Source organism: Streptomyces sp. NPDC052079, from assembly GCF_040680275.1.
In the GTDB taxonomy this organism is placed as follows: Bacteria; Actinomycetota; Actinomycetes; order Streptomycetales; family Streptomycetaceae; genus Streptomyces.
The window spans coordinates 1-55,749 of record NZ_JBFAWL010000028.1; the positions used below are offsets into that span (position 1 = coordinate 1).

Here is a 55,749-nt window from a genome sequence, read left to right on the forward strand (position 1 = left end):
GGGAGTCCTCCCGGACGGGGCGGTCGTCGGTGAAGCAGGAACCCCAGCGGGCGACCGCTGGAATCCCTCGCCTTTAGGCGGGGGAGGAAGTCAAGTCCGAGACGTTCCTGGCCGCCGCCGCCTGGCGCAACCGCGCCAAGGTGCAGGAGGACGGCGGCACCCTGCTGCCGTGGCTGCTCGGCATCGCCACCCACAAGGCGGACAACGCCCGGCGCAGCCTCCGGCGACGGCAGCTGTTCCTGGCACGTCAGCCGCAGCCCGCCCCCATGGAGGACTTCGCCCCGCAGGCGGCCGGGCCCCTCGACGACGTACGCCGCCTGCGGGCCGTCCAAGCGTCCCTGGACCGGCTGCGCCGCCACGAACGGGAGGTGCTCGCCCTGTGCGTGTGGTCCGGCCTGGACTCCGGCAGACGGCCCAGGCGCTCGGCGTCTCCGTCGGCACCGTACGGTCCCGGCTCTCCCGCGCCCGCAAGAAGCTCACCCGGCTCGCCGAGGAGAACATGGAACCGCCCACCGCCCGCGGAGAGATGACAAGTGCGGCCGCGATCGCGGCCGTGCCCGCGCGGAAGGAACTCACATGAACGGCAGGACGAACTCCGCTTGCCCCGAGCCGTCCGACGAGCGTGACGAGATCGCCCGTCTGCTTCCGGCTCCGGCCGATTGGGACCTTCCGAGCGAGCAGTACCTCCATCACAAGGACCTCTTGATGCGACAGATCGACCGCGACCAGGCCGCCACCCCCGCCCGGCCGCCCCGCAGACTGCTCCGGCCCGTGCTCCTCGCACCGGTGACCGCGCTGGCCCTGGCCGGCCTGCTCACCGCGGGAATCGCCCTGAACGACGGCGACCGCGAGCCGTCCGCCGTACCGCCGTCCGGTGCGGCCACGGACATGCGGCCCGTCGCCGCCCTGCTCCGGCAGATCTCCGACGCCGCGGGCAGGCGTGAGGCCCCCATCGTGCGCGACGACCAGTTCTCCTACTCGGCGACCAAGGTCCGCGCCGCGGACCTGAGCAGTGGAAAGGCCGTCGTCGGTCCGCTGGAGGACCATGAGGTGTGGCTCTCCCAGGAACCCGGCCCTGTCAAGAAGCTCGGCCTCATCCGGAGCGGCGGCGAGACATTCCCCCTCAACGCGGAACTCGGCGACACGGACGGCACGCCGGCCGGGTTCAGCCGGCCCACCTACCAGTGGCTCAGCTCCCTGCCGACGGACCCCGACCAGCTGCTGGAGCACCTGTACGCCAAGACCCCGCGGATCGAGGGCAGGGAACGCGACCAGGCCGTCTTCGAGCAGATCGGTGACCTTCTCGGCCGGGTGATGCCTCCGCGTACGGCCGCCGCCCTCTACCGGGCGGCGGCGAAGATCCCCGGTGTCACCGAGGCCCCGGGGGCCGAGGACGCCCTCGGCCGCCGGGGCCTGGGGATCTCCCGGAGCGACGAGCAGAACGGTGTGTACACCGAGTGGGTCTTCGACCGGCAGGACTTCTCCTACCTGGGCCACCGCAGCCGACTGACAAAGGACACCTCGTACGCCAAGGCCGGAACCCTCCTGGACAGTTCGGCCCTGCTACGCAGCGCCATCGTCGACAAGGCCGGCCGACGCCCTGACGGCACAAAGAACTAACACGACCGCTCGTCGCGGGGGTGGTCACAATGCCGGTTGAGGGGTCGGGCTGTGTTCGGGCTTGCTGAGTCGGTGCAGACCGGAAGGCGCTTGATCAGGATGGGGAGTTGTCCCGCTCCGTGAGTGCATCGACCACCTCGGACATGTGTCGGTTGAGGCGGATGCTGATCGAGCCAGCAGTCAGGACGGCCGTACCCGCGATGGTGGTCGGCATTGAGGCGCCCAGGACCGCAAGCAGCTCAGGCCAGTCCCGTTCGGCCACACACGGACTACCCTCGGCGGCAAGCACGTTGGCATCGCGGCGGTCGGTGAAGAACGGTGACTCGCAGGGCGCCGAGTTACCCCTGGCTTGATCGGCGGTGTAGGGCGTGAACAGCAGGACGGCGAACCAGATCCACAGGCCTCCGCTGACACCGAGCAGGACCATCCCCCACGTCCGCAGACGTTTGGAACTCTCGGCGAAATACTCGAAGGTGAAGCCCACACGTCGCATCCGCAACAGCCTACCGTTGCGGGTGATCGCGTCGTCGCGAAGTGCCATCGGTGACGACCGTCATGCGGTCGTCGGGCCGATGCCGCCTTGGCGACGGGCGGCGGCGATGTGGCGCACGCGGCGCAGGCTGCGGCTGACGTTGTTCGGTGGTGTCGGGAACATCTCTCGCCCGACGATCCCGAACTGGCTCAGGCGCTGGTGCGGCAGGCAGTTGCCGCATCCGCCAGCGGAGAGATGGCGGAGTTCAGCGGCCGGGTCGCGTACCGCTTCGTGTTCCTCTTCGAGGAGGCATTGGCGATCCAGCGCACCGCTTTCGGCCCGCGTAGTGAAGTCGTCGCCATCACGCTGGGGTTGTACGCGGATTGCCTGCGGCCCAGTGATCCGCTTGCTGCGATCGCACCATTGCAGGAGCGGCTTACCGTCCTGTGGAATCTACGCAGGCCGTTGGACGCGGATGTCGGCGAAGCCGCCTGCATCCTGGCCCAAGTCCAGGCCCAGGCAAGCATGTTGCTGAGCAAGGAGGCGGCACGGCAGTACCAGGCCCACGTCTTCGTGGCCCGGCGGTCCCCGTTCCTCCCCGCACGGTGATTGCCTAAATGGTTTAGGAAAGCGCATAATGACCCGAGGTGACTTGGAGAGCGACGCGGAGGAAACGGGTGTGGCACGTGCGGGGTTGACCACGGAACGCCTGGTCAAGGCGGGGGCGGAGATGGCCGACGAGATCGGATTCGAGCAGACCACCCCCTCGGAGCTGGCCCGGCGCTTCGGCGTGAGGACCGCGAGCCTGTACTCGCATGTGAAGAACGCCCACGACCTGAAGACCAGGATCGCGCTGCTCGCCCTGGAGGAACTGGCCGACCAGGTGTCCGCCGCGGTGGCCGGCCGGGCCGGCAAGGACGCGCTGACCGCGTTCGCGAACGCCTACCGCGACTACGCCCGCCAGCACCCGGGCCGCTTCGCCGCCACCCAGTTCCCGCTCAGTCCGGAAGCGGCCGCCTCCAGCGCCGGTGTGCGGCACGCCCAGATGTCACGGGCCATCCTGCGCGGATACCACCTGGCCGAACCGCATCAGACCCACGCCGTGCGCCTGCTGGGCAGCGTGTTCAGCGGTTTCGTCGGCCTGGAGGGTGCCGGAGCGTTCAGCCACAGCTCTCCCGACCCGCAGGAGAGCTGGACCGAGATCATCGACGCGCTGGACACCCTCCTGCGCACCTGGCCGACCACTTCCTGACCGGCCGCCCCGCCGAAGCGTGGCGTCGCGGTGGCCGGGTACGGCCAGCATACGGGCGCCTTCCCCGCCCCACCCTTCCCACGGGTGGGCATATCCCGTATCACCGTGTCCACCAACGCCTTGACGAGGGGACCACCAATGTCTGCGCAACACCCCGCGCACCCGCATCCGCCCCTACGCATCGGTGTCGTCACCGAATCCACCCCCGGCGAGACGCGTGTCGCCGCCACCCCCGCGACCGTACGCCTGCTGCACGGCCTCGGATACGAGACCGTCGTCGAGTCGGGAGCCGGTGCCGCCGCCGGCTACGGCGACGAAGCCTACGCACAGGCGGGGGCAAGCATCGGCGAGGCCTGGAACGCGGATGTCGTGCTGAAGGTCAACGCCCCCTCCACCGAGGAGATCGCCGGACTGCGCGACGGCGCGACACTGGTGTCCCTGATCTCCCCGGCCCAGCGGCCGGACCTGCTGGAGCAACTCGCCGCGCGCGGGCTGACGGTTCTCGCCCTCGACGCGGTGCCCCGGATCTCGCGGGCGCAGTCGGTGGACGTACTCAGCTCGATGGCGAACATCGCGGGCTACCGCGCGGTGATCGAGGCCGCCCACGTCTTCGGACGCTTCTTCACCGGACAGGTCACCGCCGCGGGCAAGGTCCCACCGGCGAAGGTCCTCGTCGCCGGAGCCGGCGTCGCCGGACTCGCCGCCATCGGGGCCGCGTCCAGCCTCGGTGCCGTCGTCCGCGCCACCGACCCGCGGCCCGAGGTCGCCGACCAGGTGAAGTCCCTGGGCGGCGACTACCTCGCGGTGAGCACGGTCCACGAGGCGAGCACCGACGGTTACGCCAGGGAAACCTCCGCCGACTACGACCGGGCCGCGTCCGAGCTCTACCACGAGCAGGCCCGAGACGTGGACATCATCATCACCACCGCCCTGATCCCCGGCCGCCCCGCGCCGCGCCTGCTGACCGCCGCGGACGTGGCGGCGATGAAGCCCGGCAGCGTCATCGTCGACATGGCGGCCGGCCAGGGCGGCAACGTCGAGGGCACCATCGCCGGCCGCACCGTGGTGACCGGCAACGGGGTGACCATCATCGGCTACACCGACCTGGCCTCCCGGCTGCCCGACCAGGCCTCGCAGATGTTCGGCACCAACGTGGTCAACCTGCTCGCGCTGATCACACCCGGCAAGGACGGCCGCCCCGTCCTCGACTTCGACGACGTGGTCCAGCGGGCGGTCACCGTGGTCCGTTGCGGCCGGGTCACCTGGCCGCCCCCGCCCGTCGCCGTCTCGGCCGCCCCGCCGGACACCGGGCCGGAGGAACCCACCGCCGCTCCGGCGGACACCGAGCGGCCCCGGCTCACCTCCGCGGGGCGCTACGTCCTGATCGGCCTCGGCATGCTGGCGACGTTCCTGCTGGTCGCCTTCGCTCCGGCCCAACTGGCCGAGAACTTCACCGTGTTCGCGCTGGCCGTGGTCATCGGCTACTACGTCATCGGCAAGGTTCACCATGCCCTGCACACCCCGCTGATGTCGGTGACCAACGCCATCTCCGGGATCGTGGTGATCGGCGCCCTGGTGCAGATCGGACACGGCAACCGGCTCGTCACCGTGCTCTCCTTCGTGGCGATCCTGCTGACGAGCGTGAACATCTTCGGAGGCTTCGCCGTCACCCGCCGCATGCTGTCCATGTTCTCGAAGGGCTGACCGATGACCTCCATGACCGTTTCCCGGGCGGCCGACCTGGTCGCGGCCCTGCTGTTCATCCTCAGCCTCGCCGGCCTGTCCCAGCACCGGACCTCACGCGCAGGTGTCGTCTACGGCATCGCGGGGATGGCGCTCGCCCTGTCCGCCACGGTCGTGGCCGCGGCGGACAGCATCTCCGGCGGTGCCATCGCGGCGATCCTCCTCGCGACGGCGGCCGGCGCCGTGGCGGGACTGTGGCGGGCGAGGCGCGTGGAGATGACGCAGATGCCCGAACTCATCGCCGTACTGCACAGTTTCGTCGGGCTCGCGGCCGTCCTGGTCGGCTGGAACAGCTACCTGGAGGTCGAGGCGAACGACGACCAGACCGCCGTAGCCGCTGAACTGCTGCGCATCCACCACGCCGAGGTGTTCATCGGCATCTTCATCGGAGCGGTCACCTTCACCGGCTCCCTCGTCGCCTACCTGAAGCTGTCCGGGCGGATCAAGTCCCGGCCGCTGGTCCTGCCCGGCAAGAACGTCCTCAACCTCGGCGCGCTGGCGGCCTTCGTGGCGCTGACGATCTGGTTCACCGTCAGCCCCAACCTGCCGCTGATGATCGCGGTCACGGCCCTGGCACTCGCCCTGGGCTGGCACCTGGTCGTCTCCATCGGCGGCGGCGACATGCCCGTCGTCGTCTCCATGCTCAACAGCTACTCCGGCTGGGCCGCGGCCGCGGCCGGATTCCTGCTCGACAACAACCTGCTGATCGTCACCGGCGCACTGGTCGGATCCTCCGGCGCCTATCTGAGCTACATCATGTGCAAGGCGATGAACCGCTCCTTCCTCTCGGTCATCGCGGGCGGCTTCGGCCTCGAGGCCGCGCCGGCCGACGGCGGGGAGCAGGGCGGGCACCGCGAGACGCGGGCCGAGGAGGCGGCCGCACTGCTCGCCGGGGCCCGGTCGGTGGTGATCACCCCCGGCTACGGCATGGCCGTGGCGCAGGCGCAGCATCCCGTCGCTGAGCTGACTCGGCGGCTGCGCGAGCGCGGCGTCGAGGTCCGCTTCGGCGTCCATCCCGTCGCCGGGCGCCTGCCCGGACACATGAACGTGCTCCTGGCCGAGGCCAAGGTGCCGTACGACATCGTCCTGGAGATGGACGAGATCAACGACGACTTCGCGGACACGTCGGTGGTCCTGGTCATCGGCGCGAACGACACGGTCAACCCGGCGGCGATGGACGACCCCTCCAGTCCGATCGCGGGCATGCCCGTGCTCCGTGTGTGGGAGGCGGAACAGGTCATCGTCTTCAAGCGCTCGATGGCCTCCGGCTACGCCGGCGTGCAGAACCCGCTGTTCTTCCGCGAGAACACCAGCATGCTCTTCGGCGACGCCAGACAGAGCGTCGAGCAGATCCTGCACGCCCTCGACTCCCACGCCGACGGCCCCACGACAGCCGCCCGGCAGACGACGGGGGCGCACTGACGACGTACCGCCCCCAGGGGCAGGCTGCCCGGCAGGTGACCGCGAACCTGCCGGGAAGGCCCGCGTCCCCATCCCTTCGACGTGCCGCATGCGGCGGCGACAATCATCATGAAGGGGTAAGGGCCGCCGGTATCGGCACACAGTCGATCGCTCCGCCGATCGCTCCACGCAGGAAGGAAGGCTCATGGAGCTCTTCCCACCGATTCCGCTCGCTGAATGGCGGGACTGCAAGGAGACGCTGCACCGGTTCGAGCAGATCGTCGGCAAGATTCGGCTCGCCGCCGGCGTACGGCGCAACCATTGGTGGAATGTGCCCTTCCACATCACCGGGTGTGGCATCACTACGCGCCCGACGGGGAGGGCCGACGGCAACCCGTTCACCATCGACTTCGACTTCGTCCGCCACCAGCTGGTGGCCGCTTCTCTGGACGGCACCGAGGTGTCCTTCCCGCTCTACGGCCGGTCCGTGGCGTCGTTCCGCCGCGCGACCCTGGACGCTTTGACCGCCCTGGGTGTCCAGGTGAACGTCCCCGTGCCCCATCCGTTCGACCTGCCGGACGCATCCCGGCCCTTCGCCGAGGACACCGAACATGCGGCCTACGATCCCGTGCAGGCCAACCGCTACTGGCAAGTCCTCAGCCAAGTGGCGCTGCTGCTGGAGGAGTTCGCGGCAGACTTCTCGGGGAAGGCCAGCCCCGTGCACCACTTCTGGCACACCTTCGACATTGCCTACACCAGGTTCTCCGGACGGCACACCGAGCAGCCGGCGGAGGCCGACCCGGTCACCCGCGAGGCGTACTCCCGCGAGGTGATCAGCTTCGGGTTCTGGTTCGGGGACGACACGTTTCCCGAGCCCGCGTTCTACTCCTACACGGCCCCGGAACCCCCAGGGCTGACGGAGGAGCCCCTCGTACCGGAAGCTGCCCGGTGGGTGGAGCGCAACGGCAGCCATCTGGCCGTGCTCCGCTACGACGACGCCCGGGCCACACCGGACCCGCGCGCCACCGTGCTCGCCTTCTACGACAGCGCCTACCGGGCAGGAGCCGGGCGTGCCGACTGGGACGTGGCCGGCCTGGCCTGCCCCGGAGGAATAACGGACCAACACCTGGCGGCTCGTCCCGCCTGATGAGAGGTTGGCTACGCGACTGGCCGGCACTGCGCGGCTTGCGCGGACCGCTTCGGCGGATCCCTAGCCCCGGCGTTGGTCGTCCAAGGCAAGACGCCCCGCTTCCCGCCGGGAAGTGCAGGTGCATGGCCTGCCCGACGCTCCACGAGAAAACCCCGTCACGCCCGTGACAGGGCCGAGTGCACGCACCGCACGGGCCCAGGCCTACAGTCCGTTGCACCTGTCGCAGCAGCCGTACCACCGGTCCGCCGGGCACCGCGGAAGGGCCCTCACGGAGCCTCGGACCGGGCGCCGGGGTGACGACTTCCTCCGTCCGGCCCAAGAAGACGGCATCCGGCACGGCATCGCCCGTGGCGTGAAGTAACAGTCTCCGTATGACAAACACACGAACCGCTCGTACGGTCACCGGACGCGGCGCGCAGGCGGGCCGGATCCGAACCGCTCTGATGGTCCTGGTCGCGGCGGCCGCGCTCGCCACGAGCACGGCCACCGACGCCGTGGCCTCGCCCTCGACCGTCACGGCAACCGACTGGGATGCCATAGCCGAGTGCGAATCCGGGGGCGACTGGCAGGCGAACACCGGAAACGGCCACTACGGCGGGCTGCAGTTCACGCAGTCCAGCTGGGAGGCGGCAGGCGGCCTGAAGTACGCTCCCCGCGCGGACCTGGCCACCCGGGAGGAACAGATAACCGTGGCCGAACGCCTGGCCCGCCTCCAGGGAATGTCGGCCTGGTCCTGCGCCTGAGAAGGGGAGGAGCGGCGCCACGATATTCGCTTGCGCGCCCGCGTCGCCCGGGTCACCGTCGTCGGACACCCGACGAAGACGAGAGCGACGGATGACCCTGCAAACCCACCCTGTCGACCGGGAACTCATCGACGCCGCCACCGTTGTTGCTCGCACCCGCTGCCGGGGCGACAACCACACGATGGCGGCCGCCGCCCGCGCCGCGGACGGGCGGATCATCACGGCGGTGAACGCCTATCACTTCACCGGCGGCCCCTGCGCCGAGCTCGTCCTCATCGGGGCGGCAGCGGCACAAGGCGCCTACGAACTGGACACGATCGTCGCCGTGGGCGACCGCGACCGGGGAGTCGTACCCCCGTGCGGCCGGTGCCGCCAGGTCCTCCTCGACTACTTCCCCGCGCTCAAGGTCATCGTGGGCCCCACCGACACCGTCCCCGTCACCGACCTCCTGCCGGCAACCTACGTCTGGGCCGACCACCAACTCGACGCCGAGTAGCCTCTGTGGATCGAGCCCGCCCGATCTGCGAAGGCTGATGATCCGGCCTAGTCTGAACGTATCGGGGGAGTGCGCAAGGCGCGCGAGGGTGTCACCTTCATCCCACTCGGGCCGGGCGGCGCCCTGACCCTCACCGACTTCGCAAACGCGGTGGTCGGGCCCGGTGTTGAACCGGTGGTCGCGGTACTCGTTGTTGCCGGAACTGCGACTGCGCGTGTCTTCAACACGCACACCGGCGACGAGATCCAGGTGATGATCGACGAGGCCCGCGCTGCGGACCGGGACTACCTGGAACCCGACTTCAACAACTTCCTGTCCCAGTTGGCCGACCGTGCTGACCGCCCGCTCAACAGTTGCGCAGGGGCCCCGGCGCCTTCATCGGTGATGCCAGCTCTACACAAGTTGACCGCCAATCCAGACCAGCGGAGAGAATCCTCATGCCCGCGGACGATGTACCGATCGAGATGGCTGCCGCTCTCAACGCGAACGCCTTTGGCCTACTGCAGCTCGAGGGTGTGAACGGCATTGACGTCGGGGTCGATGACACCGACGCATACACCCTGCGAATTCTGGTGAATGATCCGGGCGACCCACCCGCGGCGCTGCCGGAGTCCATCGGGGGATTCCCGTACATCCTGGTTGCTGGCAGACCGCAACTGGAGCAAGCCGGTATTCCGGACCAGAAGACCTACGGCATGCCGGGCACCGACCCCATTATGGGTGGTATCCAGCTCGCGCCTGCAGCGATCGTGGATGGAAACGTGCACGCGGGCACGCTCGGTTGTGTGTTCCACGACTCGGCCGGGTCGCCCGTCGCGGTCAGCAACGCCCACGTTATCTGCGGCGCGGTCGGTAATACGATCCAGCAACCGGCGCCGCAAACCGACCCAGCACCGCCGATCGAACGGCTCGGCTCGCTGCGCCAGTGTCTGGCACCCGACACTCCGTCGCTGTTCCCCGGTGGCCTGGTCTCTGGCTTCTTCGACGCCGCATTGTGTGCGGTCGACGGCGCACGCACGGCAAAGGTTGGGACGATCGCCGACCTCGGCGCCGCAACCGCCATCTCGTCGCCGCAGGTTGGTTCGGTCGTCCGCAAACGTGGGTACAGCACCGGAGTGTCGCATGGGGTGGTTGAGGGCACGCTCGGCGCCTACGTGGCACTCGACCACGACGGTAGCCCGCTCTGGATGATGCTCGGACAGGTGTCGATCGTGATGATCCCCGACCTCGGGCTGAATCCAGAGGGGGTGTGGTCGCGTTCTGGGGACTCCGGGTCGGTGGTGGTAAACGAGAGCAACGAGATCGTCGCCCTGCACTGGGGTGGCGACGGCTTGCGCGGCTACGCATCGGATTTCGCCCCGATCGCGTTCGGGTTCGGGATCGGACTCTAAGACGTCATCTCATTTGGTGAGTCGGCGGTAGCAGATGAGGGTGCAGGCGAGCTGGTGAAGGCTAGGAAGTGCTCGGCTTTGCCCGGGGCCACCACCGGGCGGGTCGGTCAGCTCTGCCCGGCGTGCATCGGGTTGTTCGCGACCTCCTCCGGGCACCTACGGTGCTGTCCGCGCGTACGCCGGTCGCGACGCCAGTCGAATGCCGCCAGGGCGAGTGACGCCAGCATCATGACGAGGGCGGCGCAGAGCGCGACGACCAGGGCCGCCTGATAGTCGGCGCCGCCGGCGAGCACCAGGTAGTAGAGACCCGGCAGGGCCGCGGTACCCACCGCGGCGCCGAGCCGCTGCCCGGTCTGCAGGGCGCCGCCTGCCGCGCCTGCCATCCGCACGGGTACGTCGCGCAGGGTCATGGTGATGTTGGGGGAGACCACGAAGCCTCCGCCGATGCCGCCGAGGAACAGGGCAGGGGCGGCGACCCAGGGAGCGATGTCCAGCGGCGCGAAGCGCAGCAGCAGAGCGGTGGCGCCCAGACCGACGATCGCGCCGGCGAGCCCGCATACGGTGAGCATCCGGCCGAGCCGGTCCACCAGCCGGCCCGCGACCACGGCCGCACCCGCCGAACCGAGAGCGAACGGAGTGACGGCGAGGCCGGACCGGAGCGGCGACAAGCCGAGACCGTGCTGGTAGAAGAGGGCGAACACGAGCCACACGCCGCTGAAACCGATGAAATACAGGGTGCCGACCCCGGCGCCGACGGCGTAGCCGCGCACCGTGGTGAACAGTCTGGGGTCCAGCAGTGGTCTGGTGCCCCGGGCGACCAGGCGGTACTGCCGACGGACGAACACGGTGAGGAGAAGGGCGCCGACGAGGAACATCCACCACAGGCGGGTCAGCCCTCCGGCCTCCGCCTGGACCAGCGGATACATGAGCGCGAGAACGCCCAGTCCGAGGAGCAGGATCCCGGGCAGGTCCACGTGCCCCCGGCCGGACCTGCGGGTGCGTGACAGCAGACGGCGTCCGAGCAGGACGGCGAGAAGACCGATGGGAACGTTGACGTAGAAGATCCAGCGCCAGCCGCCTGGATGGTCGGCCAGGGCCAGGATCATGCCGCCGACGAGGGGGCCGGACGCGGAGGAGATGCCGACGGTCGCGCCGAAGTAGCCGAAGGCCCGGCCGCGTTCGGCGCCGCGGAACAACTGCTGGATCAGCGCGGAATTCTGCGGCGCCATGAAACCCGCCGCGAGCCCCTGGGCGAGCCGGGCCACCACCAGCAGGGTGATGTCGGGCGCGGCTCCGCAAGCGGCGCTGAAGATCACGAAGCCGCAGAGGGCGAGCAGGAAGATACGGCGCCGGTCAAGGGCGTCGCCGAGCCGGCCGGCGGTGACGAGAGCGAGGGCGAAGGTGAGCGTGTATCCGGACACCACCCACTGCACTTGGGCGGGGGAGGCGTGCAGATCCTCCTGCATGGTGGGCAGCGCGACCGCCACGATCGTGACGTCCAGCAGGCTCATGAAAGCGGCCACCAGGGTGACCCACAGGGCCCGCCACCGGCGCGGATCCGGCTGGTATTCGTCCTCCCGGGCCGCACCGGGTTCCCGGTCGCCCGCCCCGCCCGCCGCTGACGCCGACGTTGTCACATGGAATCCTCTCGCAGGCCCTCCAGCCCGGGCGAACACGTCCCCCGGCCGGGACGTGATCACACCCGCCGGTCAGCGGACCGTCCCTGCCGGCATAGGATCACCCGCCCCTGAGCGACGGGCCGCGCCGCCGCGCACGGGCGGACTCACCCATGCAGGGTAGGCCGGTAGGTGAGCTCCTGGACGCGGCCGTCGAGCGTCCGGTGATCGATCAGCTCGAGATCGAAGTCCTCCGCCCCCTCGAAAATCCGGTCGAGTCCCGTCCGGCCGGTGATCACGGGGAAGAGGGTCACCTGGAGGCGGTCTACCAGGCCGGCGGCCAGCAGCGCCCGGTTCATCGACAGGCTGCCGTGCGAACGCAACGGCACCTCGGACTCCTCCTTGAGCCGGGCGACGACATCGACGGCGTCGCCGCTCACGACGCTCGCAGTCGGCCACACGGGGGACGTCTCCAGCGTGGTCGACACCACCGTCGCCGGCAGGTTCCGCATCCGGGTGACCCATGGATCGCGTACGTCGGAATCGTCGGTACTCTCGGCCAGCATCCGCGTGAAGACGCGATACGTGTTGGCCCCGAAGACCATCCGCTGCTCCTCGCTGTACAGGGAGAGGCGGTGGTCGAGCAACTCGGGCCCCTGCTTGCCCCAGTAGCCGGTCCAGTCGCCTCCGGCGGCGCCGTAGCCGTCGAGGCTGGAGAAGACATCGAAGGTGTAGGTCGCGGTCACAACGCTCTCCTCGCCGGTGGTCGATGGAACACGTGAATTACGTCAATTCAGACTGCAGACCATGACGGAAGTCATCGCCACCGGACGGTGTGGCCCGATCACGGCATGACCGGGTGCGGCGTCACCGGCCGCTCTGCGGGCCGTAGGGCTGGAGAAGCTGGTCGACGGGCGCGTAGTCGTCGGTGAGCACCGGGGCGTCACCGGTCCAGGACCTGAGGTCGCCCCCGGCGGCGACGGTCCAGCCTGTCCGCCGGGCGTCCAGCGCGTTCTGGAGCGCGGACCGGTCCACTGACCGGTCGGAGGCGATCACCACCAGATTGCCGCCCCCGGGAGCGGCGGCCGGGTCCAGGCGGAGGTCGGCGGGCTCGCCGAGGACGGCGACATGCTCGAAAACCTCGCCGAGCGTGGCCGCCTCGGCCCGTGCGAAGGCCAGATCACCGTGATCGATGAGGTTGGCGACGTACAGGCCGTCCTCGTCGAGCACCCGCCGTACGCCGGACATCGCTTCCACCGTGGTGAGGTGCCACGGGACACTGACACCCCCGAACGCGTCGCCGACGACGAGGTCACGGCTGTCGGCGTCCAGCCGCCGCAGCCCCAGCCGGCCATCCTCGGTACGTACGTCGATACCGGACTCCGACCCCAGCCCGAGCCGGTCGCGGTCGATGCGCACGACACCGCTGTCGATCTCCGACACGACACTGCGCGTTCCGGGCCGGGTGGCCGCGAGGTAACGGGGAAAGGTGAGCCCGCCGCCGCCCAGGTGGTGTGCGGCAAGCGGTTCGCTTCCGGGGAAGGCGGCATCGACCACCGCAGCGATGGCACGTACGTAGGTGAATTCAAGGTGGGTGGGGTCGTCGATGTCGACATAGGAATGCCGCACGCCGTCCAGGACGAGGGTGCGGCCGCCGGCCCGGTCGGGGTCGGCGACGACCCGTGCGCAGTGGTACTTCGTTTCCACGTCGCAGCCACCGGGAGCGACCGCGGTGGCGAGCCCGCCGGCGAGGACCACGAGGGCCAGGGCGGGAGCGCCGCTCCAGCCGCGCGCCCGCCACTCCACCAGCGCCGAGCCGACCACCAGCAGGGTGCCCAGACCGATCAGGATCCCGCTGACCGACAGCCGCGACACGAGGACGAAACCGGTGAACACGGTGCCGAAGATCGCCCCGGCGGTGCCGACACCGGACAGCCGGCCGACGACGGTGCCGGTCTCGGCGAGGCTCGTGAGACGCAGCTTCGTCACGATCGGCGTCACCGCGGACAGCAGCGCGCCCGGCACCAGGATGGTCATCGACGCGATCAGCAGCAGCGCGGCCGGCGCCCACTCCGCGGTGCTGCGGAGCACGGCCGGCGTCAATGCGACGACCGCTCCCGACACCCCGAGCGAGGGGCCCAGCAACCGGCGTGGATCGACGTGGTCCGCGAGGCGCCCACCCAGCCAGGAACCCACGGCGATCGCGGTCAGCGCGATGCTGATCACCAGGGTGCTGGTCTCGAGGGTGAGGCCGAGGTACGGCGCCAGCAGCCGCAGGGCGACGATCTCGACCACCAGGACTGCGGCCGAGGACCCGAACACGAGCACGGCGGCAACACGGGAACCCGGGCCGTGTGCGCGAGGAGTGGCCTCGGTGAGAGGCAGGAATGACGATTCGGTCACGGGCGACATCCTTGCATGCTCCTCGCCAACCGGGCGATACCGCGCACCTGTCCGAGCCGGGCACGAACAACCACCCCTGTACGGCGACCACTTCACGACCCCCGGGCACCGGATGCGGTCGCTGATCTTTCACCTCCGGTTTCCGGGGTACCCGCCGCCCTGCACGGACACCGAGGGCGGCGCGTCGCACGCGTCCGGCCCCGAGAAGAACAGACCAGGAGGGATCAATGAGCACGGTCAAGGAAACGGTCGACGTGGAGGTCCCGCTGCGCAGGGCGTACGACCAGTGGACGCAGTTCGAGGACTTCCCGCGGTTCATGGAAGGGGTCGAGGAGGTCAAGCAGCTCGACGACCGGCACAACCACTGGACCACCAGCATCGGTGGCGTACGGCGCGAGTTCGACACGGAGATCGTCGACCAACTCGTGGACGACCGCGTCACCTGGCGGACCATCGGCGGGGAGGTCCAGCAGCGGGGCTCGGTGAGGTTCGAGCCGCTGGACGACACACGTACCCGAGTGGAGTTGACGATGGATGTCGAACCCACGGGCGTCGCGGAGAAGGGCGCGGACGCCCTGGGGCTGATCGACCGACGGGTCAAGGGGGACCTGCGCCGGTTCAAGGAGTATGTGGAGAGCGGCGGCAGCACCGGCGGCTGGCATGGACGGATCCGGCCGGAGAACCCAGGCACCGGCCACTGACGTAGGCGAGGGGAGAAGCCCGGCAGGGCGACCGGGCTTCTCCCCGGCGCGTCACGTGGGGCCGGCGGAGTCGTCCCGGTCGACCCGGTAACCGGGCACCGAGGGCCAGCGGACCGTCAGGACCACCGACTCCTCCTCCGCGAACCAGGAGTGGTCGACGCCTCGGCCCCACACGACATAGTCGCCCTGTTCGGCCAGGACCACACTGCGCCCGCGTAGTTCCACCCGGAAGCGACCGCTGATGAGGACCTGAAGAGTGGTGCGCGTCTCACCGGTCACCCACTGCGCCCTCGCATCGCCCTTCGGGTGGACGCCCCACTTGATCTCCACGTCCTCGCTGTGCCGAGGATCGGCGACATCCTTGAAGTGCCCCAGCAACCACCCCCGGTCCAAAGCCGCATCCTTGCCCGCGTTTCCCACATACACACCGTCCGTCATGGCCCCGAAAGCTAGCAGGACCGGGCAGCGTGACCATGACGGTCACGCCGCCCGCTGCTTCTTGCCGTACGCCCCGATACGGATGTCCGCCAACGGGGACTGCCGGCTGGAGATCTTGGCGGGTGCGCCGGCCCACAAGTACATGTACAGCGCTGTTCGGTGCCGGGAGTGATGCCGGGCGCGAGTCCGGCTGAGGAGGCGCGGGCCGCGGTTCACTCGTGGGCGTGAGGGTTGAAGCCCTCGGGCGCCTTGTCCAGGAAGGTGGTGACGGTGTCGATGCGGCCGTCCGGACCGAAGGCGAGGACGTCGGTTCCGGTAGCGAACTCCTCGCCGCGGGCGTCGAGCCGCCACTGCAGCCGGGCGTGGCCGTGGTGGATCTCCGGCTCCCGGCGCGCCCGGAACGCGACGGTCTCCATGTGCCGCAGGAACCGCTCGCGGAAGTCGATCAGGGCCTGCCGTCCGGTGAGGACGCCGATCGGCGCGCAGTAGCGGATCTCCTCCGTGAAGACGACGGACGCCGGGGCGTTCTCCTCGTCGGACGACGAGGTGTTCCAGAACCGCAGGTACCGGTCGAGACTCTCCTGGTACCGGGCGGTGGTCGGTTCGATGGTCCGGGACATGGCCGGCTCCTTCTGTTCGGTCGTCGGGCATCGCGTAGGGGCCGTGCCGTGGAAGGCGCGGTCCGTGCCCCGACTGTGCGGTGCGCCCCGGCACGGTGTCGATGACCTCTCAGGTCATTGCCGGGCGCACACTCGGTGGGACACTCTCGGAGCATGGTCACCTCGGAACCGGTCGGACTGCTCGTACGGCGCTGGCGGCAGCGCCGCAACCGGTCGCAGATGGACGTGGCACTGGCGGCGAACCTGTCGACCCGGCACCTGAGCTGCATCGAGACCGGGCGTGCCACCCCCAGCCGGAACATGATCGAACGGCTCTGCGACGAACTCGACGTACCGCTGCGGGAGCGCAACGCCCTGCATCTGGCGGCGGGCTTCGCGCCCCTCCACCTCGAGCGGCCGCTCGCGGACCTGGGCGCGGCCCGGACCGCCGTGGAGGCCGTACTCGCCGGTCATGAGCCCAGTCCGGCGCTCGCGGTCAATGTGCGCTGGGAACTGCTGGCCGCGAACCGGGCCGCGACGGCGTTCTTCGCCGATCTGCCCGCCCCGCTCCTCACCCCGCCGGTGAACGTCCTGCGCGCCACACTGCATCCGGACGGGCTGGCCCCGCGGATCCGCAACCTCACCCAGTGGCGGGCGCACGTGCTGCGCCGTCTACGTCGTCAACTCGCCCGTACAGCGGCCGAAGGCCTCACGGACCTGCTGGCCGACCTGGAGTCCTACGGCGCACCCGCCGCCCTCCCCGAGGAGGAGAACCGCGACGACTTCGCCGTCCCGCTGCTCCTGTCCTCGGACCACGGTGACCTCGCGTTCCTCTATACGACCACGGTCTTCGGCTCGCCCAGGGACGTGACTCTGGACGAGATCGCCGTGGAGACGTTCTTCCCCGCCGATGACGCGACAGCTCAACTGCTCACAAGCGTGCGGCGGTGACTACTTCCGTCGTGGTTCCTCACGTGCCTGCTGAAAGGCCTCGGAGACGGCTTGCGCGGCACCGGACAGCAGTCCCTTGGCCGCTCCTTGTGAGCCCGACTCACGCATCTTGTCCGGGAGTTCGGTCAGCCCGGTGGGCTTGCGCGGTCCCGCCTCCAGATCCAGACGGTTGCACGCCTCGGCGAAGCGCAAGTAGGTGTCGACGCTGGCCACCACGATACGAACGTCGATCTTGAGTATCTCGATGCCGACCAGAGAAACCCGTATGAACGCGTCGATCACCAGCCCCCGGTCGAGGATCAGTTCCAGAACGTCGTAGAGGCCGCTGGAGCCTCCTCCGCCACGCTGCGGCACCACCTGATTCATCGCGATCAGCCCCTTTCCCAGCCCTCGTGCCCCCTGATCGCCCCTTCATGTCTCCCACCGCATCCGGGCGGGGCGGGAGGAGAGGCAGCCCTACGGGTTCCCGTCGAGCAGGGCCCGGCCGAGGGGAAGCAGGGCGTGGAGGACCGCGGTTCCGGTTCTCTCGGTGCAGATCAGTCCCGCGTTGCGGAGGACGGCGGCGTGCTGACTGGCACCGGCCAGTGAGATGCCGGTGCGTTCCGCCAGGGCGGTCGTGGTGGCCGGCGTCCGCAGCGCGGCCAGAACGGCGGCTCGCGTGCGGCCGAGCAGCGGAGCGAGTGCGTCGAGGGACACCTCGGCGGTGTCACCGTCGTGCATCGGGTACACCAGCACCGTGGGTTCGTCCGGGTGGTATCCCACGAACGGCCTGGTGGCGAAGAAGGAGGGGACCAGCAGCAGACCGCGTCCGCACAGCGGCACGTCGAAGGACGAACGCGAGGGCAGGTGGAGCGTCGGAGGCTGCCACCGCCAGGTCGGGGCCAGCGTGGTCAGCAGCGCGTCCACGCCTCCACGCAGCAGCATCTCGGCGCGCAGCGAACGATCCGCCGTGGCCGCGGCCGCGATGCGGGGCCAGAACTCCGTGAGGGAGGAGGCATGGTAGTCGCGCAGGTCCCGGACCAGGGCATCGCGTCCCCGAGGGCTTCCCTGCGCGAGTTCACGCAACTGCCGGTCGGCGCTCGGGGACCGGCCGCCGCGTCCCCTCACGGCTTCCGCGGGTTCGGTGAGCCGCGCCAGATCCTGCTGAAGTCGCGGGGCGGGCGTGGCGTGGACCGAGTCGACCGCATCACTGAAGCAGGAAGCGCCCGGCTGCAGCAGGAAGTCGGGGAGATAGTCGTCCCGGCGGACCAGCTCCGCCAGCATTCCGGCCCGGCTCACGGGCGTTCCGCTCATCGCCCGCTGCCACTGGAGCATTCCGGCGCGGCGGCCGTTGCGCACCGGGGGCGCGGTCAGCAACAGGCGCACGCTCAGCGCCGTTTCGAACATGGCGTCGGGGCGCGGCGCGATCGTGACGCGGCGCAGGTCGGCGGCCGAGAAATGCAGACGGATCACGGCCACCGATTATGGGTAACACCAAGCGTTTCAGCCAGGGTTGAAAGGCCGGGCGACGGCGCGCCATGCGGACCAGCCTGGGGGAGTCGCTCCACGACCCCTCGTGGTCACGGCTCTTCCAGGAGGTCGATCCATGCACGTGACGACACGGCTGCTCTGTCTGGGAGCCTCGGTGCTCCTCGCGGTGACCGGTCAGACCGGCACCGCAGGCGCCCGGGACCTTCCCGGCACCTACGTCGTCTCGCGAGCCCCGGGGATCCTGCCCGAGGGCATCACCGTGGCACGCGACGGCACGATGTACGTGTCGTCCGACGGTACGGGGAAGCTGTTCCGGGGCCATGTGAGCGCCCCCGAGCTCCGTCCGTTCGCCGCGCGGGGTGTCGCCGACCGCACCAGCACCCTCGGTGTGCACACCGACCGACGCAACCGCGTCTACTCGGTCGGCGGTGCGACCCTCACGGTGCACGACGCACGCGGGCGGCTGCTGGCACGGCGTACGGCTGAGGACGGCCCCCTCGGCCCACCGGATCTCAACGACCTGGTGATCACCCGCGATGCCGTGTACGTCACCGACTGGGCCAACCCCGTGATCCACCGGGCGTCGTTGCGGAACGGCCGGCTCGGCCCGTTGCGCCCCTGGCTCGACATCCGTTCCGCCTGGCCGCAGTTCCCGGCCCAGTACTGGCTGCTCAACGGCATCGTGGCCGACCGGGCCGGCGGGACGCTGCTGGTGTCGTCCAACGGCACCGAGGCGCTCTGGCGTGTGGACACCTCCTCGCGGGCCGTGGAACAAGTGCAACTGGGCGGTGAGTCGTTCGGCGCCGACGGCATGGTGCTGCGTGGCCGGACCCTGTACGCGGTACTCAACTACGGCGCCCCGAACGGGGTGTACATCGCAGAGCTGGACGAAGACCTGCGCGCGGGCGTGGTGCGGCACCGGATCACCGGCGAGCCGTTCGACCTGCCCACCACACTCGCCCGGCACGGCTGCCGGCTGTACGTCGTCAACAGCCAGCTCGACGACCCGCCCGGCGAACCTCCGTACACGGTCTCGGCGATCGCCGACCCCACATGCCCGCAGGCCGGGTGAACGGGGCACTCACGCCGCCGCGGAAGGCCGCGAGCTGACGCACCCCCTTGCCGGCCGCAGTTGGGTCAGCCGGGGGGACGGGTGTACTCCCAGTCCAGGTCCCAGAACAGCACGGTGCCCACGTTGTCGCATGAGGCGGCGTGGCAGCCGTCCGCGGACAGCGCCACGCTGAACACCGGCGTGGTGTTGCCTTCCAGCTCGCACACCAGGCCGCCGGTGCGGACGTCCCACAGCCGCACCGTGTGGTCGAGGCCACCGGTCAGCAGCAGCGTGCCGTCCGGGGTCAGCGCGAGGCAGGTGACCGTGTCGGCGCAGGCCGCGATCTCGCGTACTCCGCGTCGGTCCGCGTGGCAGAGCCAGACGACGCCGGGAGTGGTGAACGGGCCGTGTGCGGCGGCGACGACGCGTCCGTCCGGGGTCGCCACGGCGTGCAGGCTGTCGCCGAACAACGGCAGGCGCGCCGTGAGCACCGACCGCGCGTTCCGGATCTCGAGGACTTCGGTGTGTCCGCGACCGGTCACCAGCACCAGAACGTCTCCCGAAACGGTGGCCACCCGGTCGCGCGGGCCGGGGAAGGCGTGCAACGGCCGTTGTGTCGAGCGGTCCCACAGCATGCTGAGCCCGTCGGTGTGGCCGGTGAGGGCCAGCGGGCCGTTCGGCGGGTCCAGACGCGTCGCGGTGCGGCCGGTGAACGGCGGCCACTTTGCGCGCGGTCGCCAGGTCCCAGATCAGGTGGTTGCCGTGCACGTCCGTGGTAAGAGCGTGCCGGGCGCCGGCGCAGACCACCGTCTCCCGTACCTCGGTGCCGTGCCCTTCGTCGGCTTGCGTGACCTGGCCGGTGTGCAGGTCGTGGACGGTGACGACGCCGAAGTAGGAACCCGCGACCACATGGCGCAGATCCGGCGTGAACGCGGCCGGTCCGCGGACCAGGCGCTGGAACGTCCGGGCGCGCCATTGCCCCGCGAAGGCGCTGCGGCGGCCGGGTGCGCCGGCCCGGCGCCACAGCGGCAGCAGCCGCGGATGCTGCCGGTAGCCGGGCAGGTTGCGGACGGCCTGGAGCCGGTCGAAGGCCTCCGCCGTACGCCCGGCGTCGAGGAGCGCCGCCGCCCGTTCCAGTGCGGCGTCCGCGGTACGGGCGTCCTCGATGAGCTGGGAGGTGACGCCGGGGCGTGCGTAGCTCCACGGCGCCGGAGGGCCGGGCCACCAGGGCCGGACGACACCCACCGACTCGCCCTGGGGGATGCTGAGCAGGGCGACCCGCCCGTCCGCGCTCGGTGCCGCCTCGCTTGCCGTCACGTCCTCAACCGTGGACAGGTACCGGTTGTCCTTCAGCAGCCACTGCTGCACGCCGTACTCGGAGGCGGACAGCGCGATTCGGCCGTCATCGCTGACCGCGACCGGGTGGTCGCCCCACGCGGCCGCGCTGCCCAGGTCCCGCGCCGAGTCGGTCGTCAGGTCGATCAGCCAAAGGGCACTATGCCAGGTGCGCGCCAGGGCGTAGCGGCCGCCCGCGCCGAAGGCGAAGCGCCGGTCCAGCTCGTCCTTGCCGCCCAGCAACTCGCCGCTGCGTGCGTCCCAAAGACGCAGCACCCACTCGTACCCGGAGAAGGACGCCACCCGCTCCCCACCGGCGACGACCGTCAGCGCGCCGTAGGAGGCAAGGGCGCCGCTGTTCTCGACCGGCTCACTGAGCACACGCTCGGTGTCACCGAGCAGCCGCACGTATCCGTTCGTCCCGGACACCGCCACCGTCCCGCCGTCCCCACTCACCGCGACCGCTTCCACGGTGTGCGGCGGCAGGTCCCAGCGCCGTCTGCGGTCGCCGTCGGCGGTGTCCCACAGCAGGATCCGGCCGCTCTCGTCGCCGGAGACCACGACCCGGCCGTCCGCGCTCATCGCCACCGACACCACGGGCGCCTCGTGACCGGTCAGCACGCGCACGGGCCTGACCGTGTCGAGGTCCCACACACGCAGGTCACGCATCTCGTGAGAGACCACCGCCAGACGCCCGTCGGCACTGACGGCGAACACCGGCCGCCGCATCAGGGTGCTGCGCTGCAGTACGGCGGGCGGGCGCACCGGGGGAAGCCGGCCGGCCTCGGCGCGGGCCGCCACGACATCGGGGGAGTCCGGCAGTTCGGCGAGCAGCCGTACGGCAGTGTCCCGGTCGCCGCGCTCGATGTGGACCAGCGCCAACAGGTAAGGGCCGATCTCCCGGCCGCCCGGACCGGCGACGACCGCCTCCAGGTCGACGATCAGCTCCCGGTCGGTCATCGCGCCCGTCCGCCACCGTTGCAGACCGCGGTTGTACGTGGCGTGAGGGTGGCGCGGCTCGGCCTGCAGCGCGCGGTCCCACAGTTCATGTAATAGCGCAACGACACCAGCTGCTCCCGCCTCCCAACAGCCCTGCACGACCCGCCATTATCACGACACGGCCCCCGCATGCCGACAACTCCGCGAGGCCGTGTCCACCGGTGCGACAGAGCCGCGGTCCCGGGGTTGGTGGCCGTCCCGTCGGCTCAGACCGGGGTGGCGGCCAGCAGGGCGAAGGCGGCGATGATGACCGCGACGCGGACATAGTGGTAGCGGTCCCAGCGGTTCATCTGCTCCTTCCAGTCGGCGGGCCGGTTCTCGGGGGTCCAGGTCTTCCCCCGGTTGTTGATCGGGACGAGCAGCAGCAGCGACATGACGACGCTGAGGATCAGCAGCCCGCCGGCGGTGACGACCAGACCGGTGCCGTCGCGGTCCCGTCCGGCGATGGCCCAAACCGCGACGAGGAGGAGCGAGGTGATGTACCAGACCGGCATCACGGCGCCGAGCATCCGGAGCGCAAGCAGCGCGAACGGGCGGAACGCGAACGCCTCATCGTGGCGACGGCACGCGAACTCGCCGAGCAGCAGGGCTGGGACGCGGTCACCACCCGTCGGCTCGCCGAGCGCATCGAGTACAGCCAGCCCGTCCTCTACAGCCACTTCCGAGGCAAGCGCGAGATCATCGGCGCCGTCGCCCTCGAAGGGGCCACCGAGATGGCCACGGCGCTGCGGGCCGCGGCCTCGGCCGCAGAGGGCCCCCGCGCCCGGGTCACCGCTGTCGCCCGCAGCTACCTGGACTTCGCCGAACGCAACCCGGCAGTCTACGACGCCCTGTTCCGGCTCGACGGCGGTCTGGCGTTCGCGCACGAGGACACTCCGCAACCGCTGAAGGATGGTTTCGCCGCCCTGCTGGAAAGCCTCGGCGAGGTCGCCGGAGACGGCGTCGACCCGGGACTGTTCACCGAGACGTTCTGGGCGGCGCTGCACGGACTGGCCACCCTGACCCGGGCACGGCGTCTGCCGCCGGAGGACACCGAGCGCAGGGTGAAGCTCCTGGTGGACCGGCTCCCCACGGTCTGACGCACCGAACCTCCGCGGGTGCACAGCGGATTGCAGCCCCCCGGCCACCCGCCCGCCGGGCCGCTGACCCGTTCCGCGTGAGCCGTGTCTCACCGCGCTGACGTTGCTATGCAACAAAGTGCATAGCAGGATCGTGCGCATGGCGCTCGAGCACGCGATCCTTGTTTCCCTGCTGGAGAAGCCGGGCTCCGGCTTTGAACTGGCCCGGCGGTTCGAGCGGTCGATCGGGTACTTCTGGACCGCCACCCACCAGCAGATCTATCGCGTGCTCAAGCGTATGGAGAGCGACGGCTGGGTCGAGGTCCGCGACATCGCGCAGTACGGGCGCCCGGACAAGAAGGAGTACTCCGTCGCAGGGCGCGGACGGGACGCGCTCTCCGCGTGGCTGAACGAACCCACCGAGCCCGAAAGCGTCCGGCACGATCTGGCGGTGAAGATCCGGGGCGCCGCCTTCGACGATCCCACCGCCCTGATCAGCCAGGTGGAGCGGCACCGGCAGGCGCATACGGACCGCCTCGCCCACTACCTCGCCGGCGAAACCCGCGACTTCGGCGAGCCCCCGCCGGACGGCCCGCTCGAAGCCGAGCGGGAACTCCAGCACGCCGTACTGCGCGGCGGCATCGCGTACGAGCGGATGATGATCGCCTGGCTCGACGATGTCCTCGCCACCCTGGCCCGATTCGACACCGGTCGCTGACCGGCCGAGCAGACCACCCCGGGATCCGCACCTGAACGCGGACACTCACCCTCACCCTCACCCCTCCCAGCCGAAAGGCGGCACTCATGGCCGACGCGCTGCTCTTCAACCCGCGCACCTACGACCCCGCGCACTTCGACCCGGAGACCCGCAGGCTGCTGCGCGCGACCGTCGACTGGTTCGAGGAGCGGGGCAGGCGCCGGCTGATCGAGGACTACCGAACGCGCGCCTGGCTCGGCGACTTCCTCGCCTTCGCCGCGAAGGAGGGGCTGTTCGCAACCTTCCTCACCCCCGCCTCCGCAGCCGCCGACGGCGAGGACGACAAGCGGTGGGACACCGCCCGTATCGCCGCCCTCAACGAGATCCTCGGCTTCTACGGCCTCGACTACTGGTACGCCTGGCAGGTCACCATCCTCGGCCTGGGCCCCGTCTGGCAGAGCGACAACCCCGCCGCCCGCGCCCGCGCCGCCGAACTCCTCACCCAGGGCGAGGTGTTCGCCTTCGGCCTCTCCGAAAAGGCCCACGGCGCCGACATCTACTCCACCGACATGCTCCTGGAGCCCGACGGCACGGGCGGCTTCCGCGCCACCGGCTCCAAGTACTACATCGGCAACGGCAATGCGGCGGGCCTCGTCTCCGTCTTCGGCCGCCGCACCGACGTCGAGGGCCCCGACGGCTACGTCTTCTTCGCCGCCGACAGCCGCCACCCCGCGTACCACCTGGTCAAGAACGTCGTCGACTCCTCCAAGTACGTCAGCGAGTTCCGCCTCGAGAACTACCCCGTGGCCCCGGAGGACGTCCTGCACACCGGCCGCGCCGCCTTCGACGCCGCCCTCAACACCGTCAACGTGGGCAAGTTCAACCTGTGCACCGCCTCGATCGGCATCTGCGAGCACGCGATGTACGAGGCCGTCACCCACGCGCAGAACCGCATCCTTTACGGCCGCCCCGTCACCGCTTTCCCGCACGTACGACGCGAGTTGACCGACGCCTACGTGCGGCTCGTCGGCATGAAGCTGTTCAGCGACCGCGCCGTGGACTACTTCCGCACCGCGGGCCCCGACGACCGCCGCTACCTCCTCTTCAACCCGATGACGAAGATGAAGGTGACCACCGAGGGCGAGAAGGTCATCGACCTGATGTGGGACGTCATCGCCGCCAAGGGCTTCGAGAAGGACAACTACTTCGCCCAGGCGGCCGTCGAGATCCGCGGCCTGCCGAAGCTGGAGGGCACCGTCCACGTCAACCTGGCGCTGATCCTCAAGTTCATGCGCAACCACCTGCTCGCCCCGGCCGCCTACGAGCCCGTCCCCACCCGTCTCGACGCGGCCGACGACGACTTCCTCTTCCGCCAGGGCCCGGCCCGCGGGCTCGGCTCCGTCCGCTTCCACGACTGGCGACCGGCCTACGACACGTACGCCCACCTGCCCAACGTCGCACGTTTCCGCGAACAGGCCGACGCGCTCTGCGATTTCGTCCGCACGGCCGCTCCCGACCAGGAGCAGAGCCGCGACCTGGACCTCCTCCTCGCCGTCGGCCAACTCTTCGCGCTCGTCGTCCACGGCCAGCTGGTCCTGGAGCAGGCGGCCCTTTCGGGCCTCGACGAGGACGTGCTCGACGAGCTGTTCGCCGTCCTCGTACGGGACTTCTCCGCCCACGCCGTCGAGCTGCATGGCAAGGACTCCGCCACCGAGGAGCAGCAGCGGTGGGCACTCGACGCGGTCCGGCGCCCGGTCGTCGACGCGGCACGTTCCGAGCGCGTCTGGCAGCGTGTCGAGGGGTTGTCGGGGGCGTACGAGATGATGCCCTGAGGCGAGTGAGAACGCGGCCCCGGGGCCCCGGGCGGCCGACGGCACCGAGGCCGCTCGACCCTCGAGATCTCGCCGGACCGCTCGACGGACCTCTCGCTTCGCCCGCGGACCCCGTCCGTGGTGCGATGGAACCGGGGGCGGAAGGAGCGCGATCATGTCCGCAGCGATGCGTACGAGTGCCGCTGCCCCGGTGTCGGTCCGCCCGCTGGTGGAGCCGGACCTGGATCGGGCCGACGAGATATTCAGGGTCGCCTTCGGCACCTTCCTCCGGGTCCCTGAGCCGGAGAGGTTCTTCGGGAGCGCCGACTATGTACGTACCCGCTGGGCGGCGGATCCGCACGCCGCCTTCGCGGCGACCGTCGAGGGCGACGTCGTCGGATCGAACTTCGCCGCCGACTGGGGCAGCGTCGGGTTCTTCGGCCCGCTGACCGTGCGTCCGGATCTGTGGGACCAGGGCATCGGCAGACGGCTCATGGAACCGGTCATGGCCTGCTTCGACACCTGGCAGAACCGCCACCTCGGCCTGTTCACCTTCTCGCACAGTCCCAAGCACCTCGAGCTCTACCGCCGGTACGGCTTCTGGCCCCGCTTCCTGACAGCCATCATGAAGAAGCAGGTCGCAGGCGGTTCCGCAGCCCCCGGCCGAGCCCTGTTCGGCGAGCTCACCGACGCCGAGCGGCCCGACGCGCTGAGTCGCAGCACCGCTCTGACGGGGGCCGTGTACGAGGACCTGACCTTGGAACGCGAGATCGTGGCCACACAGGAGCAGGGACTCGGCGACACCATCCTCCTCGAGGGCGCCGGCTCCGACCTCGACGGTCTGGCTGTCTGCCACTGCGGACCGGGGTCGGAGGCCGGTGACGACGTGTGCTTCGTCAAATTCGGCGCCGTACGCCCCGGCCCCGACGCAGCGGACCGGTTCGAGCGGCTGCTGAACGCGTGCGAGCAACTGGCCGCCGAGAAGGGGCTGGGGCAACTGGACGCCGGAATGAACCTGGCCCGTCAGGATGCCTACCGGCGCATGGCCGACCATGGTTTCCGTACCTGGCTGCAAGGCGTGACCATGCACAGGCCCAATGAACCGGGCTACAGCCACCCGGACGCCTACGTGATCGATGACTGGCGCTGAGCCGAGCCCTATGCCAATCGGTAACGGCTGTTACCATGTGGGTATGGCGAAGACACAACTGGGCGCGCGCGTGGACGAGGACATCGCGGAACTCGCGAAGAAGCGCGCCGCCGACCTGGGAGTGAGTATCGGCGACTACCTCGCCCGCCTGGTGCAGGACGACGCCAGCGGCCTGCGTGCCCGCGCCGTGGACGCCGCCGCCCGATTCCTCGCGGAGCACCAGACGGTCTTCGACGAGGCCGAGGAAGCTCAGCCGCGGAAGTCGGGCCGGGGAGCGCGCGCCGCCTGATGCCTCTGCACATCGACGTCCCTTGGATCCTGCAGGTCGCCGAAGCCGCCGGAGTGAACGACCCGGCCCCCGACGACTACGGCGTCCCCGTCTCCGCGGTCGCCCGCCACCAGGCCGAACTGTTCGAGCAGCCCGTCTACGACGGCCCCTACGCCAAGGCCGCCGCGCTGGTGCACACCCTGGGGCGCTGCCGCTGGCTGGAACGCTCCAACATGGCCGTCGCCGCGGCGACGGGCGTCATGTACCTCGAGGCCGCGGGGATCACCGTCAAACCCACCCGCGAAGACGCCATCGCCCTCAAGGACCTGCTCCTCGACCCGGCCTGCACCGCCGGGAAGATCGCCGCCCTGCTGCGCACCTGGCCCACGGCGACCTGAGCACAGGCGGCGACCGCGGACGCGGCAACTCGGCCGGACGTCCCGCGCCGTGGCTGCCGGCGCCGGCGTCAGAGGGTTGCTTCGACCAGTCCCTTCATGCCGGGCTCGTCGGTCACGCAGCCCACCAGGCCGAGGGCCCGGGCGAGTGCCAGGTCGCGCTCGTCGTTGACGGTCCAGGCCATGACGTCGATGCCGGCCGCGGCGCACTTGTCCACGATGGCCCGGTTCAGCTGCCGCAAGTCCACGCTGACCAGGCTCGCACCGGCCTTCTGCGCACGGCCGACGAACGTATCGCGGTGTGCGCTGGCGCCTGCGACCAGCACGGTGCGGGCCTCCGGCAGCAGGTCGTGGATCTCGATCAGCGCCGACTCGTGGAAGGACAGCACGGAAACACGGCCCAGCAGCTGGCGTTCGGTGAGCACCTTGGCGAGCGACCGTGCGGCGGCCACGTCCTTGATCTCTGCCTGGATCGGCAGGTTCGGCCCGACGGCGTCCAGCACCTCACCGAACGTGGGGATGCGCTCTCCGCGGCCGGCATCGAGCCGCTTGAGCTGCTTCAGCTCCTGCTCCGCGATCGGTCCCGAGCCGTCCGTCGTACGGTCCAGGGTCTCGTCGTGCATGACGACCAGTTCGCCGTCCTTGCTCAGGTGCAGGTCCAGTTCGATGCCGTCCAGCCCTTCGCGTTCGGCCCGCAGGAAGGAGCGCAGGGTGTTCTCCGGCTCGGCGGCCATGACACCGCGGTGGCCGATGGTGAAGAAAGACACTCGGTTGCCGTCCTTGAGTGGGGTGGTCCGGGGCAGCCGCACGAGGGCCTGCCCCTGTCGCTGGAACGATCAAGCCTATCGGGCCCGTCTGCCCGAGCTCCGACCCGCCGAACCACGCAATCACCGGAGTGAGTGCTCACTATTGACGGAGTGAGTACTCACTCCGTACTCTCGGCCTCATGACAGCACCCAAGGAGAGTCGGACCACCCGCCGCCGCGCCCCCGGCATGTCGCCTGAGCAGCGCCGCGAGATGATCATCCAGACCGCGATTCCGCTGATCGCCGAGTACGGTGCCGCGGTGACGACGGCGAAGATCGCCCGCGCCGCCGGCATCGGCGAAGGAACGATCTTCCGGGTCTTCGCCGACAAGGACGAGCTGCTCCAGGCCTGCGTGGCCAAGGCGCTCTCTCCCGACGACGCCGTCCGCGAGCTCGACGCGATCGACATGTCGCAGCCGCTGGCCGACCGGCTCGCGGAGGCGGCCGAGGCACTGCAGGCGCACATGTCCAGGATGGGCGCGATTATCGGCGCGCTGGGGCACCGCGGCGGCAAGCACCCCGGCACGGTACGCGGCGCGGGCCGCCACGAGTCGACGACCCGCATCCGCGCCGCCCTCGCGGAGCTGCTGGAACCCGACAGGACCGCGCTGCGCCGGCCACCGGAGCAGATCGCGGCCCTCTTCTTCGGGCTGCTCTTCGCCCAGCCGCGCACGGACGACGAACCCGACCTGACCGCACCGGAGCTGGTGGAGGTCTTCCTGCACGGGGCGCTTTCGGGAGGCGCCGAGTGAGTGCGCGCACAAGGCGCCTGCGGGTCACGGCCCTTGCCGTCCTGACCCCCGTCCTGGTGTGGCTGGTCACGGACCCCCTCCTGGGGCACCGCGTGCGCATCGCCGACGGCGAGCAGTCGCTCGAGATCGGCGCCGGGGCCGTAGCGTTCGTCGCACTGCTCGCGTCGCTGGCCGGCTGGGGACTGCTGGCGGCCTTCGAGCGATTCGCGGCGCGCCGCGCCCGCGCGGTCTGGACCGTGACGGCCGGCGCCGTACTGGCCTTCTCCTTCCTGCCGTTCACCGGCGACGGCATGGACGGCGGCACCCGCGTCTCCCTCGCCCTGATGCACCTGGCGGTGGCGGCCGTACTGATCCCCGGGCTGCCCGGAAAGCCCACCGACTCCGCAAGCCGTCCGGACACATGATCGAATCGGATCGCAGCGGTCGGGTCGGGGCGGGGTCCGGCCAGGCAGGGTTGGTCATCGAAAGGAGGGGGCTCGTGATCTCGGCACTGAACCGGCTTGTCGATCTCGTCGAGAAGTACCTCGCCGAGGAGCTCGACGTCCGCGGACTGGCGGCGGAGCTCGGTACGACCGAATACCATCTGCGCCGGATGTTCTCGTCGTTGGCGGGCATGCCGCTCTCGGAGTACGTGCGCCGGCGCCGCATGACGGTCGCCGCCGCCGACGTGGTCCGGGGTGAGGACGATCTGCTGAGCATCGCCGTCCGGCACGGATACAGCTCGACCGAGGCATTCGGGCGTGCGTTCCGCGCGGTCCACGGCGCCGGGCCGAGTGACGTACGCCGAGACGGAGGCCCCCTGCGCACACAACCGCGGCTCAGGTTCCACCTGACCGTCGAAGGGAGCATCCCCATGGACACCCGCCTCACCGACCGCCCCGCGTTCCGGCTCGTCGGCCACGCAACCCGGGTTCCGCTCATTCATCATGGCGTCAACCCGCACATCCAGCAGCACATCGCCGCACTGCCACAAGAGGAACATGTCCGACTGAAGGCCCTCGGCGACACCGAACCGGGGGGCCTGCTACAGGTGTGCGACGACGTCGACGCCGACGGCACGGAAGGCAGCGAACTGACCTATCTGCACGGGGTCGCCGTCTCCCGGCCCGCGCCGGCCCCCGACGGCCTCGACGCCATCGAGGTACCGGCCGGCAAGTGGGCGGTCTTCCGCACCGCCGGTCCGCATCCGCAGGCCCTGCAGACCACCTGGGCCGCCACCGCGACCGAGTGGTTCCCCTCCAACCCGTGGCGACTGCGCCCCGGCCCCTCGATCGTCGCGGTCCTCGAGCGCGCGGACGACTTCAGCACCGCGACATGCGAGCTCTGGCTGCCCGTGGAAGAGGCGTGACGCAGAGCGCGGGGCGCCCATCGCCCCGTCCCTCTCACCGCCCGGACTCTGGCGACGCGGGGAGGCACACGGCGACCGCTGCCCTTGCTGCCGGCCGGGCGTGACCATGCGCGGGCCGGTTACCCGGGCGGCATGAATGACATGCGGCCCCTCGCCCTGATCACCGGTGCTTCCACCGGAATCGGATACCAACTGGCCCGGCAGTTCGCCGAGCACGGCTACGACCTCGTGATCAACGCCGAGGACGAACGGCTGGATGCCGCTGCCCGCAGCTTGCGGGAGACGGGCGCCCGGGTACGGCCGGTCCGTGCCGATCTCCGGACCCGTGAGGGCGTGGAAGAGCTGCTCGCAGCGGTCGACGGACTCGACGTCGACGTCGCCGCCCTCAACGCGGGGGTCGGCCGGGGCGGGGCCTTCGTGGACACCGACCCGGCCGACGACCAGGCGGTCATCGACCTGAACATCACCGCGACCGTCCGGCTGGCCAAGCCGCTGCTGCGCGCCATGGTGGCGCGCGGCGCGGGCAGGATCGCCTTCACCTCGTCCATCGCCGCGATGATGCCCGGCCCCTTCCATGCCGTTTACAACGCCTCGAAGTCATTCGTGCAGTCGTTCGCCGAGGCGCTGCGGGAAGAGGTCCGGGACACCGGGGTGACGATCACGTCGGTCATGCCTGGCATGACGGAAACGGACTTCTTCCGCAGGGCGGGAATGGCGGAGAACACCCGGCTGGGCACCTCGAAGAAGGACGATCCCGCACAGGTCGCCGAGCAGGCGTTCACCGCGATCATGAAGGGCGAGAAGAAGGCCGTCACCGGGTCGCTGAAGGCCAAGGCACTCGGCGCGGCGGGGAGGGTGCTGCCGGACGGCGTCAAGGCGGCGGCCCACCGGAAACTGGCGGAACCGGGAACCGGCAAGAACGCCGGTCCCCGGAACCGGCGCGTCAACCGGTGAGGGGAGCACCGGTAGGGATCCGCGCGAGCGCGTTGTCGGGTACGGTCCGCACCGCGGCCCATCCGCCGTAGCGGGCCAGGACCATGGGGCTCACCACCCAGCGTCGTGTCCGGTTCTCCATCCGCCACACGGCCGGTGCGTGTTCCTCCTTCAGCAGGGTTCCGTCCACCGGCGGTGTCGGTGGTGCCCGCGGCGGCCGGCGTCCCGTCGGGCACCACCCGCACGGACGCCCACCCGCCGTAGAGCCGGAAGAGCGTGGCCGGATCGGGAACCCAGAATTTCGCCCCGCCGTAGATGACATAGACCTCGGGTTTCGGCTCCTCCCGGACGACGCTGCCGTCCGGGAACTCATGGCCCCCGCCGAGTTTGTCGACCTGCACGCAGCACACATAGTGCCCCCGCAGCGACGGGTCGTCCTCGCACCGGATGGCGATGATGCCGTTGCCGAGACCACTGATGTCGTGCGACACCAGGTACTCCGCGGTGGCGTACGTCAGCGCCAGAACGGTGGGGTTGAACAATGCCCCGTCGGGCTGGTTCGGGTCGCGTTGCAGTCCGATCGGCCGCTGCATCGAACGACCGAAGGGTGACCACAGCCCGGCGAGTGTGGCGAAGGTCTGGATCCCGAGCGACACCGCGTCGAAGACGGGCCTCGCCACCGGCCAGATGCCGCCGAAGATGTCCTTGGCGCGCGCCCCGAACTGGGTGTCCACGTTCTTCTGCCAGGTGATCCAGCCGTCGATCGCACCCTGCCCCGGATCCCACTCCCAAAGGGTCGGGGTCAGGAAGACCAAGGTGTCGTCGCCGTCGCGCAGTTCCCCCTGCCAGATCTTGTACGGCGGGTAACGTCGCGGGTCGGTCTCTTCCTTGACGCGGAGGTCACCGTGGCGGATATGCGGTGTGCGGGTGGGGAACGAGTTACCGCTGACGATGCCGCCGGTCCTGGACGCGAGCCAGTCCGATGCGCTCCCGACCTGGAGCCGGCAGGCCCATCCTCGGACGTCGCCCATGGTCATGCTGGAGTCGTCAGAGGTGGCCACGATGGAGCCGTCCTTGCTCACCACCTTCGTGAGCGTCCGGAAGTAGACCTCGTCGTGTTGACCGTCTCAGTTCAGCGCGTCGTCCCAGGTCTCACTCACACAGGCGAAGCCGTTGATCGCCACACGGTAGGTTCCTGCAGCCACGATTCCCCCCTTGTCGTCCTTTGGGACCGGTCAGCGCGATATATCCGCTGATCGATGTTTCATGGCTTGTGCGACCGTCATGCTCCTCCCGTCGACGTCGCGCGCATAGGTGTCCGGTGTGCGTAAAAGGCGCGTATACGTGCGCGGTTCCGTCTGGACGTTCAGGTGATTGCGGCGCGCGAATTGGAAAAGCGTTGTGCTCGGAAGTCCTGCGCCCGCCCCCTCGGGCCGGTGCACCACCATGACCTGGTGCTCTGAGTGAACAGCCTCAGTGGTCCGGAGCGTCGCCTGTCACCGCAGTTGACCGAACGCGTGGTCGGCGTTGGCTACGGCCTCGGGGTGGACGTCGCGGGCGGTCCGGCCGTCGGCGATCTTCTGCCAGTTGGCCCTGGCGAGTACCCGCTGGACCGCCAGCACCTGGGCGGCCCGCAGGCGGGCCCGGATGCCTTCGCCGAAGGCGTCCGCGAGTGCCTCCTCGTCCTCGATCTGGTACCGCGCGAGCCGTCCCTCCAGGCTCGGGGTGCTGAACACCAGGCGATGGAACGCCACCACCTCGGGGTGGTCATTGAGGCCGGTGACGGGGTCGTACCGATCGAGGCCGGCCAGGAAGTGCCGGTGCAGCGCGGTCACTGGATCGACGTCCGGGGTGCGGTCCCGTACGACGCGTGCCGCCTCGCCGAGATGGTCCGTGAAGCGGTGCAGCACCAGGTCTTCCTTGGTGGGGAAGTACCGGAAGAGGGTGGGCTTGGAGACGTCGGCCGCCGCGGCGATGTCGTTGACCGAGACCCGGTCGAAGCCGCGCTCCAGGAACAGCGAGACGGCCGCGTCGGCGATGGCGTCGCGCGTCCGCTGCTTCTTGCGGGCCCGCAGTCCCGTCGGCTCGTTCACCGCACCACAGTAACATTCATGACCGAGTTGCTTTTTTGACCCGGTAACGTTTTCATGAGCGGCATGGATCCGACAGACATCCCTCCCGTGCTCGTCACCGGAGCGACGGGCCGGATCGGCCGCCACGTCGTCGACCGGCTCCTCGACGCAGGCGTGCCGGTCCGCGCCCTCACCCACCGCTCCGCGGCGGCGACGACACTGCCGCCCAACGTCGACGTCTTCACCGGCGACCTCACCGTGCCCGAGTCACTCGAACCGGCATTGAAGGGCGCCGGCGCGGTCTTCCTCGTCTGGACCGCCCCACCTCGGACCGCCGCCGCAGTCGTCGAGCGGCTGGCGGCCCATGTGCGGCGAGTGGTCTTCCTCTCCTCCCCGCACCGGACACCACACCCTTTCTTCCAGCAGCCCAACCCCATGGCAGAGCTGCACGCCGACATCGAGCGGCTCATCGCCGCCACCGCGATGGAGCGGACGATCATCCGGCCGGGAATGCTCGCGTCGAACGCATTGGCCTGGTGGGCGCCCGCGATCAGGGCGGGCGAGGTCGTCCGGTGGCCCTACGGTGCTGCGGAGACGGCACCGGTCGACGACCGCGACGTCGCAGCCGTCGCGGCGCTGACGCTGTACGGAGAAGGACATGCCGGAGGCGACTACGTCCTGACGGGCCCCCAGTCGCTGACCCAGGCCGCACAGGTCGAAGTCATCGGTGACGCCCTGGGGCGCAGGATCGCATTCGAGGAGATGACGCCGGACGAGTTCCGCAGCCTGTCGAGGGGCGCAGCGCCGAGCTCCGTCGTCGACATGCTGCTGGCCGCGTGGAACGCCGCGGTCGGACAACCGGCGTACGTCACCACGACGGTGGCCGACCTCCTCGGAACGGCTCCTCGCACACTCCGCCAGTGGGCCGCTGACCATGCCGCCGAGTTCACGAAGGCTGTGTGACGTCGTCAGCCGCCGTTCGGATCATTCCAGGTGGCCCTTCAGGTGATTCCCCGGCGCCTGACGAGCCGGGCAGCCGACGCCGGGGTACGACGTCTCGGCAGAGGGTGACCCGGAAACACCGTGAGGAGCATGAGGATGTACGCAGCAGTCCGGCGGTACGACGGCGTGACGGATGCCGCCGAGGCCGCGCGTCTCGTGAGCGAGGGCTTCGTGCCGCTCATGCGCCAGGTCTCCGGCTTCGTGGCCTACTACTGGATCGATGCCGGAGACGGCGTGATGGTCTCGACCAGCGTGTTCCAGGACCAGGCAGGCGCCGAAGAATCGATCTCCAGGGCCGCGGACTTCGTGCGGGACAACCTCGCGTCACTGCTTCCCAACCCTCCCCAAGTGATGGCCGGCGAGGTGGTGGCCTCTGCGTGACGGCGCTCTGCCACTGCGCCCGGCGCTGATCCGGGGTCGGCGATCCTTCTCTCCTGACCGCACCGGATACACCGCGGTCACAGCCAGGGAGCGGCTTCATCGCCTCGCAGAGCGGCGGCGTACCCGTGGTCCCACAGACAGACCAGGCTGCGATCGCCTCCGCCGTCACGGATGTCGGCGTTCACGTCCGAGAGGAAGGAGGTCAGGAAGGGCCGACGGCCGTGCCAGCGGCGCGCGTACCAGTCCGCCACCTCCTCCTGCTCCAGCAGGCGGGCCATCGCCGCGGACCCAAGGAGCAGGACGTCGCCCGGGCGCGTGACCACCCGCTGCCACACCAGGCTGGAGCCGTCCTCGGCCAGGGCGGGCAGCCGGCGGCCGGCCAGTGCGGCATCGGGCGTCAGAAGCGGCGTCCAGCGCGGCGCGCCCTCCGTTCCCTCCTCCACGCGCAGCCGCAACAGCCTGGCGTCGCCCACCCCGAAGACCAGGTGCTGCCGTTCCCGGTGGTCACCCAGCTGGGACAGCAGCCCGTAGAGCGAGGTCGCCACCTGGGCGTCCTCGCTGGCGTGCACCACTCCTGCGGTGTTCGCCCGGCCCACCAGACGCACCGAGTTGGCCACCCCCGCCACAACAGTGCGCAGGGCCAACGTCACCGACGCGTCGTCGCCCTCCCCGAAAGGGCCGTTCCGGAACGGCGAAGCGCCGGAGGACAGCTGGGTGACCAGGGCGCGGCAGGCCGCGATGGCCGCGGACTGCGACAGCGGCGCGTCGGGCGCTCCGGGCGCGACGGCACTCAGCAGTACCGGGGAGCCCGCGCCGTCCACCAGCCGCAACTGCACCGCGTCCCGGCGGTGTTCACGGTCCTCCCGGTGACGTCGGCCGCGCACGGAGGCCGCCCGGACGACCACGGGCCCCAGGTCGGCCCCATCGACGACGCTGTCGGCGGCCGTGTCCCGGCCGAGCGGCAGCTCACGCGGCACCGCCGGGGACACCGCCCGCGCCGTCGGCGGCACGGCGCCGTCCATGTCCCGCAGCCGCGCCTCGAGTTGCCGCACCTGTGCCTCGGCGGCGGCGCGGGCGACGCGCACCGCCTCCAGCTCCGTTTGCGTGTCCGCACGTTCCGCCACGGCCTGCTCCGCCCGGGCCTCGGCCGACCGCTGTGCGGCCCGCGCCTCCTCCAGGCTGCTCCCGCTCTCGCCGACCGCGCCCACCAACCCGGCCCGCTCGGCCTGCCACCGCTCCCGCTGCCTCTCCTGCTCGGCCTCGAACTCGGCTTGCTGTGCAGCACGTTCGGCCTGGGCGGCATGCAGCAGCAGGTCTTCCCGGGCCCTTAGCCGCAGTGCCATCAGCGCATGGCCGACCGCGCTCACCGCCAGAAGGACCCCGAGGACCAGCGTTGTCATGCGACTTCTCCGTCTCTGCCGTCCGGTCCGGCAGCCGTGCCCCGCCCCGTTTCGGGCGGGGAACTGCTGCCGGGGAAGGGGCTGGTGTCGGGCAAGGGGCCGGTGCTTGAGGGATCGGCGGGCCATCCGCCGAGCAGCCGTGACAGCCTCTGGGCCGGCGGACCCGCTGCCCGAGCCTGCACCCGGAGCCAGGCGTCGGCCGCGGCCACCGCGGTCGGCTCGGCGGCGGTCACATACCGGGCCGTCGCGTCCAGGAGCCCCAGCGCCCGCGCCAGCCGGGTCCGCGTCAAGGCGGCCGTCAGGGCGTGGCGTCCGTACAGCGCCGGGATCAGCTCCTCGCGCAACAGCACATCGAGTCCGGCGCGCTGCGGCCGGGTCCGGGCCCAGCCGGGTACGACGGCCCGGACTGCGACGCTGCGCCAGGGCCGGGGCCACGACCACAGACGGTCGGCGTTCCAGCCCGCCACGGAGTCCAGGCCGAGTCCGTCCCAGTCGTCCTGGGCGACCACAATCACCAACGGCCTCGGTGCGCCCGGGCGCCCCAGCAGCTCGGACACCTGCGCGTCCGGGAGGTCCGGCTCGGGTCCGCCCGGCCCGGCGACGGACGGCGTCCGCCGATCACGGACCACCTGCAGCAGCAGGTGACCGTCCACCGGTCGCGCGTCCAGCCGTACGACGTCGGACGGGAGGCCGCGGTGCAGGGCCGCCGCCAGCGAGCGGACCGCCGGCTCCGGCCCGCTGAGCGCGACCCGCAGACGCGGGGCACGCCCGGCCGCCAGCGCCGTGAGGTCCTCGGCCAGGGCCGGGCTCAGCCCACATGCCCGCGCCAGCGGCAGCTCGGCCAGCGCGGTGACCGCCCGCAGCAGTCGGCCGGTCGGGTCGGTGTCCGTCCTGCTAGCCACGTCCGACTCCGCGGACGATCCGTCCCTTGCGCAGACACCGGGGATTGGCCTCCTCGTCGGCGGCCACCAGCGGCGGCGAGGCCAGCCACTGGATGGGCGGGTCCACGCGATCGCAGACGTCCGGCTGCTCGAAGTAGTCCTTGCTGCGAGGACCGGTGAACAGCCGGGTCAGCTCGTCCGGGTCGACCACGGCCCGGCGGCCCGCCCACCCGGCGGGGTGCACCAGCTCCGCGGCCAGCGCGAGGCGCCAGCTCCACCACCAGCTTCCCCGGAGAGCCGGGGCCTGGTGGTGGAAGCCCAGCACCGCGTCCAGGGAGTGCAGCCAGACCACGGCGGTCTCGGCATCCCCCGGACGAGCCCACGCCCAGCCGGGCACGGGCTCCGGATACACGCCCGCCAGCAGGGCGAGCTGATGCACCGCCTGCTTACGGAAGTCCTCGCGCGTCCAGGGAACCCAGCGCCGCTTCCGCGCGTCCGGCCAGCGGCCCAGCCCGGTGTCGAGCGCGAGCAGCCCATCCGCCTGCCAGATCCGCAGCAGCGCGGTGAGCAGCAGGTCGTCGTCCTGGGGGGAGGAGAGCAGCGCCGCGAGCCGGTCCGGGGACCCGCCCTCCGCTTCCGCCCGGGCCGACGCCAACAGCGCGGTGACCTCCGCGCGTTCGTCCTCGGTGAGGTCCGCCCAGCGTGGGACGTCCGTACGCAGCCGCAGCTCCCCGACCCGGTACTCGGGCAGCGCGGGCACCGCGACCACGGTCCGGCCGGGCCCGGGCGGTTCCCCGGGCGCGATTCCCCCCGGCTCAAGACCGCAGCGCCTGGCCAGCGCGGCCAGCGCCGAGGCCTCCCGGAGCCGGTCCGGCTCGGTCAGCCGCAGCAGCGCGACATGGACGCGGGACCACAGGGCCCCGGCCTCCGTGTCGACGGGCGGTTCCTCGGTGCCGAAGGCGAAGGCGGGGTCGCGGTACCGGTCCCAGATCAGGTCCGCCGAGAGCCGCAGCTCGGCGCGGAATCGGGCACGCCGGGCCTCTTGCCGCGCGCTCTCCGTGCGGACCGACTCCGCCTCGGCCTCCTCCCGGAACCGGTTCTCGCGCTCGGCCTCCGCCCGTGCCTGTCGCGTGCGCTCCTCGGCGGCGGCGCGCACGTCGCGCTGCTCCGCGGCGGCGCGCTCGGCCGCATCTGCCTCGGCCTGCGCGGCCTCCGCCGCCCGCACGGCCTCCGCGGCCTCCCGATGGGCCTCGGCCTTCTTCAGCCGGGCCTCCTCGGCCCGCGCTTCGGCCTCAACCATGGCACGCCGGTGCGTTCCGGCTTCGTCCTTAGCCTGCTGGGCCTCGTCCTGGGCGGCCTGGGCCTGCTCGTCCGCCTGCCGGGCCTGCTCCTGTGCGGTGCGCGTCTCCTCCTGGGCGGTACGGGCCCGGTCCCGGGCGGCCTGCGCCTCTTGCTGGGCGATCCGTGTCTCCTCCTGGGCGGCCTGCGCCTGCTCGTCCGCCTGTCGGGCGTTCTCCCGGGCGGCCCGGGCGTCCTCCCGTGCCGTGCGGGTCTGCTCCCGTGCTGCCCGGGCCTGCTCTTCAGCGGTGTCGGCGTCCTGCCGGGCGGTGAGGCTCGCGGTGACCGCGTCCGCCTTCGCTTCCCAGGCCCGGTCGGCAGCGAGCCGCGCCCTGGCCGTGGCCTGCGCGGCCTCCTGCGCCGCCTCCGCGGCCTCCTGCGCGTAGCGCACCGCCGCCGACGCGTCGTCCATGCCCGACGGCGCCCAAGGAGCCGGTGCCGCCCGGCCCCGCGTCCCCGTGGCCGCACCGGCGCGCACGGCCCGGCCCAGGTCCTGCAGCAGGCTCTGCAGCACCGGGGCCGCGTCGTCGTCCACCCGCGTCAGCTCGGTTCCCAGCCGCTGCACCAGCAGGATCAGGCCGTCCAGCAACGGGCCGACGGCGGAGGAACGGGTCCTGAGCGCCTCGTCGGCCGTGCCGGCGAAGCCGGCCAGACTGCGGCGGGCCTCGTCGAGACGGTCCTCCGGGCGGTCGGTGGGGGAGTCGACGGAGTCCACGGAGTCGGTGCCATACAGGGGCTGTTCGTCCGCCATCAGTGCTCCCCGCTGTCCGGGTCCCACCCGGACTGATACTCACGGGCGGTGATCTCCATGGGCACGCGGTACACCCAGCCCGGCCGCTGCTCGGCCTCCACGAAGCTTTGCGCCTCCGGCATCCGCAGGGCACCGCGGTGCAGCCGGAGCTCCCCCCGGGCGTCCAGCGTGATCCGCACCGGACTCGACTGGGCATGCGGGTTCGCCGCCGGTACCGGGAGTTTGTCGAGGAACACCGGATCGCCGCCGTCGGGATCACGGACGTAGAAGTACAGGAACTCCGACGACTGCGCCTGCTCGGTGAGGTGCAGTTCGGCGATCCGGCCGGGCGTGGGCTCGACCAGCGGGTCGGGGCGCTCGCCCAGGTGGAACAGATCCGGGAAGTAGGCCAGCAGCGCCGCTCCCTGGTTGCCCTCCTCGGCCGGGAAGACGTCGCGCAGGACGCAGCCCGGCGTGCCCCACGCCTCCGATGCGGCGCAGATGTTCCCCGGCACCCGGACCGTCGGCTGGTGCGCGGCGAAGCGCAGTCCCGCCCGGTTGTTCAGCGCGAGCGCGGCGCGCCTGTCCGCCGCAGGGTCGTCGGGGAGCCAGTAGTGCTGGCGGGGGCCGTGTCGGAACTCGGCGGTCAGATCCAGCCGTTCGTCCACACAGATGCGGAACCGCATCTCGGCGCCGTGGTCGAAGTCCCATGCGGGCGAGGACAGGTCGCAGCCCGCCCGGCGGGCCCGGTTCTCCACCTCCAGGATTCCCCACGGGATGGGGCTGCTGCCCGCCCGGGGGCGGATCACGCTGGGCGTGCGCACCACCGGACGCCAGGGGCTCGCGAGGCCCAGGGAGCCGTCCGGGCCGAGCTGCTCGAAGGGCGTGCCGGAACTGAACAGCTCGACGCCACTGGCCGCCAGACCCTGCAGCACGAAGTCGCACGGGAGGCAGCTGAAAAGACCCTGGGTGACGATCGACAGCTCCGAGTGGATCATGCCGCCGGAGTCCTTGCCGAAGACCCCGACCCGGCCGCGCACCCGGTGCAGCCAGGCGGCCCCCAGAGAGGTCGCCTGCTTGGCGAGGAATCCGGCCTCGACCTCCAGCCGTTCGGGATTCCACTCCACCTTGCGTTTCGCACTCCCGTGCGGGTAGCTGGCCTGGCGCAGGGCATGATGCACTGCCCGCGGCACCGCCGCCATGGTGCTGCTGCGCCCGGCGAGGACCACCCGGTCGAGATACGGTGCCGCGTCGGCGGCCCCGTTCCCGCCGGCCTGCCCGGTGTGGCCGCCGGGCCGGGCGCTCATCCGCCGGAAGGCGTCCGAGACCAGCCCGGCCGCCATCGTGGCCGCCTGTTGGACGAACGGCTCGATCAGGTCGCGGAACTCGTCCTGGGAGAACACGACCGGGCCGGTGAGATCCTTCAATGCCTCGAAGCGCTGGCGCAGATCGGCGAGTTCGTCCTCGGTGAGGCCGGTGTCCCCGTTCTCCTCGCCCAGCGCCCGCTTGACCCGCTCGGCCAGCCGCCACAGCATGCTGAAACCGGCCTCGCGTCGCCCAGCCTCCTCCGCCCCTTCCGAATATTGGCCCAACTCCCGCCAGTGCGTGGGAAGTTCACTGCGCAGCAGCTCGCGAACCCCGCGGCTCACCAGATGCTCGCGATGCCCGCCGGCCTGCCGCACGACCCGGGCGGACAGCCGCTCGCCGGTGTGGTCCGGGTCGCCCCGGCCCGCCGCGTCGAGCAGCGTGGCCTTCACCCAGTACAGAACAACTAGGGTCAGCAGGTCGCCGCCGAGCTGACCGTGCCCGATCGTGCCGAGGATGCGCGGCTCCAGCATGTAGGCCCGGCCCGACGTGAACCGGTCCGCAGGATCGAGGGCGGGCGTGAGGTCGCGCAGGACCAGGTCCAGCAGCGCGATGTCGGTGGTGCCGCCGCCGATGTCGACGACCAGCATGATGCTGCGCCAGGTATCGGGCTCGCCGGGCACGGGACGGGAGGCGGCGCGCAGGGCTTCCAGGCCCACGTCCAGGTTGGCGGTGAGGTCCCGCATCACGAAGTAGAGGCCGGCGGCCAGGCCTTCGTCGATGAGCAGCTCGACGTTCGGCACCGACAGCCCGCGCCGCACCAGTTCCCTCAACTGGGTGCGGGCCGCGGGAGTGGCCGATGTGGGGAAGGTCAGCAGGACCGTGCTCAGCTGTCCGGGTGTGCCTGCGTCCTCACCGTGGGCCACCCGCTCGGCCCGGTCCGCCAGAAGGTGGTAGACGTGCTGGGCCAGGTGCACCGGGGGCGGCCCCTGCTCCGACGCCACACCGCCGGGGGTGGTGAGCAGCTTCCGCTTGATGCCGGTGATGCCCTCGGTCTCCTCCGGGGTCAGTTCGAAGGCGAGACCCCGGGCCCGGGACACCCCCGGACGGTCCTGGTTGCCGTGCACCTCACGCAGCGAGGTGGCGGGCGCCCGGGTGGGCGTGCTGCCCTGGCCGTAGCCGAACTCGACCGCCATGAGCTGGTGCAGGTCGAGGGCGGGGGTGCGCACGGTCGCGGTCACCACCTGGTGGAGCCGCTCGACCAGCCAGTCCCGCAGTTCCTGGTCCTCCGCCGCCGCGCGGACCTCCTCCACCCACAGCAGCACCCTGGTGGCCAACGCCAGGTTGTCCAGCTGCGCCAGCGCCTCGGAGCCGCTCATCGTACGGCCCGACGGTCCACCGATCTCCAACTGCCCACCACGCAGCCCTTCCAGGGCGCTCTTCCAGGCCCGCGGGGCGTCGTCCGGCGGAGCAGTCAGCGCGGTCAGCCGCCGGGCCAGGGCGGCGGCCTGATGGGCGTCCACCTGCCCGCCGGTGTGCCCTCGGCCCAACAGGGTGACCGTGGACGCGGTGGTGCCGAAGTCGACCGCCGCGGCCAGTCCCTCGACCCAGCGTTCGGGCTTGCGCAGCACCAGGTACTCGGCCGAGTGCGGCCGGGGTGCGGGCGCGGGCAGCCCCGGCGGCCACAGTCGCAGGACGACCGAGGCATCGGCGGTGCCCTGCGTGGTGGGTCCCGTGTACTGCATGCGCCAGGTGACGGTGACGGAGAGCGGCCGCACCTCCCGGCCGGGCGCCGCGGCCGGGCCGTGAGGATGCACGGCGAACAGCGGCAGCCGTGCCCCGTGCGCGATCCGCCGCGGCCCGTCCACCCGGAACGCACCGTGCCCGCCTGCCGACCACGACCGGGTGAGGGCGTTGGTGAGCAACCCCGGCAGCCGTTCGCCCTCCGGCTGCTGGACCTCCACCTGGGCCGGCAGCTGCGCCGCCAGATGAGCAGGGGGGCCTACGAGCTCCAGCAGGACGTCCGGCAGGAGGTAGCCGTCGGCGTCAGGTACCAGGACGAAGGCGGCGGCACCGTCGGGGAGGACCTGCGCGGCCGGGGGGAGCGACGGCGGAGCCGCCGGGGTCGTCTGTGGGTGGGGGGAACCGTGAGCTCCGGAGGAGCGGCCCTGCGGGTCGCCGTGGTGGCCGGAGCCGGGCGCCGGCCCCTGCTGAGCCGGGCCGGGGTCGGCGGGGGTGCGGTCCAGGGGCTGGCCCGGCTGCAGCGGGACGCGTGGGGCCGGGCTCGCGGAGGGCCCCGGGTGCGCTCCGGAAGCCGGACCGTGCGGAGCGCCGGACGGCGGGCGCGGGGGCGAGGCGGGTGCCTCGGGCCACCCCGGCGCCTGCCGTCCGCGTGGGTCTTGCCGTACGCCCGCGTCCTGCTGCCACCCGGCCGCCGCCGAGTTCTCCTGCCCTGCGGCCTGCCGCCACGCCGACGCGAGGGCCTCGCGGCTCTCCCCGGACAGCGCGCCCGGGTCGGGCAGCCCTCCCTCGTCCGGTACATCGAACGTGATGCGCAGTGCGCTGTCGCTCATTTCGGTCCCCCGTCTCCTCGTTCACCGTTGAGCCACTTGCGGATCAGGTCATCGACGGTGGGCCCCCGGCCGCTGCCGTCCTCGGCCTCACGCGCGCCGTCGTCCTCAGGCCTCTCCGGTGCCTTCCGGCTCACCGGGGGCCGGAAGGCGTACTGGTCGAGCAGCGACTCGCGGGCGCGGTGGAAGGTGTCGCGGAACACGTGGAGCACCTGGCGCAGCAACGCCTGCAACTCGGTCCCGACCTGGCCCGCGGCCGCGTCCGCGACCGCCGCGCGCATCTGCAGCACGGCGAGCGGATGGCGGCTGCGTTCGTCGGCCTCGGTGTCGCCGTTGTCGCTCGCGGCGTGCCAGGGCAGCGCATGGCCGGGCTGCAGCGGGAAGGCGTGGGCCGGTTCGGCGGCCGTCGACTCCAGGAACGCCGGCGCGTTGTCGGTGACGTACGCCACCAGGGCGTCCACGTCCAGGTCCTCGAGGAGGTCGTCGAGGATCTGCGGGTTGTGCAGCCGCCGTGTGTACAGCTCGGGCAGCAGCAGCGCCGACTCGTCGTCGGAGTCCAGCCACTCGCGCAGCGGGCCGATCTCGGCAGACCAGTAGCCGCGCCACTCCTCGAGCCACCGCTCCAGCTCATGGAGATCGAGGGCGCGCTGGTCGGCGAGCACGCGTTCGAAGAGCTGCTGGAAGACGGTGGTGTCGTCGGCGGTCGGCCGGGGCCGGATGTGCCGTGTGCGCGGGGAGAGCGGACCGCTCTGGTGGGGTCGGCCGTGCGGCACCAGGTGGTCGGGACTGCGCAGGGCCCGCTGCACCAGCTGCTCCCACCAGTGGGCGCCGTAGACCGCGGCGCGTACCTTGGCCCTGCTCGTCTCGACGTCCGGAGGCACGGGGGCCTCCGGCCGCTTCGTCAGCCCCGTCCCGTCCATGAGTTCGATGTCGTCGAGGATGCGCCCGATCAGCTTGCCCAGCTCGCGGAAGCGCTCCGCCGCCTCCTGGTAGGCGGCGTCTTCGGGGTCGTCGTCGCGCGGTGCGGCGCGCCGGTAGGCCCGCAGGGCGAGGTCCAGGTCGCGCTGGGCCGCGTGCGCCCGCTCCAGCCGGTGGGCGTCCCCGTGCCGGGCGAGGTGGCGCTGCACGCCGTGGCGGATCGCACCCAGTCCGCCGTCCTCCTCGTAGGCGCGCAGCCGTTGTGGCCAGAGGCTGTCCGGTCGGTCCTGAGCCAGGCGGTCGGCGAACTCGTGCCAGGTGGGCCGGTGGATCTCGGCCCGCCGCTCGGCGGTGTCGCGGATCACGTCCAGGGTTTGCTCCGAGACCTCTTCCCAGGGCTGCTGTTCGATCAGCAGGCCGGTGACGGCCGAGGCGAGGAAGATCTGCTCGCGGTTGTCCCCCTGCCCGATGATTTTCGGGGCGAAGGCATCCAGGCTGTTGAGGGAGTCCACCCGGCCGAGCCCGGTGCCGCCGCCCGGTTGTCCGGCTCCCAGCGCGGGCACGACGATCCGGTCGAACTGGTTGGCCACGAGCAACGCCGCCGTGCCGAGGGCTTCCTGACTGCGTCCGTCGGCGGCCAGCATCTGCCAGAAGTCGAGCGCGATGTCCGAGGGCAGATGGTGCGCCGGAAGCACCAGAAGGATCGAGTGGATGTCCTGCAGTGCCTGCCGGCTGAGATTGCGGTCCCGCCCGAAGGAGCCGACCGCGCCGACACCCGGGAAGTCCAGGATCTGCACGTCCCGCCCGTCCAGTAGCTCGCCCAGCGGCCAGTACACCGGGTCCACCTCGACGACCTGCTCGACCCGCTCCACCAGGGGGAAGCAGTCGGACAGCGCCGCCCCGCCGGCGGTGACGCCCTCGCGGGTGATCGTGAGCTTGCGCGGAGCCGGCGCGGTGTCCGGGGTGGCGGAGGCAACGGGCAGTTCCAGCACCCTGCGCACGGCTTCCGTGCCGATGACCACCGGCTCCGATCCCAGCAGGCCCTGCTGGCCCTGCTCCGCGTCACGGATACGCAGAAGCTCGAGGGCCGCGTCGCGGAAGCGAGAGGAGATCAGGTCGGCCTCGACGTGCTGCAGTCCGGGTGTCTGCTGCCCCCACAGACACCGGTACCAGGCGAGGAACGGCTGCCAGCCCTGCGGACCGCCGATCGGGTCGACACCGCCCAGGACCTTACCGGCGTTCAGCTGCGGCAGCTGCTCGTCGAGCAGGCGTGCCAGCTCCTGGGTGATCTCCCGGACGCAGGAGGCGAGCCGGTCCCGGGTCATGAAGTGGATCTTCGACGTGTCCCCGAGACGGGTACCGGTCCCCGCCGTGCCCTCCCGCAGCCGCAGCACGGTGATATTGCCGGTGGTGGGACGCTCTTCCACCGGCAGCAGGCCGGGGCGGCCCAGGAGCGCGCCCAGCAGCAGGGACTTGCCGACGGTGAACTCACCGACGACGGCGAGCGAGATGGGCGCCGCGACCCGCGCCCCGAGTTTCGCGGCGGCCTGGGAGAGCGTCTCCCGGGCGGTCTCTTCCGCCGGAGTCTGCGGCGGGTCGAGCGCTTCGAGGAACGCCTCCACTTCCTGGACGTACCCCTGCAGCTCATTGAGCGAAAGCCGGCGTGTCAAAGGATCCCCCCTGGTGATCGTGAACGGCCGGTCACTGGTCGGCGGTGCGCCGGACCCGGCCTAGGTGCGGACGAAGAAGAGCTCGAGACGGACGGTGTTCCGGGTGCCGCCGCCGTCGTGGTACGGGCGGATCAGCTTGGGGTCGTACTCGGGAAAGAACGCCGGATCGTAGGAACGCACCCGCGGGGCGATCGCGTCGGCCAGCTGCTGGCTGCGGGAGAGGTCGATGCCGCGGCAGGACGGGCAGGGGGCCGCGGCCCCCCACACCAGCACCAGCGCGGCGTGCCGTCCTTCGAACCTGGCCGTCTGCCGGCGGACTTCGCGCTCGATGCGCGCGAGCGCCGTCGGCTGGTGGTCGAGCACGCCGGTGACGTCCACGTTCTTGACGGTGATCGACTTGCTGTGCGGGTCCAGGCCCGGCGTGGAGTCGGACACCGGGGGAGTAGTGCAGGAGGCGGACGAGGTGGGGGAGGGAGCGGTGGACGAGGACGAGGTGGGGGAGGGAGCGGTGGACGAGGACGGGCAGTCCGGGCGCGGCGGTGCGTCACCGGCGTCGGAGGACTGGCCGCCCAGTACGACGATGACGAGCATCAGCAGCAGATCGGCGAAGAGCCACCCGGACGCCTGTGCGAGCGACAGCTCGCGCGGCCCCTTCACACCGCTCCCGTCGGGCGCGGACCCGGCACGGGCGCGGCCCGGTCCGCCGGCGGTGGCGCGGGCGATGGTTCCGTCGCGGTCTGTGCCCCGGGAGCCGGAGCCGGGGGAGGTCCGCCCGCCGGCGCGCGGCGGTCCGCCCACGCGTCGAGGAGCCGCTCGTGGCGCTCGTACACCTGGTCGAGCAGCTGCAGTTCCTCGCGCAGGGCGTCGGCCCGCAGCCGGTGGTTCTCCCGGTCGCGTTCGCGCACCGTCTCCTCGTGCCGTTCCAGCTCCGCCAGCCGGTCCGTGTGCTCCTCGAAGTGCTGCAGCAGGGTGACGAGGACGGTCCGGGACTCCGCCGCCGAGGCCAGCAACCGTTGCTCGGACGCCAGTTGCCGTTCCTGTGCGACCTGGTCCGCCGCCTCCTGGCGGGCCAGCACCTGGGCCGTCGCCGCAGCGAGCGACTCGCCCGCCTGGCGCACCTCCGCCTGGAGGGAGGCGGAGAGGGCCGTTACCGCGGTCTCGTAGGCGAGGCCGACGTGGTCGGCACCGGAGCCTGCCGCCGCCTCCAGCGACTCCGGCAGCACCGCCACGCTCCGCTCCAGTCCGGACGCGGACACCCGCAGTTCGTGTGCCGCGTCCGCCAGCGCCTCCCGGCCCTGGGCGAGAACGGTCCGCACCTCGTCCGCCTGCCGTCCGGCCTGCGCATCGAGCCCTGCGACGGCCCCCGCCACCACCTCGGCGAACCGGTCGGACGCGGCCGTCGCCGTCTCGGTGAGATGTCCGGACGCCGTTGTCACCGCGTCGACGATCCGCTGGGCGGCCTCTTCCGCGGCGGCCACCATGCCGGTGGTGAGCGTGGCCGTCGAGGCCTGGACCGCCTTCCCGAAGCCGTCCGCCCCACGGGTCAGGTGTCCGGCGGCCCCTGCCGCCTCCCGGGAGGCGGCCGCGGCCGAGGCCACCGCCTCGCGCAATGCGGCCGCCGACGCGTCCACGGTCCGGGTCGCCGACGTAGCCCCGGCGGTTGCGGCCACGGCCTGCCCGAGCAGCTTCTGCGAGAGCTCCCCGACGCGGTCCGACAGCACCAGCAGCGCCCGCAACTCCGCGGCCGCCCCCTGCAGTTCCTCGGTGAACCGCCGAGGCTCGGTATGGGCCGCCGCCACCGCCTCCGCCTCGACCCGCGCCAGCGTGTGGGCGAGCCGCCGCAGCAGCTTGCGGTCGTGTTCGTCAGCCCGGTGCTGCATGCTCCGCCACGCGAGCGTGACAGCCACCACCAGCACCAACAGGGTGATGGTGTACCAGACCAGGGCGTCGAACCGGAGGAGTCCGGGCAGGTGGCCGGCGAAGCCCTGCTGCCACATCTCCAAGAACGTACCCTCCAGTTGCGCCGACTCCTGCCGTGCGCCGTGGTAGGCGTACATGGCCAGACCGAGCCCCAACCAGGTAAGGACCAGCGGGGCATACACCAGTACGGCCGTGGCGGAGCCCAGCCGCCGTGCCCATACGGCCGCGCCCTCGGCCCGCGGGGCCAGGGCCCCCTCGCCCGCGTAGGCGGCAACCAGCCCGCCGTCGGACCAGGCGGCAAGGCCCTCCCCGTGCTCGACGGCCACGGCGAGCCGTTCCAACGTTGCCCGCTGGGAGGCGAGTTGGGGCTCCCCGGCGAGCAGCCGTAACTCCATGTGCAGCTCAAGCGGCCCGGCCGGGCCTTCCTCGCCGGACGGGACCGTTGCCGTCCCGCACCGTTCCGCTTCCACGGACATCGACATCCCCCCTCACGTCCGAGGGCCGCGAAGGCAGCCCGAACAGACGTGCACCTGCCGAGTCGGCGGGCGGCCCGGCGCGCAGCGGGAACACTGTACGGAGGTCAACCTGCCGACTGTGGTGTTTTCGTGAAGTTACTCCACGAAACAAACAGGTCTTCTATACCCCTCTTTCGCGCCTATTCACCCCCGAAATGGCTTGATACGCCGGGAAGTTGTGATCCGCAACATCCAGCCTCCGCCCGTGCGCTCCCTCGAGGGGCGGCGGCAGCCGCGCGGCCGGCATCCCTCCTCGCCCTGTACACGGACGCGCTCATGGAAAGCCTCGCTTGTCAGTACCCGCGCGGAGGCCGGTTGGGGTCGAACTGCTGGACCTTCCTGGCGAGATTGGAACCGTCGACGGCGACGCCGTACCGGCTCCGCACATACCGCATCGCGGCGGCGATGCAGGCGACGGGATCGTAGATGTTCACCGACGTACCGGGCGCGTGGCGCTGGGCGAACGTCTGCGGGATGCACTGGACGATGCCCCTGGAGCACTGGAAGTGTGTGAGTGCGCCGTTCAGCCTGATGATCCGCCCACCGCGCTGGTAGCCGTCCCCGAAGTCCTTGATCTTGCTGAAGCCGGTAGGCGTTTTGGCGTTGGAGTCCCAGAGATTGCAGGCGTTGGGGTTGCCCGACGATTCGCGTGCCACGGCAGTCTTGAAGCCTTTCACCCAGTGCCTGCTCGCCTGGACACCTGCCGCTGTACTCGCCTGGGCGATCCAGTCCTCCAGAGAGCCGTCGGGCGTGTACCGATGGAACGTCACCTGCTTCGGGTCGATCCGCCCCATGGCCTCCAAGCCGGTGGTCTCTTCCGCTCCGCCGACGGGGGAACCGTTGCGCACCCGAAACAGTCCGGCGCGCTGTCCGAGTTCCGTCAACGACAGCATGCCGGGCGTCCCCACGGCGTCACTGCCGGCGAGGTGCAGCATGGTCCGACGAAACTCGTCGTAAAGGGTTTGAGTGGCGGCCTCGAAGATCCCGCGTTCATCGGCGACGCTCGTGTGCAGGACCCTCTCCAGCCCGTCCTGCACCAGAGCCACATCAGCCTTACTGCTGGCGTCCCCGTCCGGCTGCTCCCTCTCCTCCTGAGCACTGTGGGTCGAGGCCCACACCACCTGGTTCAGGGTGACCCAGGGCTGCTCTGCTGCCGGCGAGGTACCCGCCCTCACATGGAACAGGTGTGACTGCTGGCCCAGTTCGATCAGCTCTTGCGGGGTGGGAGGGCCGTGGCCGTCCGCCTCCGGATGGCCAAGCATCTCCGCGCGGAATCGCTCGAACAGTTCCTGTGTGTCCGCCTCGAACACGGAGTGCGGGTCGTCCGGGGCCACACCCATGATCTTTTCCAACGCATCCTGGAAAAGCGCCACATCGTCCGCAGTGGTGCCGTCGCCGTATCCCGTGGCCTGCTCCGTGGCTGTGGGGTGAGTAGCCGCCCAGGCGAGCTGCATCGACGACACCCACGGAAGCGCCTCGTCCACCTCTGACACGGACGGTACATCGGACGCAACGTGGGACGAGGCAGCGGCCATATAGGTGTATCCGGGTTTGTTCTTGAGACCCGGATCGGCCGTGACGATACCCTCCGAGAATTTCGGCAGACCATATCCGTAGAGGTTCGTGTCCCGGCGGGCGCGCTTCTTCAGGTAGACCCCGTTGCCCTCGGCTGAACCGCTGGCGTTGGTGTTCCCTTCGATGGTGTACGCATGATTCGCGTCGTACTTGTAGACCAGCCCGACGTGTTGGCCTCCCGAGGGGCCGAAAAAGACCATGGCCCCGATCGCCGGGTAATAGGAGAACCTGCCGCGGTTCTTGTACCAGCCGACAGCAGTCGGGCATGAGGCGGTTACCGGTGCCAGACTCTTCACGCCCGCCTGTTGGAAGGCCCAGGACTGGAACGTCTGACACCAAGCCTGGTTCTGTGACCACTCCAGTCCTGGAACGGCCGGGGAGAACTTCTGATGGTTGTTGTAGTGGCCGTTCGAGAAACCTTCGCGGTATCCGACTTCGGCCTTCTCAATGGCGATGAGGGTGTCCGTCTGACTCATCGTCTGCCATCTCCTTCGCTGACGGGAGTCGAATTTCTAGGTACCGCCATAGATCATCCCGACCGGGATGCGGTGGATTTCAAGGCCCCCGGAGCCTGTCAGATCCGCACCCACTTGTTCGGCACAGCAATGGCCCCACGTCTTGCCACTGAACGGGAAGAACGAATCGGTCAGCACGACAAGCAGCTGCCACGTGGTCTCACATCACCACCCCTAAATCAATGCTCCCACATGCGCAGGCCCTCCGCCGGTCGGGCGCCGAGCGTCCCTGATGTATCCGAGTCGTCAGGCGCGGTCCGTGACGAATCAACAGTTGCGGAAGACAACGGTATTTGCTATTTCGCCCAGTGGCGATCACCATGCTCCGGGCGTTCCATAAGAGGAAGGGGAGGGGCGTCAAGATGACTTCAGGTTGAGATCCGTTCCGCTCGCCTCCCTGCCCGACGTGGACGGCCGCTGCTTTTTCGCGGTGCCGGCGGTGGGCGGCTGCACGGTCGTGCCTTTGCTCCGCGTTCCGCCCCCTGCCCAAGGGAACATCAGAAGAAGATGGTGAACAGTAATGGCCGACCACCCCATGGACAGGTACGGCTCCGGGGAGCCGCCGAGCGGGCCCAACGGCACCGTCCTGGGCAATGAGTCCGAATACACCGGACGATATGTCGTCCTGTTCGATCCAAGCACTCAGGAAGAGGGAATCAGCGCACTGAGTTCCGCCGCCGGTATCGCGCCGCTCGAGCGCGTAGCGGGCGCCGAGGCGGGAAATGTCGCGGAACTTCTGCAACGCCCCGACGTCTCGGTCCTCTTCCAGGATCTCAGCGCCGCGGTCGTCGAGGTCCGGCCCGAGCAGCGGCACGCGCTGGTGACCACTGCCGAGGCCGAGCCGTCCATCGTCACGGCGGAACCGGAACGGATGGTCTACGCCCTGCCGGTCACGACGCCGCAGCAGGCCCCGACCGCGTTCTTTCCCGCCTTCCGCAGCGACGACGACGTGATCGCCCGTCACACCAGGGCCGAGACGGCCGCCGCACAGGGCCCGTCCTGGAACGAGGACGGATGCACCTGGGGTCTGCAGGCCATCCGGGCCCAGCTGTCCCACGTGACCGGGAACGGCGTGAAGGTCGCCGTCCTGGACACCGGTGTGGACACCGATCACCCCGACCTCGCCGGCCGGCTGGAAGCGGCGAAGTCCTTCGTGCCCGGCGAAACCGTGGAGGACGTCCACGGCCACGGCACACACTGCGCAGGCACCGTCGCCGGTCCGGTCAAGCCCCAACAGGGCCCGCGGTACGGCGTGGCTCCCGAGGCCCGGATCCTCGCAGCGAAGGTACTGAGCAACGCGGGCAAGGGCCCCGACGGTCAGATCCTCGCGGGCATGGCCTGGGCCGTCTCCCACGGAGCCCGGGTGATCTCCATGTCACTCGGCGCGCGGGTGCGGCCGGGCGAGATCTTCCCGCAGACCTACGAGACGCTGGCCGTGCGCGCTCTCGCCCTGGGAACACTGATCGTCGCCGCCGCGGGGAACGACAGCCGCAGGCCGCTGAGGACCGAACCCGTGAACCGGCCGGCCAACTGTCCCTCCATCCTCTCGGTGGCCGCGCTCGACAATGCGCTGAGGCCCGCCTACTTCTCCAACACCGCTGTCAATGGCCAAGGCGGAGAGATCAACGTAGCCGCGCCCGGCTGGCAGGTGCGCTCGGCCGCCCCCGGGGGCCGCTACCAGGTCATGAGCGGGACCAGCATGGCGACACCGCACGTGGCGGGTGTCGTCGCCCTGCTCACCCAGGCGCACACCGACGCCTCCGCAGCCGATCTCTCCACCGCTCTGATCGCCGGCGCGTTCCCCCTCCTGGGACAGCCCGCTGTAGACGTCGGAGCGGGCTTGCTGCAGGCACCGTGAACGAGGCATCCGGGTCCACGCCGGTCGGGGTCGTCCTCGCGGTCGACCCCGACCGCTTCACAGAAGTGGTCACGGGCCTACGGCAGGCTGGGCTGACCGTCACGAGTGAGCAACCGGTACTCGGCACGCTGTCCGGCACCGTTCCGGAGGACCGGATCGACGCCCTCGCCGCGGTCGACGGCGTCAACTCCGTCGACCGCGAGCGCACCACGCGGCTGCCCCACCCCGACTCACCGATCCAGTGACGCGCCCAGGAACCCGCCGGGGACCTCTACCCCTTCTCCCTCACCACAACGAAGGTGTGCCATGAACGCTGACTCGTCGGCGTCCTCCCGCCGGGCGGGAAAGGCCCCGGCCAAGGGCAGGACCACCGCACAAGAGACCGGCTCTTCCAAAAAGCAGACAGCCCGCAAGACCGCGCCCTCCTCCCCCAAGAGCCAGGAGAGCGGTGAACTCCGGTCAGGGCCCATCGCGGGAACTACGCTGATACACGGCGTAACCTTTCGCATCAAGGCTCTCCGCTATGCCGAGGTGGACGGGCTCGCGATGTTCGAGGGCGACATCGTGCTCGGCAACGTCGAAGAGCTGACGAAAGAAGCCGACGGCGGCCCGGCGGTCTCGTCCATCGGGGTCGTGCCGTTCGAGGAAGGAGAGGCGCGTCGTTGGCCCGACGCGACGGTGCCGTTCGAGATCGACCCCGGTCTGCCCCGGCCGGAACGGGTCACGGACGCGATCGCTCACTGGCACGCCCGTACGCGCATACGCTTCATCGAACGGACCCCGGCCAACGCCACCCACTTCCCGGACTCCGTGCACTTCGTGCCGGGCAACGGATGTTCTTCACGGGTGGGTCGCCAGGGCGGCGAGCAGCACATCACACTGGGCCCCAACTGCTCCACGGGAAACGCGATTCACGAGATCGGTCACACCGTGGGCCTATGGCACGAGCAGAGCCGCGAGGACCGGGACCAGCACGTCACGATCGTGTTCGCGAACATCCGGCCGGATATGCAGCACAACTTCCTACAGCAGATCGCGGATGGCGATGACCTCGGTCCGTACGATTTCGCCTCGATCATGCACTACCCGGCGACGGCCTTCGCGATCGACCCGGATCAACCGACCCTCGTCCCGCGCACACCGATCCCGTCCGGCGTGACGATGGGCCAGCGCACCGGGCTGTCGCAGGGCGACGTCGACGGAGTCCACATGATGTACCCAGCCTCTGTGCAAACCGCGCGAAGCTTGATGGCGAAGACCCCGACGTTCGACGGAAGTCCCAGGACCTCAGAGCTGGGCCCCATGAGCGCGCCGGCGCCTCACCAGCCACCGGCGATGACACGGCCGGTGGGAATGGCCGAGCAGCTCGGGCAGTTGGCGCAGATGGTCGCCCAACTACAGCAGGAACTGTCCGCGGTCCAGGCGAGCCACGAGTATCTGCTGGCGCAGATGAGAACCTGGCACGGCGGCACCATTGGGCAGTTCCGGTGATCCTGGTCGTCTCCCACGAAAACGCACGCACCCGCGCGGTCACAGACCGACTCGGGGCGACCGCGCGCGATGGACCGTCATGACGGGCACCGTCACCGGTCTGGTCACCCTGCCACCCGACACCCCCGCGGGACGAGCCGCGGCCGTGCTGGTCGAAGTCCGCGATGTCTCCCAGGCGGACGCGCCTTCGAGAGTGGTCGGAGCGCAGCTCCAGACGCACGTTCAGCTGTCACCGGGAGGCCGCGTCCCCTTCAGGGTGGAAGTGCCCGCCCTGAATCCGGCTGCCCGCTACGGGCTGCGCGTCCACATCGACCGCTCAGGAAGCGGCACCGTGGAACCCGGTGACCTTCTCAGCATGCGTGCCGTGCACGTCCGGACGGACGTCACCGACGCCCTGGAGGCACCGGTCAGCGTCGTGTAAGCGGCGGCGTGCCGTGCACAGTGACTCAACTTGCCGGTGACAGTGCCCGGGACGAGAATTGCAAGTGAGAGCTGAACCCTGCCCGCCAGCACGCTTCGTGCCGTCCCTGACCGCTGGAGAAGCGGCGTTGCCGGGCTGTCGGTGCCCCACCGACGAGGGCGTCGTTCGATGATACCGCCAGGTCGAGGGAGTCTCGCCATGGCCAAAACACTGACCGATCTTCCGATCAGCGGTTTCGTCGCTCAAGAGGTGGCGTTTTCCCAGCTGTTCGGCCGACTATCTGCGAGCACCAGGAACATCATCAGGGAGAACGTGATCGAGCCGGCTGTGAACGCCCAGCATTTCCCGTCGAATAATCAGTTCTGCGTGATTTTCATTCTGGGGCACTCCGACCGGGTCGACACCCCGGGACTCAGTTCGGAGCAGCGTCGCGCGCAGGAACTGGATGCGAGTGACAAGCGGGCCACCAGCGCTGGCGAATGGGTCTTTGACCAGATCACCGCCGCGCTCACCGCCGCAGGGGAGACCCCTCCATCGAGTGTGCAGGACGCGACGAATTTCGACATCGTCCTTATGCCCTGCGGTGCTTCCGGTCTCGTGCATGTGACGCCGGCCAACGAGGCACAGCGTCAGGAGAACCGACGCGTGCAGTTCGTCATCTCCTCCTTCATTCCCTGATAACTACGGGGGAGAGGGCACCGAAACATCAGACCGCGACCACACGCAGACGCAAAGGTGTCGTTCTGGCTGGTTCCGGCAGACGCAGGCCCCGGCCGCCGGGTGTGATGGAGCCGAGGATGCTGGGACGGCGGGCGCCGGTGCAGGCGGGGACCGTGCCGGCCAGCCCGTGCGCGGTCAGGTAGCCGAGAACGGCGAAGGCGTACGCCTCCTTGCCTGCCGACGGCATCCCGAGGTCGTCGGAGGGCAGCAGCGGAACACCGCGCAACTCGGTGCGCAGCATGGACATCAGGGTGGGATTGAGGGTTCCGCCGCCCGAGGCGATGACCTCGCTCGCCCCGGCCGCGTCGATCGCGTCGGCAACCGTGCGGGCGGTGAGGTGGGTGACGGTCGCGACCACGTCCTCGACCGCGAGGTGCTCACGGCCGATCAGGGCGGCCTGCAAATACGGCCAGTGGAACAGTTCCTTGCCGGTGGTCTTCGGCGGCGGCTTCACGTAGTACGGCTCGTCGAGGAGGCAGTTCAGCAGAGCGGTGTCAACCGTGCCGCGGGCGGCCAGTTCTCCGTCCCGGTCGTATGCCGGCCGGCCGTCGGTGAGGGCGTGCACCGCCGCGTCGATGAGGGCGTTCGCAGGACCCGTGTCGAACGCCACCGGGTCACCGTCCCCTCCGGCCACCGTGAGGTTGGCGATGCCGCCGAGGTTGAGGGCGACGGGCACACCGGGCCGTCCGCGCAGCCACATGACGTCGACGATGCTCACCAGGGGCGCGCCCTGGCCCCTGGCGGCGACGTCGCGCGTGCGCAGGTCGGACACGACCGGGCGGCCGGTGGCCTCGGCGATCCATGATGGCGAGCCGATCTGCAGGGTGCCGTGCACCCGGCCCTGCTCGACCCAGTGGTAGACGGTCTGCCCGTGGGAGACGACGAGGTCGGCGCGCCCGTCGCACAGTTCCCGGTCGGCGCGGGTGGCCACGGCGGCGAAGGCCTGGCCGATGCGGGTGTCGAGCATGCAGACGTCCGCCATGGTCGTCGGCGCCGGCGGCAGCGCGGCTGCCAGGGCGGTCCGCAAGTCCTCCGAGTAGGGCTCGCTCACCATGCCCAGCGGCGTCAGCAGCAGAGTGTGCCCTTCCAGGGTCAGGTCGGCCGCGGCGGCGTCCACGGCGTCGTAGGAGGTCCCCGACATCAGCCCGATGATCCGCATCTTCACCATCGCACCTCTTCGCAGGCGGCTCGTACGGTGCTCAGTCGCGCAACGCGCGACGGTGGTCGTCGCCGCGCAGGGTGAGCAGCGCGAGTGTGCTGACGGCACACGTCACGACCACGTAGTGGGCAGGGATGTCGATGTTGCCGGTCCGCTTGATCGCTTCGGTGATGATCAGCCCCGCGCATCCGGAGAAGACGGCGTTGGACAGGGAGTACGCCAGACCGAGACCGGTGTAGCGGACGCTGGTGGGGAACAT

Annotated in this window: 52 protein-coding genes and 3 pseudogenes (1 of these 55 only partly in view); 31 read left to right on the plus strand and 24 right to left on the minus strand. The window is 70.6% G+C overall.

The window, feature by feature from the left end:
* Positions 1 to 83 precede the first annotated feature (83 nt).
* Positions 84 to 580: pseudogene (locus AB0L56_RS28175) on the plus strand (RNA polymerase sigma factor); the annotation flags it as partial.
* Entirely contained in the window at positions 577 to 1,620 is a 1,044-nt protein-coding gene (locus AB0L56_RS28180; RefSeq protein ID WP_365428025.1) for a CU044_5270 family protein, read from the plus strand. The pseudogene AB0L56_RS28175 and the gene AB0L56_RS28180, both read left to right, overlap by 4 nt.
* 94 nt (positions 1,621 to 1,714) lie before the next feature.
* Here the strand turns inward: AB0L56_RS28180 and AB0L56_RS28185 are convergent, their stop codons facing one another.
* Complete coding sequence (locus AB0L56_RS28185) at positions 1,715 to 2,161, minus strand: hypothetical protein (RefSeq protein WP_365428028.1); 447 nt, start codon at positions 2,159 to 2,161, stop codon at positions 1,715 to 1,717.
* Between the two features lie 39 nt (positions 2,162 to 2,200).
* Between AB0L56_RS28185 and AB0L56_RS28190 the strand changes: the two genes are divergently transcribed.
* The 8 genes from AB0L56_RS28190 (at position 2,201) to AB0L56_RS28225 (ending at position 10,268) form a co-directional block, all read left to right on the plus strand.
* Positions 2,201 to 2,701, plus strand: a complete 501-nt coding sequence (locus tag AB0L56_RS28190; protein ID WP_365428031.1) for a hypothetical protein — start codon at positions 2,201 to 2,203, stop codon at positions 2,699 to 2,701.
* 70 nt (positions 2,702 to 2,771) lie between these two features.
* Positions 2,772 to 3,344, plus strand: a complete 573-nt coding sequence (locus AB0L56_RS28195) for a WHG domain-containing protein (RefSeq protein ID WP_365428180.1) — start codon at positions 2,772 to 2,774, stop codon at positions 3,342 to 3,344.
* A gap of 138 nt (positions 3,345 to 3,482) precedes the next feature.
* Positions 3,483 to 5,048: a Re/Si-specific NAD(P)(+) transhydrogenase subunit alpha gene (locus tag AB0L56_RS28200; protein ID WP_365428034.1), complete on the plus strand. Its 1,566-nt coding sequence runs from the start codon at positions 3,483 to 3,485 to the stop codon at positions 5,046 to 5,048.
* Positions 5,049 to 5,051: 3 nt separating this feature from the next.
* Entirely contained in the window at positions 5,052 to 6,509 is a 1,458-nt protein-coding gene (pntB, locus tag AB0L56_RS28205) for a Re/Si-specific NAD(P)(+) transhydrogenase subunit beta (protein WP_365428037.1), read from the plus strand.
* A gap of 184 nt (positions 6,510 to 6,693) precedes the next feature.
* Positions 6,694 to 7,635 carry a DUF5996 family protein gene (locus AB0L56_RS28210; protein WP_365428040.1) on the plus strand — a complete coding sequence of 314 codons (942 nt, stop codon included), beginning with the start codon at positions 6,694 to 6,696 and terminating at the stop codon, positions 7,633 to 7,635.
* 374 nt (positions 7,636 to 8,009) lie between these two features.
* Complete coding sequence (locus AB0L56_RS28215) at positions 8,010 to 8,381, plus strand: transglycosylase family protein (protein WP_361025584.1); 372 nt, start codon at positions 8,010 to 8,012, stop codon at positions 8,379 to 8,381.
* 91 nt (positions 8,382 to 8,472) lie between these two features.
* Entirely contained in the window at positions 8,473 to 8,877 is a 405-nt protein-coding gene (locus AB0L56_RS28220) for a cytidine deaminase (RefSeq protein ID WP_361025587.1), read from the plus strand.
* A gap of 437 nt (positions 8,878 to 9,314) precedes the next feature.
* Complete coding sequence (locus AB0L56_RS28225) at positions 9,315 to 10,268, plus strand: hypothetical protein (protein WP_365428043.1); 954 nt, start codon at positions 9,315 to 9,317, stop codon at positions 10,266 to 10,268.
* A 107-nt stretch (positions 10,269 to 10,375) separates the two neighbouring features.
* Here AB0L56_RS28225 and AB0L56_RS28230 read toward each other — a convergent pair whose 3' ends face one another.
* From AB0L56_RS28230 to AB0L56_RS28240, 3 genes are all read right to left on the minus strand, one after another.
* The gene (locus AB0L56_RS28230) at positions 10,376 to 11,905 is read right to left on the minus strand and encodes an MFS transporter (RefSeq protein ID WP_365428046.1); all 1,530 of its coding nucleotides are present in this window, start codon (positions 11,903 to 11,905) and stop codon (positions 10,376 to 10,378) included.
* A 146-nt stretch (positions 11,906 to 12,051) separates the two neighbouring features.
* Positions 12,052 to 12,630: a dihydrofolate reductase family protein gene (locus AB0L56_RS28235; RefSeq protein ID WP_365428049.1), complete on the minus strand. Its 579-nt coding sequence runs from the start codon at positions 12,628 to 12,630 to the stop codon at positions 12,052 to 12,054.
* 121 nt (positions 12,631 to 12,751) lie between these two features.
* The gene (locus AB0L56_RS28240) at positions 12,752 to 14,296 is read right to left on the minus strand and encodes a fused MFS/spermidine synthase (RefSeq protein WP_365428052.1); all 1,545 of its coding nucleotides are present in this window, start codon (positions 14,294 to 14,296) and stop codon (positions 12,752 to 12,754) included.
* Positions 14,297 to 14,514: 218 nt separating this feature from the next.
* On the opposite strand from AB0L56_RS28240, the gene AB0L56_RS28245 reads away from it, so the two are divergent.
* The gene (locus AB0L56_RS28245) at positions 14,515 to 14,988 is read left to right on the plus strand and encodes an SRPBCC family protein (protein WP_361025605.1); all 474 of its coding nucleotides are present in this window, start codon (positions 14,515 to 14,517) and stop codon (positions 14,986 to 14,988) included.
* Positions 14,989 to 15,039: 51 nt separating this feature from the next.
* Here AB0L56_RS28245 and AB0L56_RS28250 read toward each other — a convergent pair whose 3' ends face one another.
* Both AB0L56_RS28250 and AB0L56_RS28255 read right to left on the minus strand, forming a co-directional pair.
* Positions 15,040 to 15,426 (minus strand): signal peptidase I, encoded by a 387-nt coding sequence (locus tag AB0L56_RS28250; RefSeq protein ID WP_365428055.1) that lies wholly within the window; start codon positions 15,424 to 15,426, stop codon positions 15,040 to 15,042.
* A gap of 212 nt (positions 15,427 to 15,638) precedes the next feature.
* A complete protein-coding gene (locus tag AB0L56_RS28255; protein ID WP_365428058.1) occupies positions 15,639 to 16,046 on the minus strand; it encodes an isomerase in 408 nt (135 codons plus the stop codon).
* Between the two features lie 153 nt (positions 16,047 to 16,199).
* Between AB0L56_RS28255 and AB0L56_RS28260 the strand changes: the two genes are divergently transcribed.
* Positions 16,200 to 16,976, plus strand: a complete 777-nt coding sequence (locus AB0L56_RS28260; RefSeq protein WP_365428061.1) for a helix-turn-helix transcriptional regulator — start codon at positions 16,200 to 16,202, stop codon at positions 16,974 to 16,976.
* On the opposite strand, the gene AB0L56_RS28265 is transcribed toward AB0L56_RS28260, so the two are convergent.
* A complete protein-coding gene (locus AB0L56_RS28265; RefSeq protein WP_361025614.1) occupies positions 16,977 to 17,342 on the minus strand; it encodes a gas vesicle structural protein GvpA in 366 nt (121 codons plus the stop codon). It lies immediately after the preceding gene.
* Positions 17,343 to 17,432: 90 nt separating this feature from the next.
* Entirely contained in the window at positions 17,433 to 18,428 is a 996-nt protein-coding gene (locus tag AB0L56_RS28270) for a winged helix-turn-helix domain-containing protein (protein ID WP_365428063.1), read from the minus strand.
* Between the two features lie 133 nt (positions 18,429 to 18,561).
* Here AB0L56_RS28270 and AB0L56_RS28275 point away from each other — a divergent pair, with 133 nt between their 5' ends.
* The gene (locus AB0L56_RS28275; protein ID WP_365428066.1) at positions 18,562 to 19,518 is read left to right on the plus strand and encodes a hypothetical protein; all 957 of its coding nucleotides are present in this window, start codon (positions 18,562 to 18,564) and stop codon (positions 19,516 to 19,518) included.
* A gap of 65 nt (positions 19,519 to 19,583) precedes the next feature.
* On the opposite strand, the gene AB0L56_RS28280 is transcribed toward AB0L56_RS28275, so the two are convergent.
* The 3 genes and pseudogenes from AB0L56_RS28280 to AB0L56_RS28290 form a co-directional block, all read right to left on the minus strand.
* A complete protein-coding gene (locus AB0L56_RS28280; RefSeq protein WP_365428183.1) occupies positions 19,584 to 20,132 on the minus strand; it encodes a hypothetical protein in 549 nt (182 codons plus the stop codon).
* 1,231 nt (positions 20,133 to 21,363) lie between these two features.
* Positions 21,364 to 21,792: pseudogene (locus tag AB0L56_RS28285) on the minus strand (hypothetical protein); the annotation flags it as partial.
* A gap of 245 nt (positions 21,793 to 22,037) precedes the next feature.
* Positions 22,038 to 22,343 (minus strand): annotated as a pseudogene (locus AB0L56_RS28290) (DUF1772 domain-containing protein); the annotation flags it as partial.
* Positions 22,344 to 22,382: 39 nt separating this feature from the next.
* On the opposite strand from AB0L56_RS28290, the gene AB0L56_RS28295 reads away from it, so the two are divergent.
* From AB0L56_RS28295 to AB0L56_RS28320, 6 genes are all read left to right on the plus strand, one after another.
* Entirely contained in the window at positions 22,383 to 22,910 is a 528-nt protein-coding gene (locus AB0L56_RS28295; protein WP_365428186.1) for a TetR/AcrR family transcriptional regulator, read from the plus strand.
* Positions 22,911 to 23,049: 139 nt separating this feature from the next.
* Positions 23,050 to 23,607, plus strand: a complete 558-nt coding sequence (locus tag AB0L56_RS28300) for a PadR family transcriptional regulator (protein WP_365428069.1) — start codon at positions 23,050 to 23,052, stop codon at positions 23,605 to 23,607.
* A gap of 86 nt (positions 23,608 to 23,693) precedes the next feature.
* On the plus strand, positions 23,694 to 25,418 hold the full coding sequence (locus tag AB0L56_RS28305) for an acyl-CoA dehydrogenase family protein (RefSeq protein WP_365428072.1): 1,725 nt from the start codon (positions 23,694 to 23,696) through the stop codon (positions 25,416 to 25,418).
* Positions 25,419 to 25,572: 154 nt separating this feature from the next.
* The gene (locus AB0L56_RS28310; protein WP_365428075.1) at positions 25,573 to 26,547 is read left to right on the plus strand and encodes a GNAT family N-acetyltransferase; all 975 of its coding nucleotides are present in this window, start codon (positions 25,573 to 25,575) and stop codon (positions 26,545 to 26,547) included.
* Positions 26,548 to 26,590: 43 nt separating this feature from the next.
* Positions 26,591 to 26,836 (plus strand): hypothetical protein, encoded by a 246-nt coding sequence (locus AB0L56_RS28315; protein ID WP_365428078.1) that lies wholly within the window; start codon positions 26,591 to 26,593, stop codon positions 26,834 to 26,836.
* The gene (locus AB0L56_RS28320; protein ID WP_365428081.1) at positions 26,836 to 27,213 is read left to right on the plus strand and encodes a fic family toxin-antitoxin system, toxin component; all 378 of its coding nucleotides are present in this window, start codon (positions 26,836 to 26,838) and stop codon (positions 27,211 to 27,213) included. The genes AB0L56_RS28315 and AB0L56_RS28320 overlap by 1 nt, the downstream gene beginning before the upstream one ends.
* 68 nt (positions 27,214 to 27,281) lie before the next feature.
* Here AB0L56_RS28320 and AB0L56_RS28325 read toward each other — a convergent pair whose 3' ends face one another.
* Complete coding sequence (locus AB0L56_RS28325) at positions 27,282 to 27,977, minus strand: glycerophosphodiester phosphodiesterase family protein (RefSeq protein WP_365428084.1); 696 nt, start codon at positions 27,975 to 27,977, stop codon at positions 27,282 to 27,284.
* A 179-nt stretch (positions 27,978 to 28,156) separates the two neighbouring features.
* On the opposite strand from AB0L56_RS28325, the gene AB0L56_RS28330 reads away from it, so the two are divergent.
* The 4 genes from AB0L56_RS28330 (at position 28,157) to AB0L56_RS28345 (ending at position 31,070) form a co-directional block, all read left to right on the plus strand.
* The gene (locus AB0L56_RS28330; RefSeq protein WP_365428087.1) at positions 28,157 to 28,768 is read left to right on the plus strand and encodes a TetR/AcrR family transcriptional regulator; all 612 of its coding nucleotides are present in this window, start codon (positions 28,157 to 28,159) and stop codon (positions 28,766 to 28,768) included.
* Positions 28,765 to 29,172, plus strand: a complete 408-nt coding sequence (locus AB0L56_RS28335) for a DUF6069 family protein (RefSeq protein ID WP_365428090.1) — start codon at positions 28,765 to 28,767, stop codon at positions 29,170 to 29,172. Before AB0L56_RS28330 ends, AB0L56_RS28335 begins: the two co-directional genes overlap by 4 nt.
* Before the next feature lie 74 nt (positions 29,173 to 29,246).
* Positions 29,247 to 30,116, plus strand: a complete 870-nt coding sequence (locus AB0L56_RS28340; protein ID WP_365428093.1) for an AraC family transcriptional regulator — start codon at positions 29,247 to 29,249, stop codon at positions 30,114 to 30,116.
* A gap of 132 nt (positions 30,117 to 30,248) precedes the next feature.
* Positions 30,249 to 31,070: an SDR family NAD(P)-dependent oxidoreductase gene (locus AB0L56_RS28345; protein WP_365428096.1), complete on the plus strand. Its 822-nt coding sequence runs from the start codon at positions 30,249 to 30,251 to the stop codon at positions 31,068 to 31,070.
* Here AB0L56_RS28345 and AB0L56_RS28350 read toward each other — a convergent pair.
* Complete coding sequence (locus tag AB0L56_RS28350; protein ID WP_365428098.1) at positions 31,060 to 31,239, minus strand: hypothetical protein; 180 nt, start codon at positions 31,237 to 31,239, stop codon at positions 31,060 to 31,062. The two genes, AB0L56_RS28345 and AB0L56_RS28350, sit on opposite strands and share 11 nt — an antisense overlap.
* Positions 31,240 to 31,976: 737 nt before the next feature.
* On the opposite strand from AB0L56_RS28350, the gene AB0L56_RS28355 reads away from it, so the two are divergent.
* Positions 31,977 to 32,156, plus strand: a complete 180-nt coding sequence (locus AB0L56_RS28355) for a hypothetical protein (RefSeq protein ID WP_365428101.1) — start codon at positions 31,977 to 31,979, stop codon at positions 32,154 to 32,156.
* Between the two features lie 389 nt (positions 32,157 to 32,545).
* Here AB0L56_RS28355 and AB0L56_RS28360 read toward each other — a convergent pair whose 3' ends face one another.
* Positions 32,546 to 33,142, minus strand: coding sequence for a TetR family transcriptional regulator (locus tag AB0L56_RS28360; RefSeq protein ID WP_365428104.1), 597 nt, complete (start codon positions 33,140 to 33,142; stop codon positions 32,546 to 32,548).
* Positions 33,143 to 33,205: 63 nt separating this feature from the next.
* Between AB0L56_RS28360 and AB0L56_RS28365 the strand changes: the two genes are divergently transcribed.
* Together AB0L56_RS28365 and AB0L56_RS28370 are read left to right on the plus strand one after the other, a co-directional pair.
* A complete protein-coding gene (locus AB0L56_RS28365; protein WP_365428107.1) occupies positions 33,206 to 34,084 on the plus strand; it encodes an NAD(P)H-binding protein in 879 nt (292 codons plus the stop codon).
* A 135-nt stretch (positions 34,085 to 34,219) separates the two neighbouring features.
* Complete coding sequence (locus AB0L56_RS28370; RefSeq protein ID WP_365428110.1) at positions 34,220 to 34,504, plus strand: hypothetical protein; 285 nt, start codon at positions 34,220 to 34,222, stop codon at positions 34,502 to 34,504.
* A 77-nt stretch (positions 34,505 to 34,581) separates the two neighbouring features.
* On the opposite strand, the gene AB0L56_RS28375 is transcribed toward AB0L56_RS28370, so the two are convergent.
* The 8 genes from AB0L56_RS28375 to AB0L56_RS28410 all read right to left on the minus strand — a co-directional run bounded on the left by AB0L56_RS28375 (position 34,582) and on the right by AB0L56_RS28410 (position 49,802).
* A complete protein-coding gene (locus AB0L56_RS28375) occupies positions 34,582 to 35,904 on the minus strand; it encodes a protein phosphatase 2C domain-containing protein (protein ID WP_365428113.1) in 1,323 nt (440 codons plus the stop codon).
* Positions 35,901 to 36,806, minus strand: coding sequence for a hypothetical protein (locus tag AB0L56_RS28380; protein ID WP_365428116.1), 906 nt, complete (start codon positions 36,804 to 36,806; stop codon positions 35,901 to 35,903). The genes AB0L56_RS28375 and AB0L56_RS28380 overlap by 4 nt, the downstream gene beginning before the upstream one ends.
* A complete protein-coding gene (locus tag AB0L56_RS28385; RefSeq protein WP_365428119.1) occupies positions 36,799 to 38,874 on the minus strand; it encodes a hypothetical protein in 2,076 nt (691 codons plus the stop codon). Before AB0L56_RS28385 ends, AB0L56_RS28380 begins: the two co-directional genes overlap by 8 nt.
* Entirely contained in the window at positions 38,874 to 42,731 is a 3,858-nt protein-coding gene (locus AB0L56_RS28390; protein ID WP_365428122.1) for a hypothetical protein, read from the minus strand. Before AB0L56_RS28390 ends, AB0L56_RS28385 begins: the two co-directional genes overlap by 1 nt.
* Positions 42,728 to 45,316, minus strand: coding sequence for a dynamin family protein (locus AB0L56_RS28395; RefSeq protein ID WP_365428125.1), 2,589 nt, complete (start codon positions 45,314 to 45,316; stop codon positions 42,728 to 42,730). The genes AB0L56_RS28390 and AB0L56_RS28395 overlap by 4 nt, the downstream gene beginning before the upstream one ends.
* Positions 45,317 to 45,376: 60 nt before the next feature.
* On the minus strand, positions 45,377 to 45,973 hold the full coding sequence (locus AB0L56_RS28400) for a hypothetical protein (RefSeq protein ID WP_365428128.1): 597 nt from the start codon (positions 45,971 to 45,973) through the stop codon (positions 45,377 to 45,379).
* A complete protein-coding gene (locus AB0L56_RS28405) occupies positions 45,970 to 47,712 on the minus strand; it encodes a hypothetical protein (RefSeq protein WP_365428131.1) in 1,743 nt (580 codons plus the stop codon). The genes AB0L56_RS28400 and AB0L56_RS28405 overlap by 4 nt, the downstream gene beginning before the upstream one ends.
* Positions 47,713 to 48,044: 332 nt before the next feature.
* Positions 48,045 to 49,802, minus strand: a complete 1,758-nt coding sequence (locus AB0L56_RS28410) for a hypothetical protein (protein ID WP_365428134.1) — start codon at positions 49,800 to 49,802, stop codon at positions 48,045 to 48,047.
* Positions 49,803 to 50,361: 559 nt separating this feature from the next.
* On the opposite strand from AB0L56_RS28410, the gene AB0L56_RS28415 reads away from it, so the two are divergent.
* From AB0L56_RS28415 to AB0L56_RS28435, 5 genes are all read left to right on the plus strand, one after another.
* Positions 50,362 to 51,699 (plus strand): S8 family serine peptidase, encoded by a 1,338-nt coding sequence (locus AB0L56_RS28415; RefSeq protein WP_365428137.1) that lies wholly within the window; start codon positions 50,362 to 50,364, stop codon positions 51,697 to 51,699.
* Entirely contained in the window at positions 51,696 to 51,944 is a 249-nt protein-coding gene (locus AB0L56_RS28420; protein WP_365428140.1) for a hypothetical protein, read from the plus strand. Before AB0L56_RS28415 ends, AB0L56_RS28420 begins: the two co-directional genes overlap by 4 nt.
* A 61-nt stretch (positions 51,945 to 52,005) precedes the next feature.
* Positions 52,006 to 53,190, plus strand: a complete 1,185-nt coding sequence (locus tag AB0L56_RS28425; protein WP_365428143.1) for a M12 family metallopeptidase — start codon at positions 52,006 to 52,008, stop codon at positions 53,188 to 53,190.
* 79 nt (positions 53,191 to 53,269) lie between these two features.
* The gene (locus tag AB0L56_RS28430) at positions 53,270 to 53,611 is read left to right on the plus strand and encodes a YbaY family lipoprotein (RefSeq protein WP_365428146.1); all 342 of its coding nucleotides are present in this window, start codon (positions 53,270 to 53,272) and stop codon (positions 53,609 to 53,611) included.
* A 198-nt stretch (positions 53,612 to 53,809) separates the two neighbouring features.
* Positions 53,810 to 54,289, plus strand: a complete 480-nt coding sequence (locus AB0L56_RS28435) for a hypothetical protein (protein ID WP_365428148.1) — start codon at positions 53,810 to 53,812, stop codon at positions 54,287 to 54,289.
* Between the two features lie 28 nt (positions 54,290 to 54,317).
* Here AB0L56_RS28435 and AB0L56_RS28440 read toward each other — a convergent pair whose 3' ends face one another.
* Both AB0L56_RS28440 and AB0L56_RS28445 read right to left on the minus strand, forming a co-directional pair.
* The gene (locus AB0L56_RS28440; protein WP_365428189.1) at positions 54,318 to 55,490 is read right to left on the minus strand and encodes an anhydro-N-acetylmuramic acid kinase; all 1,173 of its coding nucleotides are present in this window, start codon (positions 55,488 to 55,490) and stop codon (positions 54,318 to 54,320) included.
* A gap of 40 nt (positions 55,491 to 55,530) precedes the next feature.
* A protein-coding gene (locus tag AB0L56_RS28445) for an MFS transporter (protein WP_365428151.1) crosses the window boundary here: on the minus strand, positions 55,531 to 55,749 show its 3' end. It continues 1,140 nt past the right edge of the window; only the last 219 of its 1,359 coding nucleotides appear in the window; its start codon lies off the right edge, out of view — the gene reads right to left on this strand; it ends in the stop codon at positions 55,531 to 55,533.

What these genes read in the sequence shown, in the direction of transcription:
- AB0L56_RS28180 (WP_365428025.1), top strand. Translation starts at nt 577, where the DNA reads ATGAACGGCAGGACGAACTCCGCTTGCCCCGAGCCGTCCGACGAGCGT.
- AB0L56_RS28185 (WP_365428028.1), bottom strand. Translation starts at nt 2,161, where the DNA reads ATGGCACTTCGCGACGACGCGATCACCCGCAACGGTAGGCTGTTGCGG.
- AB0L56_RS28200 (WP_365428034.1), top strand. Translation starts at nt 3,483, where the DNA reads ATGTCTGCGCAACACCCCGCGCACCCGCATCCGCCCCTACGCATCGGT.
- pntB (WP_365428037.1), top strand. Translation starts at nt 5,052, where the DNA reads ATGACCTCCATGACCGTTTCCCGGGCGGCCGACCTGGTCGCGGCCCTG.
- AB0L56_RS28210 (WP_365428040.1), top strand. Translation starts at nt 6,694, where the DNA reads ATGGAGCTCTTCCCACCGATTCCGCTCGCTGAATGGCGGGACTGCAAG.
- AB0L56_RS28215 (WP_361025584.1), top strand. Translation starts at nt 8,010, where the DNA reads ATGACAAACACACGAACCGCTCGTACGGTCACCGGACGCGGCGCGCAG.
- AB0L56_RS28220 (WP_361025587.1), top strand. Translation starts at nt 8,473, where the DNA reads ATGACCCTGCAAACCCACCCTGTCGACCGGGAACTCATCGACGCCGCC.
- AB0L56_RS28225 (WP_365428043.1), top strand. Translation starts at nt 9,315, where the DNA reads ATGCCCGCGGACGATGTACCGATCGAGATGGCTGCCGCTCTCAACGCG.
- AB0L56_RS28240 (WP_365428052.1), bottom strand. Translation starts at nt 14,296, where the DNA reads ATGTCGCCCGTGACCGAATCGTCATTCCTGCCTCTCACCGAGGCCACT.
- AB0L56_RS28245 (WP_361025605.1), top strand. Translation starts at nt 14,515, where the DNA reads ATGAGCACGGTCAAGGAAACGGTCGACGTGGAGGTCCCGCTGCGCAGG.
- AB0L56_RS28250 (WP_365428055.1), bottom strand. Translation starts at nt 15,426, where the DNA reads ATGACGGACGGTGTGTATGTGGGAAACGCGGGCAAGGATGCGGCTTTG.
- AB0L56_RS28255 (WP_365428058.1), bottom strand. Translation starts at nt 16,046, where the DNA reads ATGTCCCGGACCATCGAACCGACCACCGCCCGGTACCAGGAGAGTCTC.
- AB0L56_RS28260 (WP_365428061.1), top strand. Translation starts at nt 16,200, where the DNA reads ATGGTCACCTCGGAACCGGTCGGACTGCTCGTACGGCGCTGGCGGCAG.
- AB0L56_RS28265 (WP_361025614.1), bottom strand. Translation starts at nt 17,342, where the DNA reads ATGAATCAGGTGGTGCCGCAGCGTGGCGGAGGAGGCTCCAGCGGCCTC.
- AB0L56_RS28275 (WP_365428066.1), top strand. Translation starts at nt 18,562, where the DNA reads ATGCACGTGACGACACGGCTGCTCTGTCTGGGAGCCTCGGTGCTCCTC.
- AB0L56_RS28280 (WP_365428183.1), bottom strand. Translation starts at nt 20,132, where the DNA reads ATGCTGTGGGACCGCTCGACACAACGGCCGTTGCACGCCTTCCCCGGC.
- AB0L56_RS28300 (WP_365428069.1), top strand. Translation starts at nt 23,050, where the DNA reads ATGGCGCTCGAGCACGCGATCCTTGTTTCCCTGCTGGAGAAGCCGGGC.
- AB0L56_RS28305 (WP_365428072.1), top strand. Translation starts at nt 23,694, where the DNA reads ATGGCCGACGCGCTGCTCTTCAACCCGCGCACCTACGACCCCGCGCAC.
- AB0L56_RS28310 (WP_365428075.1), top strand. Translation starts at nt 25,573, where the DNA reads ATGTCCGCAGCGATGCGTACGAGTGCCGCTGCCCCGGTGTCGGTCCGC.
- AB0L56_RS28315 (WP_365428078.1), top strand. Translation starts at nt 26,591, where the DNA reads ATGGCGAAGACACAACTGGGCGCGCGCGTGGACGAGGACATCGCGGAA.
- AB0L56_RS28320 (WP_365428081.1), top strand. Translation starts at nt 26,836, where the DNA reads ATGCCTCTGCACATCGACGTCCCTTGGATCCTGCAGGTCGCCGAAGCC.
- AB0L56_RS28330 (WP_365428087.1), top strand. Translation starts at nt 28,157, where the DNA reads ATGACAGCACCCAAGGAGAGTCGGACCACCCGCCGCCGCGCCCCCGGC.
- AB0L56_RS28345 (WP_365428096.1), top strand. Translation starts at nt 30,249, where the DNA reads ATGAATGACATGCGGCCCCTCGCCCTGATCACCGGTGCTTCCACCGGA.
- AB0L56_RS28365 (WP_365428107.1), top strand. Translation starts at nt 33,206, where the DNA reads ATGGATCCGACAGACATCCCTCCCGTGCTCGTCACCGGAGCGACGGGC.
- AB0L56_RS28370 (WP_365428110.1), top strand. Translation starts at nt 34,220, where the DNA reads ATGTACGCAGCAGTCCGGCGGTACGACGGCGTGACGGATGCCGCCGAG.
- AB0L56_RS28375 (WP_365428113.1), bottom strand. Translation starts at nt 35,904, where the DNA reads ATGACAACGCTGGTCCTCGGGGTCCTTCTGGCGGTGAGCGCGGTCGGC.
- AB0L56_RS28385 (WP_365428119.1), bottom strand. Translation starts at nt 38,874, where the DNA reads ATGGCGGACGAACAGCCCCTGTATGGCACCGACTCCGTGGACTCCGTC.
- AB0L56_RS28390 (WP_365428122.1), bottom strand. Translation starts at nt 42,731, where the DNA reads ATGAGCGACAGCGCACTGCGCATCACGTTCGATGTACCGGACGAGGGA.
- AB0L56_RS28405 (WP_365428131.1), bottom strand. Translation starts at nt 47,712, where the DNA reads ATGTCCGTGGAAGCGGAACGGTGCGGGACGGCAACGGTCCCGTCCGGC.
- AB0L56_RS28410 (WP_365428134.1), bottom strand. Translation starts at nt 49,802, where the DNA reads ATGAGTCAGACGGACACCCTCATCGCCATTGAGAAGGCCGAAGTCGGA.
- AB0L56_RS28415 (WP_365428137.1), top strand. Translation starts at nt 50,362, where the DNA reads ATGGCCGACCACCCCATGGACAGGTACGGCTCCGGGGAGCCGCCGAGC.
- AB0L56_RS28425 (WP_365428143.1), top strand. Translation starts at nt 52,006, where the DNA reads ATGAACGCTGACTCGTCGGCGTCCTCCCGCCGGGCGGGAAAGGCCCCG.
- AB0L56_RS28430 (WP_365428146.1), top strand. Translation starts at nt 53,270, where the DNA reads ATGACGGGCACCGTCACCGGTCTGGTCACCCTGCCACCCGACACCCCC.
- AB0L56_RS28435 (WP_365428148.1), top strand. Translation starts at nt 53,810, where the DNA reads ATGGCCAAAACACTGACCGATCTTCCGATCAGCGGTTTCGTCGCTCAA.
- AB0L56_RS28440 (WP_365428189.1), bottom strand. Translation starts at nt 55,490, where the DNA reads ATGCGGATCATCGGGCTGATGTCGGGGACCTCCTACGACGCCGTGGAC.